The organism is Bifidobacterium sp. WCA-178-WT-4B (assembly GCF_009696495.1).
GTDB classification, from domain to species: Bacteria; Actinomycetota; Actinomycetes; order Actinomycetales; family Bifidobacteriaceae; genus Bifidobacterium; species Bifidobacterium infantis.
Genome location: NZ_VULV01000008.1, coordinates 1 through 57,671, shown reverse-complemented (window position 1 = coordinate 57,671; position 57,671 = coordinate 1). Strand labels below are relative to the sequence as shown.

General features: G+C 60.3%; 48 protein-coding genes, 1 pseudogene and 1 riboswitch. Of the genes and pseudogenes, 23 read left to right on the top strand and 26 right to left on the bottom strand.

All coding sequences use genetic code 11. The annotated features are described in order from the left end of the window. Positions 1 to 310: 310 nt before the first annotated feature. Entirely contained in the window at positions 311 to 1,078 is a 768-nt protein-coding gene (gene ppgK, locus FYJ31_RS06990; protein ID WP_012577115.1) for a polyphosphate--glucose phosphotransferase, read from the bottom strand. A gap of 98 nt (positions 1,079 to 1,176) precedes the next feature. Further along, positions 1,177 to 2,190, bottom strand: coding sequence for a glycosyltransferase family 2 protein (locus FYJ31_RS06985; protein ID WP_033889171.1), 1,014 nt, complete (start codon positions 2,188 to 2,190; stop codon positions 1,177 to 1,179). 93 nt (positions 2,191 to 2,283) lie between these two features. Beyond that, positions 2,284 to 2,435, top strand: a riboswitch (FMN riboswitch). 6 nt (positions 2,436 to 2,441) lie between these two features. On the opposite strand from FYJ31_RS06985, the gene FYJ31_RS06980 reads away from it, so the two are divergent. From FYJ31_RS06980 to FYJ31_RS06970, 3 genes are all read left to right on the top strand, one after another. Further along, positions 2,442 to 3,095, top strand: a complete 654-nt coding sequence (locus FYJ31_RS06980) for an ECF transporter S component (RefSeq protein ID WP_154536350.1) — start codon at positions 2,442 to 2,444, stop codon at positions 3,093 to 3,095. Between the two features lie 130 nt (positions 3,096 to 3,225). Further along, positions 3,226 to 5,658 (top strand): energy-coupling factor transporter ATPase, encoded by a 2,433-nt coding sequence (locus FYJ31_RS06975; protein ID WP_154536349.1) that lies wholly within the window; start codon positions 3,226 to 3,228, stop codon positions 5,656 to 5,658. 71 nt (positions 5,659 to 5,729) lie between these two features. After that, the gene (locus FYJ31_RS06970; RefSeq protein WP_060620771.1) at positions 5,730 to 6,035 is read left to right on the top strand and encodes a YhbY family RNA-binding protein; all 306 of its coding nucleotides are present in this window, start codon (positions 5,730 to 5,732) and stop codon (positions 6,033 to 6,035) included. Between the two features lie 98 nt (positions 6,036 to 6,133). Here the strand turns inward: FYJ31_RS06970 and FYJ31_RS06965 are convergent, their stop codons facing one another. Beyond that, positions 6,134 to 6,499 carry a phage holin family protein gene (locus tag FYJ31_RS06965; RefSeq protein ID WP_032745366.1) on the bottom strand — a complete coding sequence of 122 codons (366 nt, stop codon included), beginning with the start codon at positions 6,497 to 6,499 and terminating at the stop codon, positions 6,134 to 6,136. A gap of 49 nt (positions 6,500 to 6,548) precedes the next feature. Here FYJ31_RS06965 and FYJ31_RS06960 point away from each other — a divergent pair, with 49 nt between their 5' ends. Then, positions 6,549 to 7,322, top strand: a complete 774-nt coding sequence (locus FYJ31_RS06960) for a TM2 domain-containing protein (RefSeq protein WP_195839473.1) — start codon at positions 6,549 to 6,551, stop codon at positions 7,320 to 7,322. Positions 7,323 to 7,456: 134 nt separating this feature from the next. Here FYJ31_RS06960 and FYJ31_RS06955 read toward each other — a convergent pair whose 3' ends face one another. Next, a complete protein-coding gene (locus tag FYJ31_RS06955) occupies positions 7,457 to 8,443 on the bottom strand; it encodes a D-2-hydroxyacid dehydrogenase (RefSeq protein ID WP_195839467.1) in 987 nt (328 codons plus the stop codon). Positions 8,444 to 8,745: 302 nt separating this feature from the next. Between FYJ31_RS06955 and FYJ31_RS06950 the strand changes: the two genes are divergently transcribed. Beyond that, entirely contained in the window at positions 8,746 to 10,203 is a 1,458-nt protein-coding gene (locus FYJ31_RS06950) for an MFS transporter (RefSeq protein ID WP_154536348.1), read from the top strand. Between the two features lie 5 nt (positions 10,204 to 10,208). On the opposite strand, the gene FYJ31_RS06945 is transcribed toward FYJ31_RS06950, so the two are convergent. From FYJ31_RS06945 to FYJ31_RS06905, 9 genes are all read right to left on the bottom strand, one after another. Beyond that, complete coding sequence (locus FYJ31_RS06945) at positions 10,209 to 11,606, bottom strand: replication-associated recombination protein A (RefSeq protein ID WP_154536347.1); 1,398 nt, start codon at positions 11,604 to 11,606, stop codon at positions 10,209 to 10,211. An 82-nt stretch (positions 11,607 to 11,688) separates the two neighbouring features. Continuing rightward, positions 11,689 to 14,256, bottom strand: a complete 2,568-nt coding sequence (locus FYJ31_RS06940; RefSeq protein ID WP_154536346.1) for a DEAD/DEAH box helicase — start codon at positions 14,254 to 14,256, stop codon at positions 11,689 to 11,691. A gap of 133 nt (positions 14,257 to 14,389) precedes the next feature. Then, positions 14,390 to 15,463 carry a PPK2 family polyphosphate kinase gene (locus FYJ31_RS06935; RefSeq protein ID WP_154536345.1) on the bottom strand — a complete coding sequence of 358 codons (1,074 nt, stop codon included), beginning with the start codon at positions 15,461 to 15,463 and terminating at the stop codon, positions 14,390 to 14,392. Between the two features lie 123 nt (positions 15,464 to 15,586). Beyond that, positions 15,587 to 15,868 carry a lamin tail domain-containing protein gene (locus FYJ31_RS06930; protein WP_229773900.1) on the bottom strand — a complete coding sequence of 94 codons (282 nt, stop codon included), beginning with the start codon at positions 15,866 to 15,868 and terminating at the stop codon, positions 15,587 to 15,589. 142 nt (positions 15,869 to 16,010) lie between these two features. After that, on the bottom strand, positions 16,011 to 17,543 hold the full coding sequence (locus tag FYJ31_RS06925; protein ID WP_065472208.1) for an acid phosphatase: 1,533 nt from the start codon (positions 17,541 to 17,543) through the stop codon (positions 16,011 to 16,013). Between the two features lie 97 nt (positions 17,544 to 17,640). After that, positions 17,641 to 18,741 (bottom strand): amino acid ABC transporter permease, encoded by a 1,101-nt coding sequence (locus FYJ31_RS06920; protein ID WP_154536344.1) that lies wholly within the window; start codon positions 18,739 to 18,741, stop codon positions 17,641 to 17,643. Between the two features lie 5 nt (positions 18,742 to 18,746). Continuing rightward, positions 18,747 to 19,424 (bottom strand): amino acid ABC transporter permease, encoded by a 678-nt coding sequence (locus FYJ31_RS06915; RefSeq protein WP_065435557.1) that lies wholly within the window; start codon positions 19,422 to 19,424, stop codon positions 18,747 to 18,749. Next, positions 19,421 to 20,260, bottom strand: a complete 840-nt coding sequence (locus FYJ31_RS06910) for a glutamate ABC transporter substrate-binding protein (protein WP_012577100.1) — start codon at positions 20,258 to 20,260, stop codon at positions 19,421 to 19,423. Before FYJ31_RS06910 ends, FYJ31_RS06915 begins: the two co-directional genes overlap by 4 nt. A gap of 19 nt (positions 20,261 to 20,279) precedes the next feature. Beyond that, positions 20,280 to 21,122 carry an amino acid ABC transporter ATP-binding protein gene (locus FYJ31_RS06905; protein ID WP_161786186.1) on the bottom strand — a complete coding sequence of 281 codons (843 nt, stop codon included), beginning with the start codon at positions 21,120 to 21,122 and terminating at the stop codon, positions 20,280 to 20,282. A gap of 203 nt (positions 21,123 to 21,325) precedes the next feature. On the opposite strand from FYJ31_RS06905, the gene FYJ31_RS12455 reads away from it, so the two are divergent. Then, the gene (locus tag FYJ31_RS12455; protein ID WP_195839466.1) at positions 21,326 to 21,631 is read left to right on the top strand and encodes a hypothetical protein; all 306 of its coding nucleotides are present in this window, start codon (positions 21,326 to 21,328) and stop codon (positions 21,629 to 21,631) included. Positions 21,632 to 21,800: 169 nt separating this feature from the next. Further along, positions 21,801 to 22,754 (top strand): endonuclease domain-containing protein, encoded by a 954-nt coding sequence (locus FYJ31_RS06895; RefSeq protein WP_143724457.1) that lies wholly within the window; start codon positions 21,801 to 21,803, stop codon positions 22,752 to 22,754. A gap of 476 nt (positions 22,755 to 23,230) precedes the next feature. On the opposite strand, the gene aspS is transcribed toward FYJ31_RS06895, so the two are convergent. Together aspS and hisS are read right to left on the bottom strand one after the other, a co-directional pair. Next, entirely contained in the window at positions 23,231 to 25,030 is a 1,800-nt protein-coding gene (gene aspS / locus FYJ31_RS06890; protein ID WP_065472200.1) for an aspartate--tRNA ligase, read from the bottom strand. A 35-nt stretch (positions 25,031 to 25,065) separates the two neighbouring features. Continuing rightward, a complete protein-coding gene (gene hisS / locus FYJ31_RS06885; protein ID WP_326831192.1) occupies positions 25,066 to 26,466 on the bottom strand; it encodes a histidine--tRNA ligase in 1,401 nt (466 codons plus the stop codon). Between the two features lie 99 nt (positions 26,467 to 26,565). On the opposite strand from hisS, the gene FYJ31_RS06880 reads away from it, so the two are divergent. Further along, a complete protein-coding gene (locus FYJ31_RS06880) occupies positions 26,566 to 28,026 on the top strand; it encodes a DUF349 domain-containing protein (protein ID WP_013141108.1) in 1,461 nt (486 codons plus the stop codon). Positions 28,027 to 28,245: 219 nt separating this feature from the next. Here FYJ31_RS06880 and FYJ31_RS06875 read toward each other — a convergent pair whose 3' ends face one another. Together FYJ31_RS06875 and FYJ31_RS06865 are read right to left on the bottom strand one after the other, a co-directional pair. Then, positions 28,246 to 30,006 carry a 5'-nucleotidase C-terminal domain-containing protein gene (locus FYJ31_RS06875; protein WP_154536343.1) on the bottom strand — a complete coding sequence of 587 codons (1,761 nt, stop codon included), beginning with the start codon at positions 30,004 to 30,006 and terminating at the stop codon, positions 28,246 to 28,248. A gap of 352 nt (positions 30,007 to 30,358) precedes the next feature. After that, complete coding sequence (locus tag FYJ31_RS06865) at positions 30,359 to 32,944, bottom strand: ATP-dependent Clp protease ATP-binding subunit (protein WP_154536342.1); 2,586 nt, start codon at positions 32,942 to 32,944, stop codon at positions 30,359 to 30,361. 149 nt (positions 32,945 to 33,093) lie between these two features. Here FYJ31_RS06865 and FYJ31_RS06860 point away from each other — a divergent pair, with 149 nt between their 5' ends. Continuing rightward, a complete protein-coding gene (locus FYJ31_RS06860; protein ID WP_012577092.1) occupies positions 33,094 to 34,059 on the top strand; it encodes a universal stress protein in 966 nt (321 codons plus the stop codon). Between the two features lie 174 nt (positions 34,060 to 34,233). On the opposite strand, the gene FYJ31_RS06855 is transcribed toward FYJ31_RS06860, so the two are convergent. The 5 genes from FYJ31_RS06855 to FYJ31_RS06835 form a co-directional block, all read right to left on the bottom strand. Continuing rightward, a complete protein-coding gene (locus FYJ31_RS06855; RefSeq protein WP_154536341.1) occupies positions 34,234 to 35,412 on the bottom strand; it encodes a DUF3027 domain-containing protein in 1,179 nt (392 codons plus the stop codon). An 8-nt stretch (positions 35,413 to 35,420) separates the two neighbouring features. Next, the gene (locus FYJ31_RS06850) at positions 35,421 to 35,810 is read right to left on the bottom strand and encodes a cold-shock protein (protein WP_007058573.1); all 390 of its coding nucleotides are present in this window, start codon (positions 35,808 to 35,810) and stop codon (positions 35,421 to 35,423) included. Between the two features lie 69 nt (positions 35,811 to 35,879). Beyond that, positions 35,880 to 37,871: a HAMP domain-containing sensor histidine kinase gene (locus FYJ31_RS06845; RefSeq protein WP_195839465.1), complete on the bottom strand. Its 1,992-nt coding sequence runs from the start codon at positions 37,869 to 37,871 to the stop codon at positions 35,880 to 35,882. 29 nt (positions 37,872 to 37,900) lie between these two features. Next, positions 37,901 to 38,632 carry a response regulator transcription factor gene (locus FYJ31_RS06840; protein ID WP_012577089.1) on the bottom strand — a complete coding sequence of 244 codons (732 nt, stop codon included), beginning with the start codon at positions 38,630 to 38,632 and terminating at the stop codon, positions 37,901 to 37,903. After that, a complete protein-coding gene (locus FYJ31_RS06835; RefSeq protein ID WP_014484680.1) occupies positions 38,625 to 39,290 on the bottom strand; it encodes a TPM domain-containing protein in 666 nt (221 codons plus the stop codon). The genes FYJ31_RS06840 and FYJ31_RS06835 overlap by 8 nt, the downstream gene beginning before the upstream one ends. A gap of 215 nt (positions 39,291 to 39,505) precedes the next feature. On the opposite strand from FYJ31_RS06835, the gene FYJ31_RS06830 reads away from it, so the two are divergent. Then, a complete protein-coding gene (locus tag FYJ31_RS06830; protein ID WP_007053189.1) occupies positions 39,506 to 39,796 on the top strand; it encodes a WXG100 family type VII secretion target in 291 nt (96 codons plus the stop codon). Positions 39,797 to 39,984: 188 nt separating this feature from the next. Here the strand turns inward: FYJ31_RS06830 and groL are convergent, their stop codons facing one another. From groL to FYJ31_RS06815, 3 genes are all read right to left on the bottom strand, one after another. Beyond that, positions 39,985 to 41,610 (bottom strand): chaperonin GroEL, encoded by a 1,626-nt coding sequence (gene groL / locus FYJ31_RS06825; RefSeq protein WP_012577087.1) that lies wholly within the window; start codon positions 41,608 to 41,610, stop codon positions 39,985 to 39,987. A gap of 237 nt (positions 41,611 to 41,847) precedes the next feature. After that, positions 41,848 to 42,087, bottom strand: a complete 240-nt coding sequence (locus FYJ31_RS06820; RefSeq protein WP_007053186.1) for a cold-shock protein — start codon at positions 42,085 to 42,087, stop codon at positions 41,848 to 41,850. 229 nt (positions 42,088 to 42,316) lie between these two features. Further along, positions 42,317 to 43,000: a LytR C-terminal domain-containing protein gene (locus FYJ31_RS06815; RefSeq protein ID WP_065474050.1), complete on the bottom strand. Its 684-nt coding sequence runs from the start codon at positions 42,998 to 43,000 to the stop codon at positions 42,317 to 42,319. Positions 43,001 to 43,115: 115 nt separating this feature from the next. On the opposite strand from FYJ31_RS06815, the gene FYJ31_RS06810 reads away from it, so the two are divergent. The 9 genes from FYJ31_RS06810 to FYJ31_RS06770 all read left to right on the top strand — a co-directional run bounded on the left by FYJ31_RS06810 (position 43,116) and on the right by FYJ31_RS06770 (position 51,236). Continuing rightward, positions 43,116 to 43,805, top strand: a complete 690-nt coding sequence (locus FYJ31_RS06810; RefSeq protein WP_154536340.1) for a uracil-DNA glycosylase — start codon at positions 43,116 to 43,118, stop codon at positions 43,803 to 43,805. A 38-nt stretch (positions 43,806 to 43,843) separates the two neighbouring features. After that, on the top strand, positions 43,844 to 44,923 hold the full coding sequence (locus tag FYJ31_RS06805; protein WP_012577084.1) for an AAA family ATPase: 1,080 nt from the start codon (positions 43,844 to 43,846) through the stop codon (positions 44,921 to 44,923). Further along, a complete protein-coding gene (locus FYJ31_RS06800; RefSeq protein WP_326831191.1) occupies positions 44,920 to 45,870 on the top strand; it encodes a DUF58 domain-containing protein in 951 nt (316 codons plus the stop codon). The genes FYJ31_RS06805 and FYJ31_RS06800 overlap by 4 nt, the downstream gene beginning before the upstream one ends. After that, a complete protein-coding gene (locus FYJ31_RS06795; RefSeq protein WP_195839464.1) occupies positions 45,867 to 46,421 on the top strand; it encodes a hypothetical protein in 555 nt (184 codons plus the stop codon). The genes FYJ31_RS06800 and FYJ31_RS06795 overlap by 4 nt, the downstream gene beginning before the upstream one ends. After that, entirely contained in the window at positions 46,418 to 47,476 is a 1,059-nt protein-coding gene (locus tag FYJ31_RS06790; protein WP_154536339.1) for a VWA domain-containing protein, read from the top strand. Before FYJ31_RS06795 ends, FYJ31_RS06790 begins: the two co-directional genes overlap by 4 nt. Next, positions 47,473 to 48,504 carry a vWA domain-containing protein gene (locus FYJ31_RS06785; protein WP_154536338.1) on the top strand — a complete coding sequence of 344 codons (1,032 nt, stop codon included), beginning with the start codon at positions 47,473 to 47,475 and terminating at the stop codon, positions 48,502 to 48,504. The genes FYJ31_RS06790 and FYJ31_RS06785 overlap by 4 nt, the downstream gene beginning before the upstream one ends. 101 nt (positions 48,505 to 48,605) lie before the next feature. Then, positions 48,606 to 49,103 (top strand): DUF6466 family protein, encoded by a 498-nt coding sequence (locus tag FYJ31_RS06780; RefSeq protein ID WP_042988585.1) that lies wholly within the window; start codon positions 48,606 to 48,608, stop codon positions 49,101 to 49,103. A 268-nt stretch (positions 49,104 to 49,371) separates the two neighbouring features. After that, on the top strand, positions 49,372 to 49,692 hold the full coding sequence (locus tag FYJ31_RS06775; RefSeq protein ID WP_014484677.1) for a hypothetical protein: 321 nt from the start codon (positions 49,372 to 49,374) through the stop codon (positions 49,690 to 49,692). Further along, positions 49,689 to 51,236: a PGAP1-like alpha/beta domain-containing protein gene (locus tag FYJ31_RS06770; RefSeq protein WP_195839463.1), complete on the top strand. Its 1,548-nt coding sequence runs from the start codon at positions 49,689 to 49,691 to the stop codon at positions 51,234 to 51,236. The genes FYJ31_RS06775 and FYJ31_RS06770 overlap by 4 nt, the downstream gene beginning before the upstream one ends. A gap of 459 nt (positions 51,237 to 51,695) precedes the next feature. Here FYJ31_RS06770 and FYJ31_RS06760 read toward each other — a convergent pair. Then, positions 51,696 to 51,788, bottom strand: a pseudogene (locus FYJ31_RS06760) (ECF transporter S component); the annotation flags it as partial. A gap of 74 nt (positions 51,789 to 51,862) precedes the next feature. On the opposite strand from FYJ31_RS06760, the gene purB reads away from it, so the two are divergent. The 4 genes from purB (at position 51,863) to FYJ31_RS13045 (ending at position 57,286) form a co-directional block, all read left to right on the top strand. Then, positions 51,863 to 53,299, top strand: coding sequence for an adenylosuccinate lyase (gene purB, locus FYJ31_RS06755; protein ID WP_007053172.1), 1,437 nt, complete (start codon positions 51,863 to 51,865; stop codon positions 53,297 to 53,299). Between the two features lie 113 nt (positions 53,300 to 53,412). Continuing rightward, positions 53,413 to 55,974, top strand: a complete 2,562-nt coding sequence (locus tag FYJ31_RS06750; RefSeq protein ID WP_154536336.1) for a lysylphosphatidylglycerol synthase transmembrane domain-containing protein — start codon at positions 53,413 to 53,415, stop codon at positions 55,972 to 55,974. Positions 55,975 to 56,128: 154 nt separating this feature from the next. Continuing rightward, the gene (locus FYJ31_RS06745; RefSeq protein WP_007053170.1) at positions 56,129 to 56,410 is read left to right on the top strand and encodes an HU family DNA-binding protein; all 282 of its coding nucleotides are present in this window, start codon (positions 56,129 to 56,131) and stop codon (positions 56,408 to 56,410) included. A 765-nt stretch (positions 56,411 to 57,175) separates the two neighbouring features. After that, positions 57,176 to 57,286 (top strand): arsenate reductase/protein-tyrosine-phosphatase family protein, encoded by a 111-nt coding sequence (locus tag FYJ31_RS13045; protein ID WP_318156026.1) that lies wholly within the window; start codon positions 57,176 to 57,178, stop codon positions 57,284 to 57,286. Positions 57,287 to 57,671 lie beyond the last annotated feature (385 nt).

Here is a 57,671-nt window from a genome sequence, read left to right as displayed (position 1 = left end):
ACAATCGTGCGGCACGGCAGCGGAGTCGTCAGACATACTATGACTTCAATCCACATCGAATAACGGCCTAGCTACATTCATTAGGTCATTTTCGCGCTCATTAGGTCACTGCTAGTCGAGCCTCACAATTGTTGATGCTTGAAACGCCGCCATTCCGAGCCCATTGCAATTCAGGTTTGGAATGGGAGTGACCTAATGAACACATAATCGACCTAATGAACGAATTACTCATTAAAAAAGGCCGCCCGAAATACTTGGACGGCCTTACATATGGTCAATACGGCTCCTGCGCCAGCAGAAATAACTCAGCTCACTGCTGCTTGGTGCTGGCATAGTAGGCGGCACCGACGATGCCGGCCTGGTTACGCAGCTTGGCGGGCACAATCGGGGTCTTGATATCCACGTACGGCAGGAACTTTTCGCTCTGACGGCTCACGCCGCCGCCGACGGTGAACAGGTCCGGGTTGAAGTACTTCTCCATAAGGCCGTAGTACTTGGTCAGACGCTTGGCCCACTTCTTGTAGCCCAGTTCCTCGTTCTCGCGAATCGCGGAGGAGGCGTACTTCTCGGCGTCCAGATGCTTGGCGCTCAGGATGATGTGTCCGAGTTCGGTGTTCGGGATGAGCGCGCCGTTGTAGATCAAAGCGGTGCCGATGCCGGTGCCCAGTGTGGTGGCGATGACCAGACCATCCTGGCCCTTGGCGGCACCGAACTGGACTTCGGCCAGGCCGGCGGCGTCGGCGTCGTTCACCACGACGACCGGGCGGCCGCAGGCTTCGGAGAACACTTCAGTAACGTCCACGCCAATCCAAGACTGGTCGAGGTTGGCCATGAAGTCGAGCTTCTGGCCGGGCTTGATCGGCGCGGGGAAGGCGATGCCAACGGGTGCGGATTCAGGCACTTCGAAGTGGTCGAGCTGCTGCTTGACGATTTTGGCCACGGCCTGAGGAGTGGAGACCTCGGGAGTGAGAATCTTCAATCGCGGCTCGGCGAAATCGCCCTTGGTGAGGTCGACAGGTGCGGCCTTGATGCCGGAACCGCCAATGTCAACACCAAAAGCCTGTGCAGTTTCAATCATCGTTGACCTTCCTTTCCTGATATGTCATCGATCCACGATTTCGCCCAAGTCTAACGCGACCATCACGCGGACGCGCCGGACGGGCCGGGGCATGGCCGTCACTCAAGCGACGGCATGGGCTTCCAGGTGGGGTCGTGCATCAGCTTGCGCGAGTCCCACCAGCCCTTGGCAATCTGCACCAAACCGGTCTTGAGGTGCTCGCGATCCACCATCACCAGGCGAATGACTTCCTTGGCCGCGGTGAGCACGGTACCCAGTCCAAACACCAGCGGGCGGAAGTCACCATAGGTCATGAAGTACCGGGCCATGTATCCGCGGTTGCGCATGATGTGATACCGGTTCATGTCGGATGTGGAGTTGAGCTGGCGCACGCCGGCGATATCCCAATTGCCGATCTCGCGCGTACGGCGCAGGATCACGTCGGGCACCACAATCGGGTTGGTGACCTTGCTGGCGCGGTAGCCATACATCGTGTCATCCCAGTAGATGAAGAAGCGCGGGTCCGGCAGACCGATTTCCGTGACCACACGGCGGTTGAACAGGCCGCCTTCGAAGCACAGCGTGTCCATCACTCGATACCCGGCCGGGCCAAATGCGGCGGGCGCAATCGGGTTCGGAATGCCCAGCGGCACAATGAAGTCGTACTGCCAGTAGAACGGGCCGCCATCGTAATCGAATCGGGATCCCTGAATCACCTCGTGCTTGTCGGTCCACTTGGACAGCTTGGCAATGGCGTCCGGCAGCACGGCCACATCGTCGTCCATCACCCAGAACCATGCGGCACCCAGCTCGTAGGCTTTGGCCACGCCGGCGGAGAAACCGCCCGCACCACCCAGGTTCTCGGTCTGCGGCGCATAGACCACACGTTCTTCGTTGCCGGACTGGTCGGCCACGGTGGTGCCCCATTGGCCGGTCACCTTGCCGGCAAACGCAGCGACCATGTCCGCCGTCTGATCGGACTGCTCGTTGTCCACGATGACAATGCGCCACGGTGCCTGCTCAAGCGCCAGAATCGAATCGAACAGTACCTCGAGCAGCTGCTGACGTTTGTAGGTGGTGACGATCAGGGCAAGCTTGTCGATGGTGTTGTTGGGTTTCTTCACTTCAGCCATGGCTCCCATTGTTGCACTTGACCGGCACAAGACGAATTTTTGCACAGTGAAACGCGGGTTGCGTACGTCCGGCGCATGGCGTATGAATAAGCCTGTCAGTTTCAGGGAAGGTGCAATTCCTTACTGGCGGTAACCTGTACCCCGGGTTTCATAACGGGGATGGCGGGAAGCCCGCGACCCGCGCAAGCGGCTGATCCGGTGAGATTCCGGAGCCAACGGTATAGTCCGGATGAAAGAAACGAGGGCTCATTATGAGCGTATCTTCGCGTATCCGCATGCAAGTTGTTCGTTCTGTGGCGCCCGAGGCCGAGGGTTCGGCCAGCGCGTCCACCGCCAGCACCAACGCCAAACTTGGCTCACACACCACTGGCGTGGCCGATTCCGGCCGCTGGTCCACGCGCCGTATCGCCATGTATGCACTGTTCGTGGCGCTGGCGATGGTCACCAGCTTCATTGAATTCCCGATTACGCCGGTCACTTGGCTGAAGTACGACCCGTCCGGCATCGTCTGCCTGATCGCCGGCTTTGCGTACGGTCCGGCCGCCGCCGCAATCGTGTCTGTGCTCGGCTTTGTGCCGCACATGTTCGCCGACCCGTGGGGTTCGCTGATGGCTGTGCTGGTGGCGCTGTTCCTGTCTGTGCCGGCCGCGTTCATCTACCGTGAGATCCGTACGCGCAAGGGTGCCGCCATCGGCATTCTGGTGGGTGCGGTGCTGGCCATCGTGGTGGCGCTGGTGGGCAACCTCATCGTCACGCCGATTTACGCGCACATGACCTACCAGGCTGTGGCCGCGATGATTCTGCCGATTCTGCTGCCGTTCAACGTGGCTAAGATGGCGATTCACGCCGTGATCACCTTCCTGATCTACAAGCCGGTCTCCAACCTGCTGTCCAAGCAGCAGTGACTGGCCTGAGACGGGCCTATGCCCGCCACGACTAACGACCACTCAACGACCACTCAAAGAACAAGAACGCAGAACTCCGGCCTTTGCCGGGATTCTGCGTTTTCGCCTATCAGTTACGGATTACTGTTTCATGACCGTTGCACCCCGTTCCTTCGACGCCGACGAGTTCCACGATTCTGCCGAACCTCACGCTTCCGCCGAGCCTGCCTCCCCCGCCGCCGTACTCAAGGACATTCGTTTCAGCTATGACCGCGGCACCTCATGGGCTTTGGATGGCGTTTCGCTCACGGTCCATGCAGGCGAGCGCCTATGCTTGGTCGGTCCGAACGGGTCGGGCAAGTCCACGTTGGCCCGTCTGATTGCGGGATTGACCGCGCCGGACGGTGGCGAAGTGACGCTACTGGAACAGCGCGTGTACGCAGCCGGCCCGAATGCCGATGCCTATCGTGCTGCCCGCCGCGGCATCGGTATGGTGTTCCAGAATCCCGAGGATCAGCTGGTCACCACCGTGTTGGAGGATGACGTGGCCTTTGGCCTGGAGAATCTCGGGCTGGAGCGCGGGCTCATCAGCGAGCGTATCGTTGATTCATTGCAGGCCGTGGGGTTGGCGAACTTACGCCAGTCCGACCCGACCCGTATGAGCGGGGGGCAGCAGCAACGCGCCGCCATCGCCGGCATGCTGGCCATGAACCCGGCGATGCTGGTATTGGATGAGCCGACCGCCATGCTGGACGAATCCGCACGCGCCGAAGTTATGCGCATTTTGGATGATTTGCAGGCGCGCGGCACCACAATCGTGCATGTCACGCATCATCCGGATGAGACCGTTCATGCCGATCGCATCGTGCGCATGGAGGCCGGGCGAATCGCTGGTGTCACTGCAGCCGTCGATAATCGACCCCCGCTGGCGGAGGCTGTCTCGCAAAGCGAGACCGAGGGTGGCATCGGCACAGAAGCCGCCCCCTGTCGTCCTACGAACGACAGCCCCCGCCAGCGGGAGCGCGAAGACGGCTCCGAACTGCCGCTGCTCTCCGATGGCATCGGTGATATGACGGACCCCATCATTCGCGTCTCGCATCTGACCTATCGCTATCCTTCGGCCAAACGGGCGGTTATCGATGACCTGTCGTTCACCATCGCGCGCGGTGAAACCGTGGCACTGATGGGCGTGAATGGTTCGGGCAAGTCGACGCTGGTGCGCATGTTGTGCGCGCTGGCCGCGCCGACCGCCGGCAGCATCGAGGTGGCCGGCGTTCCGGTGTCCTCGATTGGCAGGCGCGGTCGCAACGCGCGTCCGAAGTCGGCGAATCGCAAGCAATTAGCGCAATTGCGCCGGCATGTGGGTTACGTGATGCAGCATCCGGAGCACCAGTTGTTCGCGGACACGGTGGCCGAGGACGTGGCGTACGGCCCGCGCAACCAGGGGCTCGCCGAGGCCGAGGTGGCCGACCGTGTGCGCGAATCACTGGACCTGTTGCATATCGGGCATCTTGCCGACCGCTCCCCTTTCGACCTGTCCGGCGGACAGCAGCGATTGGTGGCCATCGCCGGCGTGCTGGCCTGCAATCCTGACGTGCTCATCATGGACGAGCCGACCGCGAGTCTGGACGCCCAAGCCAAGAAGCGTATCCATGAGCTGTTGCGCATGCTCAAATCACGTGGCGTGACCGTGCTCATCATCACCCATGACTGGGAGGAGGCCAAGCAAATCGCCGACCGCGTGGTCCGTATGCCGATTGCCGCCCCCGCATCCGGCGGCCCCGTCACGGCCACCGTCACCGCCACGGCCGTATCCTCCAACGGCCCTGTGCACTCAGTGATACACCGACTTGACCCGCGCGTGAAGATGGTGGGTTTCCTGGCCGCCATGTTCACGATGTTCGCGGTGAACACGCCAACCCAGCTCGCACTGGGCATTGCCATCACCCTGGCCGTTATCGCGGCGGCACGCCTGAACCCGTTACGGGTGCTTGAATCCATTCATCCGATTCTGATCCTGCTGGGGCTGATGGGCGTGGTCAATCTGTTTGTGGTACGCACCGGCACGCCGGTGGTGGTGCTTGGACCGCTAAGCATCACCGATCAGGGCGTGACCATAGCCGTGCTGTACGCCTGCCGTTTCGCATTGGTAATCATTCTGGGCGCGGTGTTCCTCACTACCACCACGCCTACCGCCATGACCGACGCCTTCGACACCTTGATCAGTCCGCTCAACCGACTCGGTATCCATGCCCAAGAAATCGCGCTGGTCATGAGTCTGGCATTGCGATTCATTCCAACGCTGACCGATGAAACCCGCGCCATCGTCGATGCCCAATCCGCGCGTGGCGGTTCCATCGAAACCGGTTCGCTGGCCCAGCGTATCAAGGCGATGAGCGCGATTATCGTGCCGATTTTCGCCGGCACGTTGCGTCACGCGGACAACCTGAGCCTCGCACTTGACGCCCGCTGCTACGAGGAGGGCATCCGCCGCACCCACTGGCGTGCCCTGACCATCGCCGCGCGAGATCTCGTATTCGCCGCTGCCGTCATCGTCTACATCGCGGCCATCATCGCGCTGTAGGGCGGCAAACAGCACAGACAGCACCGGTTGCTATGCTGGTGTGGTTATACGAAAGATGTAAGGAAATTCCCATGGCATTGACCAAGAAGCAAATCAAGCAGCTGCGCGCGATGGCGAACTCGCTGAAGCCCCTGTTCTATGTGGGCAAGAACGATTTGACCGAGTCGGCCGTCAATCAGGCCGATGAGACCATTGAGAAGCACGAGCTCATCAAGTGCGCGGTACAGGACGGTTCGGGCCTGACCGCCAAGGAAGCCGCCGCCGGGCTTGCCGAGCAGCTGAACGCCGAAGTGGTGCAGTCCATCGGCAATCGTTTCGTGCTGTTCCGTCGCTCCCGGCGCGACGATGTGGAGCATATCCGCTTGGTGCGCGAGTAATGTTCGCCCCGCTCGATCCCGTAGCTTGATATGAGTAATGGCGGTTGGAATCAGTCCGATTCCAACCGCCATTACTCATATTCGCCCAGCGAGCACCGTCACTGATCCAAGATGGACCCGACGATTCCCGCAACAATGGTCAGAACCAAGGACCCCAGTACCGACCACCGGAAACCGTGTACGAAGACGCCCACGCCGAACAAACTGACCGCCAGCCAGCTGGCGAGTCGCATGAACAGCCAATTGATAATCAAGGTGACCAGCCCGAGAGACAGAATCGCAAACGGCAGTGCGATCAGATGCACAATCGGCTTGATTGACGCATTAATCAGCGCCATGAACAAAGCGAACGCGGCGATGCCGAGAATCGGAGGCTCCCCCACCGGGGTCATGCCGGGAGTCACCGCGACCATGACGGCGGCGGCGATAGTCATAATCAACCAGCTGGTCAGGAAACTTTTCATGGCCCAATCGTAGCGCGGCAGGTTCTACTATTGTGCAAAACGTGAGATGATGTTGTGCAGAAACGGTAAGAAGGTACTGCCGTTCCCGATTGAGAAGGGACCGATCCACATGACTGATGATCAACAACAACCGTACGGTTCGGACAGTGTTCCACAGCCCGCACAGCCCGCACAGCCGTCGTACTGCCAAGATGCCGCACAGCAGCCGCAGGGCTATGGCGCCCCACAGCCCGCCGCATACGCTCAACCCGCCGCCGGAAGCTACGGCCAGCAGCAGCCGCAATACGGCCAGCCCGCCGGCGCATACGCTCAGCCTCAGTACGGCCAGCCTCAGTACGGCCAGCCTCAGTACGGCCAGCCCCAGTACGGCCAGCCTCAGTACGGCCAGCCTCAGTACGGCCAGCCCCAGTACGGCCAGCCTCAGTACGGCCAGCCTCAGTACGGCCAGCCCGCACAGCCCGTAGCGGGCTACGGCCAGCAGCCCGGCTATGGACAGGCCTACCAGCAGCCGAATGCCTACGCACAGCCGCAATACACCGCCGCTCCGTATGTCGCCGCCCCGGTGTGGCAATCATCCAAGTCCAAGTTGGCTGCCGGCCTGTTGGGCATCTTCCTCGGCGGACTTGGTGTGCACAACTTCTATCTCGGCAACACCGGCAAGGCCGTGGCCCAGCTGTTGCTGACGCTTGTCGGCTGGATTCTGCTCGGACTTGGCCCAATCGCAGCCGCCATCTGGGGCTTTGTTGAAGGCATTATCATTCTGTGCAGCAAGCCCGGCTCGCCGTGGCATAAAGACGCCAACGGCTACGAACTATCGGACTGAGACTGACCTCGGGCCACGTTCATTGGGCCTCTGATCAACCACGCCTCCGCAGGTATTATCTCGATGCCGCAGCCGCCGTGGGATGCGACACGCCGGCCGTGTACATGAGTTCATGTACACCTGATACAGGCGAATCAGTATCGCACGAGATTCAACAGTTCCTGATGTTTGGCATAGCGGGAAACGTTGGTGAGGGCGATGCGGATGATGTGTTCGGAAGTCTTTTCCAAATGATTGCCGCCGGCCACATGCGGGGTGATCAGGCAATGCGGCTCATCCCACAACGGACTTTCCGCCGGCAACGGCTCAGGCTCGGTGACGTCCAACCCGGCACCGTGGAGCCGTCCATTGTGCAAGGCGTCGGCCAAGGCCTCGTGATCGATGGCGTCGCCACGCCCGGCATTGGTCACGATGGCCGTGGATTTCAGACGACCCAGACGATCCGCATTCAGCAGATGATGGGTCTGCGGCGAGCGCGGCACCGCCATCGCCACCACGTCCGCCAATGGCAGCAGTGCTTCCAGCCGCTCGAAGCCATACATCTTTTCAATGCCCTTGGCCGGCACGTCCGCATGACGGCGCACGCCGAAGGTACGCATACCTACGGATTGGGCAAGCTGAGCGAAATGCGACCCGATGTCGCCGACGCCGATAATCAGCGCGATGCCACCTTCCGGGCTCAATACCGGGCCTTCATCCTGCCACTGATGATCGTGCTGATTGGAGGCATACCGGTTGAGGTTCTTCATCAATGCCCACATGGTGGCGAACATGTGTTCCGACACGCTTTGGCCATACGCGCCGCTCGCATTGGTGACCATGGTGCCGCAAGGCAGCACACCCGGGCGGATGTACGCATCCACACCGGCGCTGAAGGTCTGCAACCATTCAAGACGGGTGTATTGGGAAGCCTGCGAGACCGGAAAGTTGCCGATGACTGCGGTAGCTCGGGAGCGAAGCTCCTCGGGAACAGCGGCCGACCAGACCATGTCGCCGCGGTGCGCTTCGTCGCCCACGAATTCCTGCGGCACATCGCGGGCCGCCTTGGCGAAAGCCCGTCGTTCTCCTTCGTTGAGAGGCAGGCAGTTGACAATCAGCTTATGCGTGTTCTCAATACCCATGGTTCACCAAACTAGGCGGCAGGGCGGATATTATCGCGTGTTTCCTCATGCTGAACCAATGCCGAACCCGCCCCGCCGGACCAATGCCGAACCCGCCCCATCAAACCCCACCCAACCAAGGGACAGCCCATTGCGCATCGACCGTAGCGTCCGCCCCGAACCGTACACTCACAGGTGGTTTTGTGATTCCATAGCGTGCAGCCAAGGCAGTACGATTGCCGGTTTATCCGCACGCACAGGTACCTACGCCGGTTGGTAAACCTTACATTCCATACATTGCAACCGAACGTTTAGGAGCATGTATGCCTGAGCAGCATATTGATAACGAGAAGATTCCCACACGTCTTATCGGCGCGATTGTGGCTGTCGGCTCACTTGCCTTCATTGGCATTCTGACCGAAACCGTGATGACCGTGCTTTTCCCCGCCCTGATGCGCGAATTCCATGTCGACACGGCCACTGTGCAATGGATTACCACGATTTATCTGTTGGCGGTGGCCGCCACCATGCCCATCAGCTCGTTTTTGAAGCGCCGATTCGCACTGAAAACCATTTTTCTTGCGGCTGTGATTCTGGCCATCGTTGGCTCGCTGATCATGATCGTCGCCCAAGCCTTCCCGCTGCTGATTGTCGCCCGCATTATTCAGGGCATTGGCTCAGGCGTGGCCACGCCGTTGATGATCAACATCATTCTGGAGCAGTCTCCTCGTTCGAAGATCGGCCGATTGATGGGCGTAGGATCGCTGGTCATTACCGTGGCTCCGGCCATCGGCCCGACCGTCGGCGGCGCGGTGACCACAGTGCTGCCGTGGCGCGCGATCTTCGTCATCGCCATTCCGCTGGTGCTAATCGCAGCATTCATCGGCATGAAGTGCATTGAGCAGAAGACACCGACCGAGGCTGCCTATCTTGACCCGATTCAGCTTTGGTCCATTGTTGTCGCGCTGGTCGGTCTGGTGCTGGCGCTGAACCAAGGTGGCATGGCCATCAGTGCGGCGGTGTCCGGCAAGTCAGCCACACGCTCCGGCATTATCGCCATTGTCAGTCTGATTGTGGGCCTCGCCTTGTTGATCGTGTTCGCCATGAGTTCCAAGCGTGCCTTCTCCCCGCTGCTGCGCCTTGGCATTCTCAAGGATCCCGCCGTACTGTTACACGCCTGCGCATATCTGCTGCTGCCATTGGTCGCCATCGGCTACGGCTATGTCATCACCAATGTGGCACAGCTTTCGCTCGGCACCACGGCATTTGTGGCCGGCTCTCTGGTGCTGCCCGGCGCACTGGTCGGCGCTGTCTGTGCCCCGCTTGGCGGCTGGTTCTACGATAAGTTCGGCGCGGTCAAGCCGATTCTGATTCCGATCGGCATCGCTATTTTGGGCCCAGTGCTTATGCTGGTGTTCTCGATGCAGCTTACGCCCGTGCTGCTCGCCGGATTCTATTTCATTTTCGGTCTGTTCTATTCCATCGGCAATGCGAATGTGATGACCAGTGGCCTGTCGGAGGTCTCTCCCGGGTTCAAGCCGGACGGCAACGCCATTTTCAACACGTGTCTTCAGTTTGGCGGCGCTGCCGGTACCGCACTGTTCTCCACGATTCTTTCCGTGGCTCAGGCCGGCGCAGGAGAAGAAGGCACCGCTGAGTTTGCTCATGCCACTGCCGTCGGCGGCACATGGACGTTTGCCACGATGACGGTTATCTGCCTGATTGGCTGGTGCTGTCTGGCCACCGCGTTCCGCATTCGCGCCTCACGCCGGCGCGCCTAAGACCGTCAGTCCGCGGCCCGCGACGCCTCCCGCCCGGATTCGTCACCGTGCAGTATCGTGCGGATTCGGGCGAGACGCTGGCTGACTTCGTGTTCGTAGCCACGATCGTTGGGATGGTAGTACTCGGTGCCACGCAGCTCTTCGGGCATATATTCCTGCGGCGCCACGGCACCGGGCCAATCGTGCGCATACTTGTAGCCCTCGTGGTTGCCCCACTCTTTCATAAGCTTGGTGGGGGCGTTCCTCAAATACAGCGGAACAGCGCCGATCTTGCCGGCATCCACGTCCGCGAGCGCCTGGTTGATGGCGTTATAGCTGGCGTTTGATTTGGGCGCGGTGGCCACGGCAATCGTGGCTTCGGCCAAAATAATACGTGCCTCAGGCATGCCGACCAGCGCCACGGCCTGCGCCGCGGCCACGGTGACCTGCAAAATCTGCGGGGCGGCCATGCCGACTTCCTCGCTGGCGGCAATCATGATGCGACGGGCGATGAAGCGCGGATCTTCACCCGCTTTCAGCATGCGCGCCAGATAATGGATGGCGGCATCCGGATCGGAGCCCCGCATGGATTTGATGAATGCGGAAATCACGTCGTAATGGTCATCGCCGTCTTTGTCGTAGCGCACGGTGGCGGTGTCCATTACCGTAGCCACGATTTCGGGGGTGATGATGGGTCGGCGTGCGCCCTTTTTGCGGGCTTCGTCGCCGGTGACCGCGCCAGCCGCGGCCTCCAGAATCGTGAGACTCTTGCGTGCGTCGCCACCGGCCATGCGCACGATATCGGCGATGGCTTCGTCCGTGGCTTTGACCTCGCCCTTGAGACCGCGGTCATCAGTCAGCGTGCGCTGCACCAGTTCGGTGAGCTGATCAGGCTCCAATGACTCAAGCTTGACGACCACCGAACGGGAGAGCAACGGTTTGATGATGGAAAAGCTCGGGTTCTCGGTGGTGGCGCCGATAAAGGTCACGTCGCGGTTTTCGACGGCGGGAAGCAGCGCATCCTGCTGGGATTTGGAGAAGCGATGCACCTCGTCGATGAACAGTACGGTTTCCTGGCCGCGTGACACGAGCCGTTCGTGAGCGCGGGTGAGTACGTCGCGCACGTCTTTGACGCCGGATGTCACGGCGGAGAGTTCCTCAAACACGCGGCCGGATTGGCCGGCCACGATGGTGGCGAGCGTGGTTTTGCCGACGCCTGGAGGGCCGAACAGGATTACGGAGCTCGGCGCGGTGAGACTGCCTTTGCTGGCCGGATTGGCGAGGCGGCGCAGCGGCGAGCCCTGGCCCAACACCTGCGTTTGGCCAATCACCTCGTCCAAAGTGCGTGGACGCATGCGCACCGCCAACGGCCGTGTCATCGACTCCGGCGCATCAGCCGCCCCAAACAAATCGTTCTCACTCATAACGTCCTATAGTACCCCAGTGTTCGAACAGACGTTCGAGCTACACCTTGGCTTCCCTCAGAGAGGGGAGCCAAGAAAGGAATCAGTTACTCACCTTGTAGTCATGGAAGACTACTTCGCCGGTGTCTTGGGTGGCGTCGAGGTCCACGATGCCTTCGATGGCCCAGTCGTGATCGCCATCGGAATCATCGATAATCTGACGCACCTTCCATGTATGCTCGTCGTTCTCATGCTTGTCATCCAACATGAACAGTTCGGGCGAGCGCGCTTCGGCGCCGATGCCCACGTACTCGTGCTCGTCGTAGTAGTCGTCGAGCACATCTTCCCATTCGTGCACGCCGTAGCCCCAGTCTTTGTCGAGCGCGCCGAGCTTGTCCGGCTGGTCGAGGTCCATAAGCTGCACACGGCGGAACATGGCGTTTCTGATCAGCACGATAAGGCCTCGTCGGTCCTCGACCACCGCGTTCTTCTTGCCCGGCGCCGCCAAGGAGGCCGCCGCCTCGGACTGGTCGGCGGAATCGCCGGCGTTCTCCCATTCATCCACCAGCGAGGAGTCGATGGAGCGCACGAGCACGCGCAGCCAGGAGATGATGTCTTCGAGTTGCTCGTCACGTTTTTCGGGCGGCACGGTACGCGCCAGCGTGCGGTAGGCGTCCGAGAGGTAGCGCAACAGGGTACCTTCGGAGCGGGCGATGTTGTATCGGGTGATGTATCCGGTGAAGTCGGAGGCGGTTTCCACCATGTCGCGCACCACGGATTTCGGCGACAGCCAGTAGTCGTTGGCCCACGGCACATCGTGGCGGTACTGGTCGAACGCGGCTTCGAGCATGTCTTCCAGTGGCTTCGGATACGTAATCTCCTGCAGCTTATCCATACGCTCGTCATAGTCGAGTCCGTCGGCCTTCATATCGGCCATCGCCTTGTCTCGGGCCTGACGCTCCTGGGCACGCAGCACCTGCTTGGGGTCTTCGAGCGTGGCCTCGGCCATGGAGATCACGTCCAGCGCATAGGTGTCGGACTCGGGGTCCAGCAGTTCGAGCGCGGCCAGCAGGAACGGGGAGAGCGGCTGGTCGAGGGCGAAGTCGTCCGGCATATCAAGGGTCATGTAGTAGTCCTTGCCGCCGTCCTTGCGGTCCTCGGTTTCGATGACTTCGGTATCGAACAGGGTTTGGAAGATCTCGTCGGCCCGCTGGTGCAGATGCTCCTTTTGGTCGGGGGTCTGCGCGGAATCGTCGATGAGATCGTCGATACGGGCACGGGCGTCGCCGCCCTGCGCCACTTCGTTGAGCACCATCGAATGCGTGATTTTCAGGTGCGGGACCAGGGTCTCCGGTTCGGCGTCGATGAGCTTGTCAAACGTGCTCTGGTTCCAGGTCACAAAACCTTCCGGAGCCTTCTTGCGCTTGACCTTCTTGAGCTTCTTCGGGTCTCCCCCGGCCTTGGCGATGGCCTTCTGGTTTTCGATTTCGTATTCGGGAGCCTCGGCGATCACCAGTCCCTCGGTATCGAATCCCATACGACCGGCTCGTCCGGCGATCTGGTGGAATTCACGGGCGCGCAGGCGGCGCATCTTGGTGCCGTCGAACTTGGTCAGGGCCGTGAGCACCACGGAGTGAATCGGCACATTGATGCCGACGCCCAATGTATCGGTGCCGCAGATCACGGGCAGCAGACCCTGCTGGGCGAGCTGTTCGACCAGGCGGCGGTAGCGAGGCAGCATTCCGGCATGATGGATGCCGACACCGGTGCGCAGCAGTCGCTGCAGAATCTTGCCGAAGGCTGTGGTGAATTTGACGCCTTTGATGGCTTCTGCGATGGCTTGGCGCTGTTCCTTGCTGGACACGCCAGTGGAGGCGAGCGCCTGCGCGGTCTCCAGCGCGGCGTCCTGTGAGAAATGGACCACATAAATCGGGGTTTCGCCGTTGCGGAAGGCGAGTTCCACGGTTTTTTCCATCGGATCGAGCGTGTATTCGTAGCTTAACGGCACCGGTCGCGGCGCGTCGGCGATTACATCCACGTCCGAGGTGTCGTTCAGATCCGAGAGATTGTCGGCAATGGCGTCCACATTGCCGAGCGTGGCGCTCATCAGCAGGAACTGGGTCTGCGGCAGCGTGAGCAGTGGCACCTGCCACGCCCAACCGCGCTCCGGATCACCGTAATAATGGAATTCGTCCATCGCCACGAGGCCCACGTCGGCATGGGTGCCTTCGCGCAAAGCCTGATTGGCGAGGATTTCGGCGGTGCAGCAGATGATCGGCGCGTCCGCGTTGATGTGGCTGTCGCCGGTGATCATGCCGACGTTGTCGCGGCCGAACACTTCGACCAAGTCGAAGAATTTCTCCGACACCAGCGCCTTGATCGGAGCGGTGTAATAGGAGCGGCGGCCAGTGCACAGGGCGGCGAAGTGCATGCCAAGCGCCACCAGCGATTTGCCCGAACCGGTCGGGGTGTTCAAAATCACATGGTCGCCGGCCAAGAGGTCCATAATGGCCTCTTCCTGATGCGGCCATGGTTCGATGCCTTTGACGTCTTCCACCCAGCCGAAGAATCGTTCGTAGATGTCATCGGCCGTAAGATTCCGTTCGCGCTCGTTACCGTCCCATTCGGGGGCCATCCGCCCCAGGGATCCGTATTCCTTCTCGTCAGTCATAATGCTCAGTCTACCTAGTGGCCTATTCCGGCGGCACGAGCCACCCTCCGTCGCTATGCGGCGCCTCCCGCCAGCGGGCGGAGCCATGCGAAGAGCCGTGCCATGCGCTTGGCTCCGTCAGTGGGAGGATCGCTCACGCCAACCGGCGGCGCACCTCGTCGGGGTCCACCTCGGGTTCGAGGGGCGGCCAGGTCATGTTCATGTTCTTCAAGGTGGTGCGCAGCAGTTCGGAGACCACTGCTCGCGAATACCAGCGGTTATCGGCCGGTACGAGGTACCAAGGTGCGGCGGCCGTGCTGGTTTTCTCGAACACCTCCTGCCATGCGGCCATATACTCATCCCAGCGGTCGCGGGCCTCGAGATCGGAGATGTCGAATTTCCAGAACTTGGTGGGATCGTCCAGTCTCCCGAGGAAGTGTTTTTTCTGTTCTTCCTGGCTTACCACGAGGAAGATCTTGAGGATGGCGCATCCGCTGGCGGCCAGTTCACGTTCGAAATCGTTGATCTGGTCGTAGCGGGCACGCCATACGTCTTCGGGATAGGTGCCATAGACGTGCGGCATGACCACATCTTCATAATGGGAGCGGTCGAATACGGCAATCCACCCCGGCTTGGGCAATTCAAGCTTTACGCGCCAGAGGAAGTCGTGGTCGAGCTCCTCGGCAGCAGGCTTGCCGAAGCCATGGTAATGGATGCCCATCGGGTCACCTTGGCTGAACACGTGACGCACGATGCCGCCCTTGCCGGAGGCATCCATGCCTTGCAGCACGATGAGCAGCCGCCGTGTCGAGCCTTTGACGCCATTCGCGTACATGAGCCGCTGGTATCGGGCGATTTCGGAGGCGCTGATCGAAATGAACTTCTCGGCGTCCTCTTTATTGCCGTCGAATCCGGGAGTGGAATCGCCTTCGACATCAGTGACCTGCATGCCGTGGTGGAACATAAGACGTTGAGCGGGCGGCAACGACCATACGGCGCTGAGCAGTTCACTGGATTTCGCCGCACGCGCCAGTCGTTCAGGCACGCTGGCACTGGAGTCGATGGTGTCTATGCGATCCACCGCGAGCTGTAATACCTTGTCGATCCGTCGATCGGTTTTGGATTCCTTTCCCTTGCCGTTCTTGTTGTTTTTTCCTGAGGATTTTCCGGCTGTACCCCACTTGCCGGCCTCTTCAGGCTTGTTGGTTCTGTCGTCGTCCTTGGCCATGCTCCCGATTGTACGTCTTGTAACTCAGGAGACCTAGCAACGTAGCGACATTCACATTTCACTTGTTACTGCAAATCTATAGGCATGCAGTCGTTCAGACCGTAATTGTTGGCTTTGCACCAATTACCTGGCACCGTCGGCAATGTCGAAGTAGGTGCAGTTCTTGAGCTCGACCCAATCGCAACGCTTGCTATCCGGGTCTCCGGCGTTTTTCGTATTGCCGGCATAGACCTCGTTGATGATTACGGATGATTTGGCAGCCGTGTTCTGTTCGGCAGTGGCCTGCTGCTCGTCCGCAGTCGCAGCGGGCACGCCGATCAGGGCGATGCTGCTCAGTGTCACCGCAGCGGTGAGCAGCGCGATGGCGCGCCGTGACATCGCGGTGAAATTGTTGGTGTGGAACATTACTCCCGTTCCTTCCTCGGGTTGTGCCACCGCCGCATGATGCTTTTCGGCGGATGACACCCCCCGAGGGTATGGGAGGGAGATGAAGCCGACACCGTATGAAGGCAAACTCGGTAAATCTCCAAACTGAACTTTGGCTGAATTACCGCTGAAGCTGGTTCTTGGATTTGCGTCGAACCGTCCGTATTCCGCCGACAATCGCGATTACAGCGGTACCGATGGCTACGCTGATCAACGCCGGTCGTTGCGCGGCATGGAGGGTGGCGAGATCCGGCCCGGCCGCAATGGCGCTGTTTTCACCCGCCGAGCTATCAGACGCCGGATGATTACCCGCGTCGGCGTACTGGGCATTGACCACACTCGGGCCGGTAAGCGCCACCTGGTCGGCGGTCTCGACCTTGGCCACATCGCCGTGCTTATCCAAGGTGACGCGGGCGCACAGGGCTTTGGCCCAGTTGATACGCTGCCAGCCGTCGCTCGATTGCCATAGGGGGTATCCGGAATCCAAGGCAGTGGCTTTCAAAATCGCGTTGCGCTGATCGGCGTGCAGTTCGGGATAGGCCAGTCGCAGCACGTCCGCCGCCCCGCGCGGGGCCACGAGATCAGCGCCGGACTGGGCGGTGTCTTGCGGGAAGGTGTAGGTCAGGCGTGCGGTGTAGACGCGCACGGCCGAGGCTTGGTCCACGACCGGCTCGGTGGCCACTGGGTCCAGAAAATCGTTGGTGTAGCCGCCCGAACCGGAGGCCTTGGTGTTGGCGATGCAGGCGGCGAGCGTAGTGCCGTGGCCGTCCGCGGCGCAGCGGGACACCAGATAGTCGCGCAGCTGCCGGGACGCGGGCACGATGGACGAAGCGAATTCGTTATGCCAGTACTGCCCGTTCTGGGCGGATGCGCCAATGCGCCCACCCATGATGTCAAGCGGATAATGCACGCCGAGCACGATGCGGTTGTTGCCGGCCTCCGAAGTGCGGGCCATGATTTGCGGCGCAAGTTCGGGAATCATTCCGGCCAGCGCGATACCCCACGAATAGGCGCCGGTAGTGTGGCCGGAGGGGTAGGAACTGTTTTTCTGCAAGTTCGAGTAGCCGGGCATGTGTTCGAGCCATGAGGGCGATTGTTTGATATCGAGCGTGGCGGGCAGTCCGGCGAGATCGTTAGTGCCGCCGTAGCTGCTTTCCGCACGGTTCAGATAAGGGCGCGGATGCATGGCCGCACGTTTTGAGGCGTAGGTGGAGGCCACGTTAAAGGAGAAGATATCGGCGACGGCGTTGAGTTTCCCGGATTTGAGCCCTTCGCTCATATATTTGCCAAGCACCGGACCGAGCGCGTCCGGCATGGTTTCCTCGGCTTGCAGATCGGAGTCGACGAGTGCACGCTTGCGTTGGGCGTTCAGGCCATCCTTATCGAGATTTTCGGCGGCTTTGTGGTTAATGGCCACGGCCAAATCTTCGTCGAGTTTCATGGTATCGGCGTGGAGCACCTTGCCACCGTGTTCGGCATCGGTGGGGGCCTGCCAATAGTTCTTTTCGTAGTCGGAGAGCAATGCCACCCAATCCGGGTTGGGCAGCTGGTCGGCCTGTGCGATTGCGGGCGTCGCGGCTAGCGTGGCCGCCAACGCCAGCGGCGCAATGGTCGCAATAGCAAAAACGGAGGATAGGTGCCGGAACATCTTCATATGTTCCAACCTATCCTCCGTGAAAGCTACGTAGCCGGAGCCCAGTCAAACACTCAGTAAATTCTTCGTGCCGGCTTAGCGGCGATTGAGCTGACCGTCAGGCCTCTGGCTTGTCCTCAGGCTTTTGAGACTCCTGGAATTCGCCGGTTTCCGGGTCAACCTGTGACTCGGGCTGGGTGGCGTCATATCCCTGTTCGTAGCGGGTGCGCTGCCAGTTGCGAATCGAGGCGTTGGTGCCGCGGTGATGCACATGGTATTTGCGCGGCGCACCACCAAACGGCAGCTCTTCGACTTCCTTGGCCACAGCGATCTGGTTGACATTGGACGGGTCGCCGGCGGCGATCGGCGCCAGCGGCTCGGGCTCGGCGGGTGCGGCCGTACGCTGCTGCATGCGCGAGGGCAGCCATTCGGCGAGCCTCGACAGCAGCCAGCAGGCGACGAAGTAGATCACCGCAGCCATGACCAGCGTCTGCAGGATGTTGAAGTACATCGAGCCGAGTCGGCGCGATTCCTGCAGCAGATCGGTGTACATGATGATCGAGCCCAGAGCGGTGTCCTTCAACACCACGACCAGCTGGGTGACGGCGGCCGGCAGCATGGCGTAGACGGCCTGCGGCACCTCGATCTCCATGAGCGACTGTGTTTCGGTCAGGCCCAAAGCGAGCGAGGCCTCGCGCTGGCCGCCCGGCAGATTGCCGACGCCGGAGCGCACCAGTTCGGCGACCACCGAACCGTTGTACAGCACCAAGGCCAGCACCACGGCCCAATAGGACGGGCTGGGCAGGCCCGCGAACGCGAACCATCGCCAGAAGAAGATCATGAGCAGCAGCACCGGCACCGCACGGCAGAACTCGACGATCACGGCGGAAACGCCACGTACCAGCGGGTTCGGCAGCAGTCGGCCCACGCCGAACACCAGGCCGAACACCACAGCACCCACCACGGCCAGGACGGTGGCCTTGATGGTCATCCACAGTCCGGGCAGGTAGAAGTCGGTCCACGCCTCTCGTTCGACGGCGGGCTTCCACAGCTCCCAGCTGAGCTGGTTCTCGCCGTCCGGCGGGTTGTGCAGGCGCATGAGGATAAACACGAGCACCACCGCGAACAGAATGCCCGCGATCCAGTTGACGATGCGAATGGTGCGCCGGCCCTTGGGACCTGGCGCGTCGAACAGCACGGAATTCGAAGTATCGGCCATATCCGTCACCTCCTTACGGCGAGTTTGTTGGACAGGTACGTGGTGAGCATGCCGATGGGGATGATCAGGATCACGTAGCCGAGCGCGAAGATCAGGAAGATTTGGATGATCACGTCGGGACGGAATTCGATCATCTCGCTCATCAGCGAGGATGTTTCGGTGGCCACGGATGCGGCGGCGGCCACGGTGGAGTTCTTGAGCAGGGCGATCAGCGTGTTGCCGAGCGGTGCCACGGAGCCTCGGAAGGCCTGCGGCAGAATGATCTCGGTGGCGGACTGCATGAAGCCCAAGCCCAGCGCTCGTGCGGCCTCGGCCTGGCCAATCGGCACGGTGTTGATGCCCGAACGCAGAGATTCGCACACGAACGCCGCCGTGTACAGGCTCAGGCCGGTGACCGCGAGCCAGAAGAAGTTCGTGGCGAAGGTGTCGGAGAAGCTGAGCTTCAGCTGCGCGTAGGCACCCAGCACCATGAACACCATGATGATGGTCAGCGGCAGGTTCTTGAACAGTTCCACATACGCACCGGCGACGGCGCGCAACGAGGAGATCGGCGAGATGCGCATGACCACGAGAACCACGCCGATGACCGTGGAGAACAAGGCCGACCACAAGGTCAGCTCGAGGTTGACCAGAAAGGCGCCGAACACGTCATAGTGGCCGAGAAGTTCCATGAATCCGTTCATCGGTCCTCTCCTTCGTTCGGGGTTGGCGGGTTGTAGCGTACGTCGGGCGTGTAGTCGACGCCCTTGGTGTTATCGCTGATGGCGTTCTCCCACGAGCCGTCCTGAATCATGTCCACGATGGCGTTGTTGATTTTGGTGGCCAGCTGCGTGTCGCCCTTCTTGATGCCCACGCCGTAATGTTCCTGCGTGAACGGTTTGCCGACCACCTTGAGCTTGCCGCGCGAGGCAGAGGCCAGGCCGGCCAGGATGATGTCGTCGGTGGTTACCGCGTCCACGATGCCGGAGAACAGGGCGGTGGCGCATTCGGCGTAACCGGGCTGTTCCATAAGCTGGACTTCGGAGGCGAACTTCTCCTTGACGGTGGCGGCGGAGGTCGAACCGGTGACGGAGCATAGGCGCTTACCGTTCAGGTCTTCGGGGCCGTTGATGGAGTTGTCGTCCTTGCGCACGAGCAGATCCTGTCCGGCCACGAAGTACGGGCCGGCGAAGGAGACTGCCTTCTTGCGCTCGTCGGTGATGGAGTAGGTGGCGAGGATCATGTCCACGTCGCCGTTCTGAATCATGGCCTCACGCTGCTTGGAGGGGGCTTCCTTCCAGATGATCTGGTCTTCGGAATAGCCGAGTTTCTTGGCGATGTACTTGGCCACGTCCACGTCGAAGCCCACGTAGGTGCCGGACTTCTTGAAGCCCAGGCCGGGCTGGTCGAATTTGATGCCGATGCGGATCTTGCCGGTTTCGTCCGCGCCGCAGGCGGCCAGCGACATTGTGCAGGCCACGGCGGCGAGCGCGGCGATCACGCGGCAAGCCTTCCGTTTGAACGTATTGGTGAATGTCATTGGATTGCGTACCCGTCTTTCAGTGGGTGAGGATCTTCGAGAGGAAGTCCTTGGCACGGTCGGTCTGCGGATGCTCGAAGAACTCGTCGGGCGTGTTCTCTTCGAGAATCTGGCCGTCCGCCATGAAGACGATGCGGTCGGCGGCCTTGCGCGCGAAGCCCATCTCGTGGGTCACGCAGATCATCGTCATGCCTTCATGCGCGAGTTCGACCATCACGTCGAGCACTTCGTTGACCATTTCCGGGTCGAGTGCGGAGGTGGGCTCGTCGAACAGCATGACCTTGGGGCGCATGGCGAGCGCGCGGGCGATGGCCACACGCTGCTGCTGGCCGCCGGAGAGTTGGGAGGGCATCTTGCTGGCCTGGGAGTCGACGCCCACGCGGGCGAGCAGGTCCATGGCCAGTTGCTCGGCTTCCTTCTTGTCCATGTGACGCACCTTGATGAGGGCCAGCGTCACGTTTTCAAGAATGGTTTTGTTGGCAAACAGGTTGAACGACTGGAACACCATGCCAACTTCGGCCCTGAGGTTCGCGAGCTCCTTGCCTTCCTGTGGCAGGGGCTTGCCGTCGATGCGGATGTCGCCGGAATCGATGGTCTCGAGGCGATTAATGGTGCGGCACATCGTGGACTTGCCTGAGCCGGACGGGCCCACGACCACCAGCACCTCACCCTTGGTGACAGTCAGGTTGATGTCCTTGAGGACGTGCAAAGCACCGAAGTGCTTTTCGACGTGGGTTAGTTCGACTAGCGGACGGTTCAGGTCCTCTTTGTCGGGAACCAGCGGGGTCAATTTGGCCTTGCTTGGTGATGTTGTGCTTGTCGTGCGCGAACGCACTGCTGTTTCATTGTTCGTTTCAGACATGAGTGGGAGGATAGCACACCGACGTTTCCAATGTGTACACAGTATGTCCACACAGTTGCTCAGTCGATGTCTCATTTCCGCATCAGACATCGTGATGGCGGCATAAGCGACTTCGGCATGTCTCCCGTTTCCGGAAACATCGCGGGAGGCCGACCGACTTTTGCCCCAGGATGAGTTGGGGCCAGCAGTGGGACGATGGTGGCATGCGTCTCACTGGGGAAAACGGCATTGGGCATCGGCATACATTCGCGCTGAGTCGCGCATCGCGCGGCGTCTGCTGTGCGCTGATTGCCTGCTGCGTGGTGGCCGAGACGTTGCTGCGATGGCAGAGCTGGCATGTGTTGTCCTATCTGCTGATTCCATGTTTGGCCTTGGTGTCGTTGGTGTTGTTGCCATTCATGCCGCAGTCGGGCGCATGGCTGGCGGTCACTTTGTATTGCGTGGAGCTGGTCTCGCCGTTTCCCATGTCGTATTCGTATAAATGCGCCAGGCATTTTGAGCGTGGCTAGCTGTTAGCACGCGATGAAGGTGTTATACGGTGGATGACACTCCCGAAGCGCGGTGGATAACCGGACGCAGCGCACGATATGCCGGTGGATAACCGGTTCGCGCCGCTTAAGTTATCCCCATTTTCCAGTTTTGCCCCTGTGCCACCGTGGAATGCGCTACGCTCGGCGCATGAACGGATACAGCGAAGCGCCGCACAATGGCGAAATCAACAACTATCTGCGCAAAGATCTTGACGCCAAAGCCACGGCCAAGAACACGGCCTGTTGGAATCTGCTGGGCAAAGTGCGCACGAAACGCACGTTGTGTTTCTCACTGTATACCGCATTGGAATTATGCGGCGTGGAGTTGCCGAGGCACAGCACGTTGCCACAGAAGGACTTTTATGTGACGGTGAGGAGCAAAGGGACCCGCTCTTCATTGGACAATGTCGACTATCGCATATGGAATGCAAAGTTCAACAGTATCGCTTTCTCAAACGGCGTAATCTGCATGCATCCCATGGATGCGTGGATACAGTTTGCCCAATATCTCAACCTCACTGAATTAGTGGTGCTGGCTGAAGCGCTCATCAGACGTTATGGATATGCCATTGAACAATTCACTCAACGACTAACAGCCTTTCACCGCGTTATTGGCCGTGCGCGTTGTGAGGCGGCGCTGAAGCTCGTAAAACCATCGGATTCCGTTCAGGAAACTCGTACACGCTTGGCGCTTATGCTTTTCGGCCTGCCCATACCGCAAACACAATACGGCATTACCGATTCAGAGAACGGATACACCTATACCGTTGACATGGCTTATCCACAATACAAAGTCGCTATTGAATATGATGGCGATCATCACCGTCGCTTCCGCAAACAATATGTGCGGGACCAGCAAAAACGTCGACGTCTGCGGCAATTGGGCTGGACCGTCATCGAGGTGTTCGCCGATGACCTGTGGAACACCGCCAAACAACGTGCCTTCGCACAAGAGGTTGCCACCGCGATGCAAATACCGCTTCCTGGCCGTCCTCAACCTTCATGCCGGGTATTAATAGACGGCAGCCTTACCATCAATGCGCGCAAAGGGGAATACAGGAGGCGGAAACAAGCAAAACACAACAAAGCATCACAGCATTAATCAAATACGGAGTTGCGATCGCTCCTCATGGGGCGGCAATTCCCTCATGGGGCGGCAATTTGCTCATGGGGCGGTTTGAAGAAATTGTAAAACCGCGGAATTAAGCCATTTTGACCTACCGCCCCATGGGGTTTTCACCGCCCCATGGGTTGTTTACCGCCCCATGAGGAAGTTACCGCCCCATGGAAGGATAATCGGCAAACGCCAAGGAGGACACCGCATGGTGCGAGGTTTGCCGCATGGCGGAGGTGCCATCGGGCGGAGTATCTGGCACACCTTAGCAGGTATTTGGCACATTGGGCCCCACCCGCAAAAAGCAAATGGCCCTTGGAATAATTCCAAGGGCCATTTGCGGCTAATAGCACCGGAGCATTACTCCTCGAAAATTAATCTACGCGTGCGTATACCGCCGTTCGAAGCCGAAGGCGCACTAAGGTGCGTCGAGTGCTGAGGAAAGGCGGCATACGCTCCGTAGATTAGTTTTCGTCGGCGTCCGGGTCGTAGTCGACGCCGGTCTCGGCGCGCTGCTCGTCGGAGATCGGGGCCGGAGCACCGGTCAGCGGGTCGCGGCCGCCGCCGGCCTTCGGGAAGGCGATGACGTCGCGGATGGAGTCGGCACCGGCCAGGATGGACACGGTGCGGTCCCAACCAAGGGCCAGACCCGCGTGAGGCGGAGCGCCATACTTGAATGCCTCAAGCAGGAAGCCGAACTTCTCGTCGGCCTCTTCCTTGGTGATGCCCAGCACATCGAGCACACGGGCTTGGATGTCGTCGCGGTGGATACGTACGGAACCGCCGCCCATCTCCTCACCGTTGCAGACGATGTCGTAGGAATCGGACATGGCGTGCTCGGGGTCCTTGTCGAACTTGTCGATCCAATCCTTGGAGGGCATGGTGAACGGGTGGTGCATGGAGGTCCACTTGGAGTGTCCGACGGCCACATCGTCATCATCCGGATCGTCGGTGGGCTTGAACAGCGGGAAGTCCACGACCCAAGTGAAAGCGAACTTCTTCGGATCCAGCAGGCCTTCACGGGAGGCGAGCTCCACACGCACGGCACCCAGCAACAGCTGGGCAGACTCGCGAGAACCGGCGGCGAAGAACACGGCGTCGCCTTCCTCGGCACCAACGGCCTCGCGCAGGCCGTTGCGCTCCTCATCGGACAGGTTCTTGGCGACGGGGCCCTTGAGCTCGCCGTTTTCGCCGAAGACCACGTAGGCAAGGCCCTTGGCTCCACGCTGACGAGCCCAATCCTGCCAAGCGTCGAACTGACGACGCGGCGTGGCGGCACCGCCCTTGAAGACCACGGCACCCACGTACGGGGCCTGGAACACGCGGAACGGCGTGTTCTTGAAGTACTCGGTCAGCTCCACCAACGGGTTGCCGAAGCGCAGGTCTGGCTTGTCGGAGCCGTACTTGTCCATCGCATCCTTCCAGGTGATGCGCGGTAGCGGCAGCTGGACCTCATAGCCGGCGGACTTCCAGATGGCGGCGATGACCTTCTCAGTCATGGCCATCACATCTTCCTGGTCCACGTAGGCCATCTCCATATCGAGCTGAGTGAACTCGGGCTGACGGTCGGCGCGGAAGTCCTCATCACGGTAGCAGCGGGCGAGCTGGTAGTAACGCTCGACACCGGAGACCATGAGCAGCTGCTTGAGGAGCTGCGGGGACTGCGGCAGGGCGTACCAGGAACCGGGCACCAGACGGGCCGGCACCACGAAGTCGCGGGCGCCTTCCGGGGTGGACTTAATGAAGGTCGGGGTCTCGACCTCGGTGAAGTCCATGTCTTCCAGCGCGTGGCGGGCGGCCTTAGCCATGTCGGAACGCAGCTTCAGATTGTGCTGCATGGACGGGCGGCGTAGGTCGAGGTAACGGTACTTCAGACGCACGTCCTCGCCAGGCAGCTTGTTCTCGGACTCATTCTCGAGGGCGGTGGAGACCTGGAACGGCAGGGCGTCGGCCTTGGCGAGGATCTCAATGGTCTCGGCCACGACTTCGATCTTGCCGGTGGCCAGGTGGGTGTTCTCGTTGCCGTCCGGGCGCAGGCGCACCTCGCCGGTAATCTGAATCACGAACTCGCTGCGCAGCGGGCGGGCCATATCCTCGTCGTAAATGACGACCTGCACGAGGCCGGTCGAATCACGAAGGTCGATGAAGGCCACGCCACCGTGATCGCGGCGACGGTCAACCCAACCGGCGAGGGTGACCTTCTGGCCGACCAGGGCCTCGGTCACTTCGGTGGCATGATGTGTTCTGTAAGCCGTCTGGCTCATTATCTTGTTTCTCCTCGATTTTTCGCGCGAATACGTCAGATTTCGACGGTTTGCTGGGCAACCACAGTATCCGGCTCCCACGACGTGCAATCGGCGGCAACCTGCTCGCCCGTGACGATGTTCTTGACCTCGTCGCCAGCGGGCTCTGCGCCTTCCGCACCTTCGGCAGCGGTGGACGGGAACCACACGTACGGAATGCCGAGTTTGTCTGCGTACTTGATCTGCTTGCCGAGCTTGGCCGCGGTGGGCGCCACGTCAGTAGCGATGCCGCGCGCACGCAGTTGGTTCGCAATACGATTGGCGGCCGGGCGGTCCTCTTCATTCCACACAGCGACCAGCACGGCGGCCGGGCTGACACGGTTGGCGTGAGCGCCGGCGGTGTGCAGCATGTAGCTGACCAGTCGGCTCAGGCCGATGGACAGGCCCACGCCCGGGTACTTGCGGTTGCCCTGGGAGGCGAGATTGTCGTAACGGCCACCGGAGCAGATGGAGCCGAGTGATGCGGCACCGTCGAGGAAGGTCTCGTAGACGGAACCGGTGTAGTAGTCGAGACCGCGGGCGATCTTCAGGTCGGCGATGACGGAACCGGGGCGGATGACGGCGGCTTCGTCGACGATCATGGCCAGGGTATCGAGTCCCTGACGAGCCAGCGTGTAGGCCTCGGAATCCTTGACGATGCCGTGAGCCTCGCACAGCGCATCGAACTTGGCGGCAAGCTCGGCACCGTCGGAGGCGTTGAGCTCGGCCAATTCGAGGCAGGCGCGTGCCTGTGCTTCGGTGGCGCCGCAGGTCTCGGTGAGCAATCGGGCCACCTCACCGGCACCGATTTTGTCGAGCTTGTCGATCTCGCGCAGCACGCCCTCGACATCCGTCAGACCAAGGCCGCGGTAGAAGCCTTCAGACAGCTTGCGGTTATTGGCGTGCACGGTGGCCTTGGGGAGGCCATACGCGCGCAGCTCTTCCAGCGCGGAGACCATGACCAGTGGCAGTTCCACTTCATAGTGGTCGGGCAGGTCGCCGGCGCCGATCACGTCGATGTCGGCCTGCACGAACTCGCGGAAGCGGCCTTCCTGCGGACGCTCGCCACGCCACACCTTCTGAATCTGCCAGCGCTTGAACGGGAACGCCAACGCACCCGAGTGCTCGACCACATACCGGCTCAGCGGCACGGTCAGATCGAAATGCAGGCCCAAACGCTCTTCAATCGGAGTGTCGGATTCATGACCGACCTCCTGCAAACGGCTCAGCAGGTAAATCTCCTTGCTGGTCTCGCCCTTTTTCAGCAAAGAAGCGCCGGTTTCTACCGCTCGCGTCTCAATGCCGATGAAGCCGTTGAGCTCAAAAACCTTACGAAGCGTATCGATAACACGCTGCTCCACAACACGTTCGGAGGGGAGCCACTCCGGGAATCCTGATATTGATGCACCTTTAGCCACGAAATCAATATAATAGGTGAGGGTTGCGTCAAAACTTCCTGGTTCGCCCGGGATGGGAGACGCTCCCGCTTATGCATTCTACGCTTTAAGGAGCTGGCCATGGCCGACGAAACTGTCACCGAACCCGTAAACACCGCTGCGCCCGAAGAGCAGGCAACGACACCCGCACCCGAGGCCAGCGCGGCCACGCCGGCGCCGACTCCGTCCCCCGCTTCCATGCCGAAACCGCACGCGCCCTCCCCCGCCGCCTTCGCCAAGAAGACTCCCACGGTCAAGCAGCATGCCGCCGCCCCCGCGGCCGCCCCCGCCGCCTATTCCGAGGCCGACGTCAAAGCCGCCGAAGCTTTCGGCCGGGTCGATGACAACGGTGCCGTCTTCGTCAAGGACGGCGACGGCGAACGTGAGGTCGGACAGTTCCCGGACGCCTCCAAGGAGGAGGCGCTGGCACTGTACGCCCGTCGCTTCCTGGATCTCAAGGCCAAGCTCGATCTGCTGGCCGCGCGCCTGACCTCCCCCAACATCAAGACCCGTGAAATCGACGAGTCCGTGAAGCTGCTGGGCGAAGAAACCGCCGAACCGGCGGTGGTCGGCGACCTCGCGGCCCTCAAGGCCCGTTACGTGGAACTGAAGGCCGCCGGCGAGGCCAAGAAGGCCGAGATCGCCGAAGCGCGCAAGGCCGCTCAGGCCAAGGCCGTCGCCGAGCGCACCACCATCGTCGAGAAGGCCGAAGCTCTGGCGGCCTCCCTGGGCGACAACACCAACTGGCGCTCCACCGCCGACAAGTTCCGCAACCTGTTCGACGAGTGGCAGAACCACCAGCGCACCACCGTGCGCATCGACAAGCCGGAGGCCGAGGCGCTGTGGAAGCGCTTCTCCGCCGCCCGCACCACCTTCAACCAGGCTCGCCGCAAGTGGGCTCAGGCTCGCGACAACGAGCGTACAGCCGCCAAGGAAGCCAAGGAAGCGATTATCGCCGAGGCCAACGAGCTCAAGGATTCCACCGCTTGGGGTGAAACTTCCCGCAAGTTCAACGATCTGATGGACCGTTGGAAGAAGGCCGGCCGCGCTGGCCGTAACGAGGACGACGAGCTGTGGGCCAAGTTCCGTGAAGCCGCCGACACCTTCTTCAACGCTCGTCAGGCCGATCGCGATCAGATCAACTCCTCCGAGAAGGAAAATCTGGCTGCCAAGGAGGCTCTGCTGGTCAAGGCCGAGGCTCTGGTGCCGGTGAAGACCGACGCCGAGGCCAAGAAGGCCCGCCAGGAGCTGGCCAAGATTCAGGAAGAGTGGGATCAGATCGGTTACGTGCCGCGTGACGATATGCGCCGCATCGAGAACCGTCTCGACGCCGTTGACAAGCAGATCAAGGCCATCGAGGATGCCGCTTGGAAGCAGACCGATCCGGAGGCCGACGCCCGCAAGTCCAGCTTCGAGGAGCAGCTCAACGCCCAGCTCGCCGAGCTCGACGCCAAGATCGCGGCCGAGTCCGACCCGAAGAAGAAGGCCAAGCTCGAAGCCGAGAAGGCCACCAAGGAGCAGTGGCTGAACGCCATCAAGTAAGGATCTCGTGCCAGGTTCCCCTCTAAGGGAAGCTGGCAGCAAAGCTGGCTGAGGGGAGTTTACGGTTATACCGTAAACTCCCCTCAGTCGCCTACGGCGACAGCTCCCCTCAGCGAGGGGAGCTTCGTCATATTTATGCCGTTTTCTCCTGCCCTATACTCATAGCTTCAACCCATAGTTCCTTAGCCACCCAGTAATTGGTGTCTTACGCCTGAGTTCCTACCGGTGCTGCACCAACTGCCTGAGCCCTTGATGTGCGGCCAGATATTCATGCAACGGCTGACTGTATGGCATATTCAGCTCGCCGTAATTGGTTCCGGCACGGAAGGCGAGGTAACTGTCGCCGCCCTGAAGCAGATATGAATTGGACGCGATAATCACCAAGTCATCGTCCGCAATCGGTCGGCCGTCAACGGTGAGGTTCACGATACGAACCGCCGCATGTTCGTCGGCAGCACACTCGTCAGCGGCGGCATCAGTATCAGCGGCGGCATCGGCATTGCCGCTCCCACCGGTCGTGCCGCATTCGGCATACCGATACGTCACGTTCGAGGAGATGCCGAGCCAGCGCCGCTCCAGTCGCCCATCGTCACGGTGGAATTGCTCGGCGAGCACTCTCTTCACATCGCGCCCGGTGAGCGTCTCATGCGCGGCCTTGAACTGCAAGGCCATGAGACTATCCACCTCGCGCACAGTGACTTTGCCATCGCCATTCATGTCAAGCCGTGGAGTCCGCAGACTGCCATTATTCGAAAATCCGATTACCGGCAAACGATTTCCGGCATACACATGCTTCATGATTGACTCGCGGTTCGCGTCCGCCACCAGCACACCGACCGTATTCCCGTGCTTATCCGAACCTTGTTTGTCGAAATTCACGCCGGAGGCCAAGGTGCCAATCACCGCGTTGCCGGCCTGATTCGAATATGTTGCCGCCGCCTGGTAAATATGCTGAGCGCGCGATACCTCATCGTTCGCCTCAGCACCGGCAGACATCCAAGCGGCTTGCGCCGGATGCGCATTAAGCCCTTCCACGCCCAGCACGCCGTCAACCGCCGTATGGCTGGTGCCATTGCCGAGGTCAACGTCGGCCACTCGCACCGTGGCGCGACGCCCGGCACCGGTGATGATCAAATCCTGCACGGCCATGTTCCGCCCAAAGCTGCCCGCCTCGTAAATAGGCGCGCCACCAGCGGTCGTACCACGCTTGATCGCATGACTGTGGCCGGTGTATACCACATCAACATCTCGCCCAATATCGGCGGCGGCTGAGGCATCGGCGTGCAGCAAGGCCACCACCGCATCCACCTTTCCGGAGCGCTTGAGTTCACGGGCCACGCGATTGATCGCGTCCACCGCCCGCTCGTCAAGATCGGCATCACGCGTAATCTGCGGAGTGGCTACCGAGCCGAGCGCATCAGTAAGGGCACCCACGAAACCGATCCGCTTGCCGTTCACCGTTCGAATCGTAGAGTCACGTACATGGCTCAGCAGCCCGTCAGACGACTTATTGGCGGCAGACGTGTTGGCGCACAGCCAGTCGATGCCGTTGCTGGGATCAGCGATACGATTGTTGAAATCAGACACACCGCGGTCGAACTCATGGTTGCCTACCGTCGAAATCGTCAATCCCCACGCTTTGGCCATGTCCAGCGTGGGTTGGTCCTTCTCCACCGCCGACTCATACGGGGAGCCTCCCACCAAATCGCCGGTCGATACCGAAATCATATTGCCGGGATTATGGCTGTCGGCCACGGTGAAGGCGGTGGCGTTGTCCGCACCACGTTCGATATGCCCGTGAAAATCAGTGATGTCGGCGATGGTCACCGTACGGGTGCCGGAAGATGGATTATCGCCGGAAAAAGGAACGGCTCCCGTGGTTCCCGCACAAGCATAAGGAACCACCAGAGCCGTAAGGATAAGCGCTACTGCACCAAAAGCGATCCCCGATCGCTTGCCGGCCCACCGCCGGTTCTTCATATTCCTGCTCACACCAGTCACGCTAGGATCGTCGATTGAACGGCCATGCCTAGGAAGGCGACTCTCATGTGAATTCTTAGCGGCGTCTTGGGATGGGAAAGGCCTGACCCCGTACTATCAGGGTCAGGCCTTTGCAACCCGAGTCACTACGAATGCGTCGGCAAGGGGAGATTACTCGCCAAATTCCTCGGCGCAGATCTCAGCTACCGCATCCACGCACGCCTCGGCAATCAGACGGCCGCACGCTGTTTACCCGCGAGGAGACCATCGACACCGGACTCGCCCTGCTGCAATAATCCGACACAAACAGCAGCTCCCCTTGACAGGGGAGCTCCGCAACTACTTATATGCGCTACTCCTGCGCAGCGTCGCCAGAATCGTCAGCGTGCACGGGTGCGGCTTCGGACGAAGTTTCGGCATCGTTGGCGGCACCGGCTTCGGCGGGCTTATCGGCGACGGCCGGCTCCTTGAACTTCTCACCCTTGAAGGTGAATTCGCCAAGGATACCCTCGCCTTCCGCATCCACCATCACGCGCTGACCGTCCTCGAGATCTCCCATCAGGATCTTCTCGGAGATGGCGTCCTCAATGTCACGCTGAATCACGCGGCGCAGCGGACGGGCACCGAGCAGCGGGTCGAAGCCCTTCTGCGCGAGCAGGTCCTTGGCGGCGTCGGTGAGTTCGAGCGACATATGACGGTCGAACAGGCGGTCGTTGAGCTGCTTGACATCCAGATCCACGATCTGGCGCACCTGCGGCTCGGTGAGCTGCTTGAAGACGATGATGTCGTCCAGACGGTTCAGGAACTCCGGGCGGAACTGCTGCTTCAATTCGGAGCTGACCTGGTCCTTCATGCGCTGGTAGCTGGACTCGTTGTTGGCACCCAGGTTGAAGCCCGTGTTGGCGGCCTTGGCGATGTCTCGCGTACCGAGGTTGGTGGTCAGGATGATGATGGTGTTCTTGAAGTCCACCTTGCGGCCCTGACCGTCGGTCAGGTGGCCGTCATCGAGCACCTGCAGCAGCGTGTTGAAGATGTCCGGATGAGCTTTTTCGATCTCGTCGAACAGCACCACGGAGAACGGCTTGCGGCGCACCTTTTCGGTGAGCTCGCCGCCCTCCTCGTAGCCGACGTATCCCGGAGGCGCGCCGAAGAGCCGCGAAGCCGCGTACTTCTCGGAGAACTCGGACATATCCACGCGAATCAGCGCGTCCTCATCGTCGAACAGGAATTCGGCGAGCGTCTTGGCCAGCTCGGTCTTGCCGACGCCGGTGGGGCCGGCGAAGATGAACGAGCCGGACGGGCGCTTCGGGTCCTTCAATCCCACGCGGGTGCGTCGGATGGAGCGTGACAAAGCGGAAACCGCTTCATCCTGGCCGATGATGCGTTTGTGCAGCTCCGTCTCCATGCTGAGCAGTTTCTTGGACTCGGCCTGGGTCAGCTTGAACACCGGGATACCGGTGGTGGAGCTGATGACCTCGGCGATCACGTCCTCGTCCACGACCATCTTGACGTCGGACTCGCCTTCGCGCCAGGAATCTTCCTTCTGCTTGCGATCGGCTTCCAGCTTCTCCTGCTTGTCGCGCAGTTCGGCGGCCTTCTCGAAATCCTGCCCTTTGATGGCCTCGTCCTTGTCGGCGGCGATCTTGGCGATCTTCTCGTCAAGCTCTTTGAGCTCAGGCGGGGCGGTCAGGCGCTTGATGCGCAGGCGTGCACCGGCCTCATCGATCAGGTCGATGGCCTTGTCAGGCAGGTTACGGTCCTGGATGTACCGGCTGGACAGCTCTGCGGCGGACTGCAGCGCGCCATCGGTGATGGTCACGTGGTGGTGGTTCTCGTAACGGGAACGCAGGCCCTTCAGGATCTCGATGGTCTCGGCGATGGTCGGCTCGTGCACCTGAATCGGCTGGAAACGGCGTTCCAGAGCCGCGTCCTTCTCGATGTACTTGCGGTACTCGTCGGTGGTAGTGGCACCGATGGTCTGGAGCTCGCCACGGGCCAGCATCGGCTTCAACATGTCGGAGGCGCCCAGCGCGCCGTCGGCCGAGCCGGCGCCCACGATGGTGTGAATCTCGTCGATGAACAGCACGATGTCGCCGCGGGTCTTGATTTCCTTCAGCACCTTCTTCAGGCGCTCCTCGAAATCACCACGGTAGCGGGAGCCGGCCACCATGGAACCGAGGTCCAGCGAGTAGACCTGCTTGCCCTTCAGGGTTTCCGGCACGTCGCCGGCTTGGATTTTCTGGGCCAAGCCTTCGACCACGGCGGTCTTGCCCACTCCCGGTTCGCCGATCAGCACCGGATTATTCTTGGTGCGTCGGGAAAGCACGACCATGACGCGTTCGATCTCGTTGGTGCGGCCGATGACCGGGTCCAGCTTGCCTTCGGCGGCTTCGGCGGTCAGGTTGCGTCCGAACTGGTCGAGGATGGCGGAACCGGATTTGTTCTGCTTGTCCGCCACGCCGCCGGCGTTGGCCAGTTCGCCCTTGCCGTCGCCAGTGCCGGAGTTGCCGCGGATCATATCGATGGTCGCGCTGCGCAATTCGCCCAGATCGACGTCCATCTTGATGAGCACCTGGGTGCCCACGCCCTCACCTTCGCGGATCAATCCGAGCAGGATGTGCTCGGTGCCGATGTAGCTGTGGCCCAGCTGCAGGGCTTCACGCAGCGAAAACTCCAGCACCTGCTTGGCGTGCGGGGTAAAGGGGATGTGCCCGTTCGGCGCCGCGTTGCCCTTGCCGATCATCTCTTCGACCTGCTTGCGGGTGGCATCCAGCTCCACGCCCTTCGAGGCGAGCGCCTTGGCGGCCACGCCCTCACCTTCGCGGATCAGGCCGAGCAGCAGGTGTTCGGTGCCAATGTAGTTGTGCTGAAGGGCCCTCGCCTCTTCCTGCGCCAACACGATCACGCGCCGTGCACGGTCGGTAAACCGTTCGAACATGCTTGTCCTTCCTCAATTGACATTCCGTCTTACTCTACCGATTCACGATGACGTTTATTCATCGGATTCCATGAATTGCGCCGTAAGAGGATAAGAAAACGATATGCTGGTTCTAGATTCACCCGTAGTCGATTACAAGGAGGCTCGAAATGAGTGAAGCGACAACCAAGCCCGACATCGTTGTCGGCGTGGATGGTTCCGATGAATCCTTTGCCGCGCTGAAGTGGGCGCTTGAGGAGGCTTCGTTAACCGGTCAGAGCGTCAACGCCGTGTTTGGCTGGACGCATTCCTGGGATATGGGGTCCGAACCGGACAGCGACGAGGCCTGGGCCAAGGTCCGCCACGATATCGCCAACGAGCTGCGTGTGTGGGTCGACAAGGCCGCTGCAGGCATCGACTTCGATCCGGCGAATCTGAAGCTCACCTCGGTGAAGGCCTCCGGCACTTCGGCCCTGCTGCAGATCGGCCATGATGCGCAGCAGATCGTGGTCGGCCGCCGCTCGCTGAGCCGTGTGGCCCGCTGGTTCATGGGGTCCCTGTCCGCTTCGCTGGCCGAGGCCGCCGAAGTGCCGGTGACCGTGGTGCGCATCGCCGGCAGCGAGGATGAGACCGTGACCGATGCCATCGCCAATGCCCTGACGCCAGGAGACCAGCCGGTCCACTACACGCAGCCACAGCCCGTGGTCGAGGTGGCTCGCCGCCCGGTGGTGGTTGGTGTGGATGGTTCCGAGACTTCCCGCCGCGCGTTCGACTTCGCGCTGGAAGAGGCACGACTGCACGACACGCCGCTGCATGTGATGTTCTGCTGGCAGCTCAAGGATTTGGGCGTTATTCCGGGCTATGAGAACGCCGTGGCACCGGTGAAGGTCGGTCAGCGCCGCGCCGAGGAGATTCTCTCTGACCTGATGGCCAAGGCCCGGATTCCCGATGGCGTCAAGGTCAGCGCGAATGCCTTCCATATTCCCGCGTCCAAGGGGCTGATCGCGGCATCGCGGTACGCCAGCCATCTGGTGGTCGGCTCGCGTGGCCTGTCCGGCCTGGACGCGCACTTCCTGGGATCGGTGTCCCGCCAGATCATGAACTTCGCCGAATGCACGGTGACCGTGGTGCACTGATTCACCGAAATCGGCATGGAGTGCTAACGCACGCCTCGGTGATGGGCTTGCAGGGAGGAATTCTTTATTCCTGCAACCCCATCACCATCTACTTTTTAGGAAACATCTTCGCTGAGACCTATAAGTTGATCCGAAAGTACATTCTGCTGTTGGGGAGCAGGATTGGCGTTTATTTTATTCCTCGTCCGCCCTGTTCTGGCGCAGCTGCTCAATGAGATCGATGACGGTTTCGAGTTCAGGAGTCACATCGTCTGAAGGACGAACGTTATCCTCTTCGTCGTCCATCTCATCATCCTCGGCAACGGTGTTGTTGAGGATGTCCTCTTCGGTGGCCTCGTCGTCAGCATCAGACTTGGACTCGTCGCTGGAATCAGCTGCATCAACATCCACAACGGAATCGGATGCGTTCTGTACAACGGACTCATCACCGGCAGACTGGGATTGCGAGGTCCCGTCGCCTGCCGCCTCCTCAGCGGGCTCAGTATCGACGGCGTTCCCGTCAACAGTCTTCTGTGCTTCGATATCATCACCGGCAGGCTCGCCTGTCTTGTCGGTCTCGCCTTCGGCCTCGTCCTGGGCAGCCGGCTCCTGCTTGCGCGGACGGTCGGCCACCACGTCGATATGCAGATCGTCGAAAGCAGGCTTGGACTGCACCCACAGCTGGCTTGGCTCGGGAGGTTCGATTTCGGAATGCTCACCGCAGCCGTGGTCCAAGGAAACCACGCGACCGTCATCCGGACTCCACTTATTGGCGCACACGCCGAACATACGGTCGAGTTCGCCCGCGAGCGGCACGAAGAAACCACAGGTGGAGCACAGGTTGCCTTCGGCGGTTTTGGTGCTCAACGCTTTGGGGCCTCGCGGACCTTCATACCAGCGCTTGGCAGCCTGCGCACGCCCCAACGAGGTCAGCACGTGACGGCGGGTCAGTCGGAAGGCCTCGACGGCATCGTTGACATCCTGCAGCGAGGATTCCTCGACTTCGCCTTCCTCGATGCGCTCGTCATCCGGATCGGTGCCGATCGAATCGGTGGGAGCCAGATCCGTGGGCTCAAGGCGATCCTTCCAAGGAATCCACTTGGGCGGCATCAACGCGCCCTCAGTGGGGATCAAGGAGGATTCGCTGACGGTCCAGGAGTCGATCTCCTCGTCGTGATACAGCGTCACCGACCATTGCCATCCTTCGTAGCCACGGATATTCGCGGCGAAGCGGAAGTCAGTGACATGATCCTCAAGATCATATGAGGTAACGAAATCCCCCACCTGATCGCTCTCGTCGGCCACTTCGAGCAGCACGGCGCGCGCGATGGCGTGAGGGTCCGGTGTCACGATGGTTTCGGTGGTATCAGTCATAGATCAGATCAGTCCTGTACATCGAATTGATCCGCCACCGCACGCAGCAACGTGGCCAGCTTTTTGCTGTCGGCAGCAGATGGGTAACGGTGACGGCGCAACGTATTGCCAGCCGCATCAAGCATCTTGATGAGGTCCTCGCAGATGGCGGCCATGTCATCCGCCTTCGGGCGGGTGGCCTTGACCAAGCTGGGAGCGGAGGCGATCAGGCGAACATCCATGGCCTGCGGCCCACGACGGCCGTCCACCACGGAATACTCCACCTTGGCCCCCTTGCGCAACGTGGTGGCGCCAGTGGGTAGGGCCTGAGCCGGCAGGAACACGTCCTTGCCTTCCTCACTGGTGATGAAGCCATAACCCTTGGCTGCGTCAAACCAACGAACTCGACCGGTGGGCATTGCGAACCTTCCTTAATCCTCAATGGAAATAGTAAACCGAAGGTACAGTTTACCTCACAGGGCTTGACCTCACGCTTTGGGCTGAGTCGCCTGAGTCTTACGCTCAGAGCTGAACCAAGAAGTCTTCTGTTTGGCGTCCTTGGTTTTTCCGGTGGACTGTTTGGGCTCAGGAGCGGCGATCTGCTCAATCGGCAGCACCACGGTGAAGGTCAGGCCTCCCCCATTGGTGCCGGTGGCGCAGATAAAGCCGTGATGTGCTTTGACCACGGATTGCGCGATGGCCATGCCCAAACCGGTACCGCCCTTTTCTCGGGCACGGGACGGGTCCGCGGTGTAGAAGCGTTCGAAAATCTTCGAGCGTGATTCAGGCGGCACGCCGGGGCCATGGTCCACGAAACGCAATACGGCATATCGATAGCCGGTCTGCATCGAGGCACCTACTTCGGCGGCGTCGATGAACCGCCGCATTGACGCGTCGCTGGCGGGCATGCGAGCGAGCTGTCTTGGATCGATGGCGGCCGGCATCACACCGAGCGCGGCCTCGGCAGGCGAATCGGCAGGCGTGTAGCGGTGGATGTTGCCCACGATGTTGGTCACCACCTGGCGCAGCCGAGAGGCGTCGCCGGGCAGTACAACCTCGGGCCAATCGCCTTCGGCAAGGTTGAACTCGGCGGGATGGTTCAAATCGCGCGCCGGTTCGAGGGAAATCTGCATGCGGCGAACGGCACGGTCCGGGTCGAGCGCATGCAAGTCATCGACGGCGTCGGTGACCAGCGACGAGAGTTTCACCGTGCCGGTCACATCGATGCCGCGCCCCTCATCGAGACGGGCCAAAGACAGCAGATCCTCAACAAGAACCGTCATGCGCTGGCTGGACCGTTCGATATGTTCGATGGACTCGTCCGCACGTTCCAAGGCACCAGGCATATCGCGCTGCATCTTATACAGCTCCGCATAGCCATGGATGGCGGCCAACGGGGTGCGCAGCTCATGGCTGGCGTCGGAGACGAACCGTTTCATCTTGTCGGTGGTCTCCTCCTGCTCATGGAAACTGGATTCTATTCGGGCGAGCATGGAGTTCAGCGAGGCGGCCAGGGAGCCGACCTCGGTGTTTTCCGGCGCGGAAGGAATACGCTGGCTCAGGTCGCCGGCGGCAATCTTTGCAGCGGTTTTCTCGATGCGCTTCAGCGGCGTCATCGTGTGCTGGATGATCAGCGTGGACAGGGAGCCGCCGAGCAGCACCACGGCGATGCCGACCACAATGCAGTATCGGGTGAGTGTGTTGACGGTGTCGATCTGGTCGGCCAGTGACAAGCCGATGTACACCACGGCCCGGTCCTTGCCGTTTTGCTGGAAGGTCACCGGCAGAATACGCCATGGTGCCCTCGCCGTGACGATGGCGGCATGGTTGGCATTGACAGTGGGGTTGGCCAGTACCTTGGTGATGGTGTCAGAGGAATTGGAGTTTCCGTTGGCCGGATCGTTCTGGCTGTCCGCACTGTCGGACTGCACCGTGATGATCTGCTTGGCCACTGCCTGCGTAGTGAATGCCTGGCCGAGCGTGATGCCACTGGTATCGCCATAGGTAGGAAGAATCGGCACCGATACGATACCGTCCTGCATCTGCGGCATCAGCGGGGTCACGACCAGAGGATTGCCCTCTTTGTCTTTGGTGCCGTCGGTATATTGAATCTGCAGAAAGTACGAGTTCGGCCCCGATGAGTCATTTCTTGACAGCAGATCGATATTGTTGACCACCAGCTGGCTTTGCGAGCTTAACTGGGTGTCGGTTTTCTGCAGCATGTAGTTGTTCACCAACGCGCGGATGGAGAAGGAAATCACCGACACGCCGATGAGCAGCACGGCGATGGTGCAGGCCACCAGCTTGCTGCTCAACGAGATACGGTCGATATGCCGCATCAGCATGTTTTTCTTACGTTCGTTCCGCTCTTGGAAATGGGCGGCGAATGGCGGCATTGCAGGCATGGGATTCGTGTTCGGGGCGGCGTTCGGCGTGCTGCTCGGCGGTACGCCGCCTGACTGCTTATCGGGGATACTCATGAGATTACGATGCGTTATGGATGGGGCGACTAGTTCTTCGGTTCGCGAATCATATATCCGATGCCGCGCTTGGTTTCAATCAGCGGGGTAACCTTGCGCTTGCCGCCTTCGCCGTCGTCGACCTCGATGCCGTCGACTTTCTTGCGCAGGTAGGAGATGTACGATTCGACGATGGCTGCGTCGCCGCCCCAGTCGTATTGCCAGACATGGTCGAGAATCTGTGCCTTGGACAGTACTCGGCCCTCGTTGTCCATCAGGTAGCGCAGCAGCTTGTATTCGGTAGGGCTCAGGTCAACCGGCTGCCCTGCACGGGTCACGTCGTGGGAGTCCTCGTTGATTTCCAAGTCGGCGACGCGAATAATCGGGTCATCTTCCACCTGTTCGCGGGTACGGCGCAGAATGGCGCGGATGCGAGCCACGACTTCCTCGAGGCTGAACGGCTTGGTGACGTAATCGTCACCGCCGACGGTCAGGCCCATGATCTTGTCTTGGGTGTCGTCACGAGCGGTGAGGAACAGCACAGGGGCGGTAATGCCTTCCTGGCGGATACGGCGGGTGACGGTGAATCCATCGATGTCAGGCAGCATGACGTCCAACACGATGAGATCAGGCTGCACTTTTTCGATAACCTCAATGGCTTCGGAACCGGAAGCGGCGGTGTTTACCTCGAATCCGGCGAAGTGCAGGGAAGCGACCAGCAGTTCTCGGATGGACGGCTCGTCGTCGACAACAACAATCGATGCTTCAATAGGCTTACTCATGCCTTCTAGAGTGTCGTGCTCTTCTGGGCGTTTCCTGAATGTCATCTTGGAGTTCGGCCTTGGAATCCTTCTTGATCTCCTTGCGCCGACGAATCACCACCATGACCACGATGATGATGACCAGCGCCACCAACACCACACCCATGATGATTATGCCTACGGTCACCGTGGACGATGAGGTGGAGGCTTTTTTGGATTTCACGATTTGATCCATCATTGCCGTTGCCGCGCCAGACCAGCTCGGTGGGTTTTCCAGTAACGGCTGCTGTGCGGCTTCGGATAGCTTATCGACGGTTTTGTTATCGAGAAGCCACTTATCGGAGTTCTTGGACACGACGACCACTAGGTTGCCGTCATTCGAGGCCACGGCAAGCATCACTGTGTTCGGCTTGGGATTCATGGACTCCATCACGGTTGCCGCCCAGTCTTCCGGTTTCTGTTGACTATTGAAACTGGAAAGATACAGCAGATGCACGTGTACACCGGTTTCCTTCTCGGTTTTGGCGATGGCATCCGTGACTTTGGCCGCATGGGAGCCCAGGAGATTTTCCGTATCCGTGATGTTCTCGGTGATGGTCACGCCGCTGTCGGTGCTGCTGCTGGAGCTGTCAGAGCTGTCGCCCGAGTTATCCCCATAGGCATTTGCGGTTATCCACATTGCGTTCATCGCTACTGCAGCAAGGGCGCAAATGGCGCAAACAAGCCATTTTCGGACCATATTCCCGAAGGCCGAACAGGACGGCTCCGAAGCTAGGACCACAATAGTTGTTTTTCCGTCTGCCCGATTCGTTGTTGACATATCCTCCACCTTAGCGGCCGGTATTGGCAAGCGGCCGCCATACATACCATTAACCCTCTAGAAAAGGAGCAACGATGCCCCAATATCAGGTAGATTCCGAGCGAATCCAATCATCCTCGGCCGCAGTGGCCACTTCGATCTCGCAAATCAGGCAGGCCGTGGGCGGCATGTACACCAATCTCAATGCCTTGCAGGACGCATGGCGAGGTTCGGCGGCCACCCAGTTCACCGCGGTAGCCGAACAGTGGCGTGCGGCCCAACAGCAGATGGAGGCCTCACTCGAGTCCATCCAACGCTCGCTGACGCAAGCCTCCACCGTGTACGCTGACGCCGAAATCCAAGCTTCGCGCCTGTTTGCCAGCTAGTTTCTTGGCTCTCCCCCGGAGGTGAGCTGGATCGTGAAGCGAGACTGAGGGGAGTATCCCTACACCGTAGCTCCCCACTCAGTCGCACTGCGTTCGACAGCTCCCCTCAAAGAGGGAACCAGAATACAAAAAAGGGGACTCCCGAAGGAATCCCCTTTCAGCTCAATCAGCTAGCGATCGTTTGCGGATCAGTAGCCCATGTCGGCACCGGCGGCCGGGGCAGCAGGCTTCGGCTCCGGCTTGTTGGCAACGACGGCCTCGGTGGTCAGGAACAGACCAGCGATGGAGGCGGCGTTCTGCAGAGCGGAGCGGGTCACCTTGACCGGGTCGGTCACACCGGCGGCCAGCAGGTCTTCGTAGGTGTCGGTGGCGGCGTTGAAGCCTTCGCCATCAGGCAAGGAGCGGACGGTGTTGATGACCACGTCACCGGACACGCCGGCGTTCTCGGCGATCTGCTTGATCGGGGCCTCGATGGCGCGGAACACGATGGCGGCACCGGTAGCCTCTTCGCCGGTCAGGGAGGTGACGGCCTCAGCCTTCTCGGCCTTGGCAGCAGCCTGAACGAGGGCCACGCCACCGCCGGGCAGCAGGCCTTCCTCGATGGCGGCCTTGGCGTTACGCACGGCATCTTCGATGCGGTGCTTGCGCTCCTTGGCCTCAACCTCGGTGGCAGCGCCGACCTTGATGACAGCCACGCCGCCGGCCAGCTTGGCCAGACGCTCCTGCAGCTTCTCACGGTCGTAATCGGAGTCGGTGTTCTCGATCTCAGCGCGGATCTGGGCCACGCGAGCGTCGATGTCTTCCTTGGAGCCAGCGCCCTGAACGATGGTGGTCTCGTCCTTGGAGACGATGACCTTCTTGGCATGGCCGAGCACGGAGGTGTCGACGGACTCGAGCTTCAGGCCCAGTTCGTCGGAGACAACCTGAGCACCGGTCAGGATGGCCATATCCTGCAGCATGGCCTTGCGACGGTCGCCAAAGCCCGGGGCCTTGACGGCGCAGGACTTGAAGGTGCCACGGATGTTGTTCAGGATCAGGGTCGGCAGTGCTTCGCCATCGACGTCCTCAGCGATGATCAGCAGCGGCTTGCCGGTCTTCATGACCAGCTCGGCCACGTGCACGATGTCCTGCTGGGAGGAGACCTTGCCGGAGGTCAGCAGAATGTACGGATCTTCGAGCACTGCGGTCTGGTCGTCAGCGTTGGTGACGAAGTACGGGGCGATGTAGCCCTTGTCGAAACGCATGCCCTCGGTGAAGTCGAGGTCCAGGCCGAAGCGGTTGTTGTCTTCAACGGTCACAACGCCGTCCTGGCCGACCTTGTCCAGAGCCTCAGCGATCTTCTCGCCGACCTCAGGGTCGGCGGCGGAGATGGTGGCGGTAGCGGCGATCTGGTCCTTGGTCTCGACGTCCTTGGCGGCAGCGACGAGTTCCTTGACGATGACCTCGGTGGCCTTCTCGATGCCGCGACGCAGGGCGATCGGGTTGGAGCCGGCGACCACGTTCTTCAGACCCTCGTGAACCAGGGACTGAGCAAGCACGGTCGCAGTGGTGGTGCCGTCACCGGCGACGTCGTCGGTCTTCTTGGCGACTTCCTTGACCAGCTCGGCGCCGATGCGCTCGTACGGGTCTTCAAGGTCGATTTCCTTGGCGATGGACACACCATCGTTGGTGATGGTCGGAGCGCCGTAGGTCTTGTCGAGCACGACGTTGCGGCCCTTCGGGCCCAAGGTGACCTTGACGGTGTTGGCGAGCTTGTCAAGGCCCTCCAGCATGCCCTGACGGGCTTCCTCATCATAAGAGATGATCTTTGCCATGGTTGCGTATTCCTCCAAATGGCTAGGTATACCGGTTATCACTCGCAAGCGTCGAGTCGTGACGACCAGCCGTCAGCTGCCGATTATCACTCTCGACCTCCGAGCGCTAACCCAGACATTAGCACTCGCGACCGCCGAGTGCCAACATCATCGGCGGCGATTGCGCTTTGGGCATGAAAAAGCCCCAACCGTCGAAACGGTCAGGGCCTTCAATGCACATCCTTGCGTGCGTGTTGCTCACTCGGAGCGGGCTTCACCCGAAGACAGCTTGACAACATCCTTTGCCTGCGTGCCTTTGCCGGACGAAGCGGGCGTATACTCCACGCGATCGCCTTCGTACAGCATCTTGAACTTATTGGTGCTGCCGTCGTCCTTGATTTCCGCGTAGTGCACGAAAACGTCCTCGCCGCCGTCGTCCGGCTGGATAAACCCGAACCCCTTCTTGGCAAGGAAGAACTTCACGGTACCTTGTGCCATATCTGGTCTTTCCTTTGTTCCCTTAGGCGTCGCGACACAAAACCTATAGGGAACGTAAAAAGAACCTCATCGCGCTCCCCCTACCTCGCGACTAGATGACGATTGTACAGCGACGAGGGAACAATCCCAACCGCAGCGGCACATTTTCGGTACGAATTATTCCATAGACGCGAGAACGCTCACAGTTTTCGATGTATTTCACGCCGATATAAGGGGCGCATCAACAACGCTAGTTGAGCAACACCACCGTAATGGGAACGGCGAGTCCTTGCACCTGCTCCACAGCCGAAATGCCAAGCGCGGTCGCCACATCCTCGGCGGTGGCCTTATCGGTCTCATTCTGATACCACACCACAGAAGAAGCCGGCAATGTACCGCTCGGATTGGTCGCCTCGACGCTGGTGTAACCGGCGGTCTGCAGCACATCGGCCTGCCGAGCTGCATATCCTTGGATTCCTGTGGCGTTGACCACACGCACCTGCGTGGCCTTATTCACAGTCGCGGTGGCTTCGGACTGCTGAGACTGCTGATTGGAGTTTTGATTCTCATTCGAGGATGTCGTGTCACTGTCGGTATCGGACTTTGCCGAATCCGAAGTCGAGTCCTTGGACGAATCGGCCGAAGTGGACGAGGAATCATCCTTGGTGCTGTTCTTGGTCTCAGCCTTGCTGGACGAATCGGACTTGGACGTGGTCGCCGTCTGGGACGATCCTCCTATTACATTCTTGTATTCCCCGGAAATCCATGCCCAGGCCCCGACACCGCACAGTGCGGCCACCAGAATAACGACGATGAACGGGCAGAGGCGGGCCACCACCGAACGAGCGCCACGGTGGACTCCCACCGGCCCCTTCGGAGGATTGTCGAAGGAATCCGGTTCATAGGATTCGTAGGTCATCGTGTCGCGTGCCATAATCGCCCTTTCTTCCTATCAAAACTACCCATGAGTGTAATCGGCAAACAACTCATCAGTCCACCACACCACGCCCCGTGCACCGGATATGCACGTTTGACTACAGTGGTGAGTCATGATCAAACCATTGAGCGAACTGGTAGAGCCGGGGTGGGCCCATGCCTTGGCCGACGTGGAGCCCACCATCCACCATATGGGCGATTTTCTTCGTGCGGAAAACGCCGCCGGACGCCCGTGGCTGCCGGCAAGCCACAATATTCTGCGCGCGTTCACCATCCCGTTCGATTCCATCAAGGTGCTGATTGTCGGCCAGGACCCCTACCCGACCCCGGGTCACCCGGTGGGCTTGAGCTTCTGCGTGGCGCCGAATGTTCACCCGCTGCCGAAAAGCCTGGTCAATATTTATAAGGAATTGGTTGACGACCTTGGGGCGCCCATGCCCACCAATGGCGATCTGACACCGTGGACGGAACGTGGGGTGATGTTGCTCAACAGATGTCTGACCGTCGGCGTCGGGCGGCCGAATTCGCATCAGGGCAAAGGCTGGGAGGAAGTCACCGAGGCCGCGATTCGTGCGTTGAACGCGCGCACGAACGCCGATGGCAAGCCCAAGCCGCTGGTGGCGATTCTCTGGGGGCGTAATGCGCAAAGCCTCGAGCCATTGCTGACCAATGCCTTCATTATCAAATCGCCTCACCCGAGTCCGCTGTCCGCTTCCCGCGGATTCTTCGGCTCCAAACCATTCTCCAGAGCCAATCAAGCCCTAGTCACCATGGGTGCCGAACCGGTGGATTGGACTCTTTAGACAGACCAACAGTCATTGTAAGTAGTTACAGTGGGGGCATGACTTTGTTCCCCACGCAACCGAACATACCTTCGCAGACCACCGCCGCACGACCGGTCACCGTTCCCGCGCCCGGCGTGTCGGCTCAGCTGGGTGCCGATGACGCCAAGCGCGCACGTATCCTGGCCGACATCATTCGGGCGAGATTCGCCCAGACACTGGTGGGTCAGGATAATCTGCGCGAATCGCTTATCGTGACCTTGGTGGCCGGCGGGCATATTCTTATCGAATCCGTGCCGGGCTTGGCCAAGACCACGGCCGCCCAGACACTCGCCACCTGCGTATCCGGCTCGTTCAAACGCGTGCAGTGCACTCCTGATCTCATGCCATCCGATCTGGTGGGCACGCAGGTCTTCGATTTTGCGTCGCAGAAGTTCACCACGCAGATCGGCCCGATTCACGCCAATTTCGTACTGCTGGACGAGATCAACCGTTCGAATGCCAAAACCCAGTCCGCCATGCTTGAGGCCATGGCCGAGGGTGCCACGACCGTCGGCGGGCAGCGTATCGCCTTGCCCAAGCCGTTCATGGTGATCGCCACCGAGAATCCGATTGAGGAGGAGGGCACGTTCAACCTGCCTGAAGCCCAGATGGATCGTTTCATGATGAAGGCCGTCATGACCTATCCTTCGCCCGACGAAGAGGCTCGGATGCTGGCCATGCTCACCCGCCGTGGCTCCGACATGATCGGTCCCGACACCATCACCGGCGAACGCATTTCCGTGTCCGACGTTGATTTTTTGCGCAAGGCGGCACGCCGCGTGCATGTTTCCGACGCGATCATGCGTTATGCGGTCGATATCACCGCCACGTCACGAGGTGCCGGCTCCCGCCCCATCAAGGGACTGTCATCCTTGGTGCGTTTGGGTGCCTCGCCGCGCGCCACCATCGCCTTGACCCGCATCGGCCAGGCGAAGGCATTGCTGTCCGGGCGCGACTATGTGGTGCCCGAGGATCTCAAGGCGTTCGCTCATGAGGTGCTGCGCCACCGTATTATGCTGACGTTCGAGGCACTGGCCGATGGCGTGGTCAGCGATCAGATCGCCGACAAGATCGTCGAAACGGTTCCTGTTCCGTGAGTTCCGATTCCGTTCGCAAGAAGATCGAGGCCCTTGGCACTCAGCTGAGCCTGCCTACAGTAAGGAAGGCTTTGGGCGTGCTGGAGGGCGAACACGCATCCGGGCGTCGTGGCGGCAGCGGCGATGCGATGGATGTGCATGCCTATGAGCCAGGTGACGAATCCCGTCTTATCGATTGGAAGACCAGCGCCCGCCAAGGCCGCCCCATGGTGGTCGAGCGCGAGCGCCTGTCGACGTCACGGGTCTGGTTGCTGATGGACGTTGGCCTGGAGATGACTGGCGTATGCCCTTCCGGAGAACGCGCATGGCAGGTTGCCGCCAATGCGCTGCGAATGTTCGCCACACTGTCGTTGCGCCGGTCGGACGATATTTCGCTGGTGTTCGGCGATGAGTCCAGCATCACCCGCGTGCCGTTCAACGGTGGGTTCGCGCAGTTCGAACGCACGCTGGACAAGGCGCTTGACCGTGATTGGGATCATCACCGTAATATCGACGCACTGCTGGAATATGCGCGCCGTATCAAGGATCGCGAGGCATTGATCGTATTGGCCACTGATGAGCATGCGATGGAGGAGCGGCATATCACCACGATCCGTCGTATCACCCGCACCCATCCGATGGTGCTGATCGATGTTGCGACGATGAATCCGTTCAAGGCCGTCTCATCCCGTCACGCTCCCGCCGACGGCTTGAGTGCACGGCGCGTGCCGGCATTCCTGTGCAACGCCAAGGCAGCGGCCGAGGTCGATACTCATCGCGCGTATATGGCCGCGGCTTTGGAACAGGAGCTCACCCGTGTCGGTTCCCATATCATTCGAGCCGCGTCCAGCGAATCCATGTTCGATCGTTTCGTCGCCCTGGTGTCCCGGGCATTGGCCCGCACCACACGCAATAGACTGGGTACTGCACCCGAACTGGTCGGACTGACTTTGGCGGGTGATCTATGATGCACAGCATGTTCCCCATCATCCCGCTCGCCACTGATCCCGGCGATCTCAGGCCCGTGGAGTCGTTGGCCTTGACCACTCCCCTGGTGATGGCCATCGTCGCATGCCTGTTGCTGGCGGTAGGTCTGATCACGTTGATTATCATGCTGGCTCGCCCCGCACGCAAACCTCGGAACAGCGACCGTGCGCGTGGCACTCATAGCAATGCCAGCTCCAAGGCCGAGTGGCGTGCCCGCATCGACGATGTGGTGGCCCGTCATGAATCCGGAACACTGCCCCGGCATGAGGCTTTCGTCGAATTGGCCGTCATCGCCCGTGATTTCGCCGGTGCCGCATCAGGCAGGGAGCTTAGTTCCAGTACGCTGACCGATTTGGCGTACCTGAATCGCACGCCCGCGAATCGCCAAGGATTGGACGCATTGAAGCAGACCATTAGCGCGTTGTATCCACCGGAATTTGCCGATGATGCCCGCAACCGAATCGCCCAGACGACCAGCGTGCAGCAGGCCGCCGAGTGGGTGGCGAATCTGGTGGAAAGGTGGCGTTCATGATGCTGGCATGGCATTGGCCTTGGGCCGCTCTGGCCGGCGTCTTGGCGGCGCTGGCGATTATCGTGCTGATTGTCGTGTTCGCCCGCCGTAACGCCGCCGACGACACCCCTGTATTCTCGATGGACGACGATCTCAATACCGAGCACGCTTCCCGTCTGTTCCGTCAATGGCGCGCTTTGGGCCGTCTCGCCATCAGCGTGCTGGTGCTTGCGCTGGCGCTGGCCGTTGTGCTGGTGGCTCGCCCCAGCCAAGTGGATGCCGGTGACGAACGCGCTTCCAGCCGAGATATCGTCCTGTGTCTGGATGTGTCGGGGTCCACGCTCCCCTATGATCGCGAGGTCATCGATACCTATTTGGAACTGGTCAAGCATTTCGAGGGGGAACGTATCGGTTTGAGTATCTTCAACTCGACCTCACGCACGGTGTTCCCGCTGACCGACGACTACGAACTGGTCACCAAACAGTTGACCTCCGCCAGCAAGGCGCTGAAAGGCGTCGAGTCGCAGGATGACGTCGATAAGATGTCCGATGCCGAATATCAGGACATCGCCAATTGGCTCGAAGGCACGCAGAACCGCAAGGACGCCACCTCCTTGATTGGCGACGGCGTGGTGTCTTGCGCGGCGATGCTCCCCGGTTTCGCTTATGGCGAAGCCAATCAGGCGAATGCCGACCGTCAGCGTGCGGCATCCATCGTGCTGGCCACCGACAACGTCGTGTCGGGCAAACCCACCTATTCGCTGACCGAAGCGTTGGATTTGACCCAGCAGACCAAAATCACCGTGGACGGCCTGTATTCCGGGCCGAAAGCCAGTGAATCGGACCAAACCACAACGGATATGAAGTCCGCGATCGAGTCGCATGGAGGCATCTTCCTCACCCAATCGAATGGCGCGTCGATAGATGAGCTGGTACGGGATATTCAGTCGCGTAGGGATACGGATGTGGAGAACAAGGCGAAATCCTCAATGGTGGACGCTCCCGGTCTGTGGACGCTTGCTCTGGCCGTGATACTCATTATCTGGATCGTATGTGCATGGAGGTTGAGGCGATGAACGGATTCACCTTCTCCCCCGCCTTGGGCTGGGTCGCCGGCGGACTGCTGGCGGCCGGGCTCGCCGTACTGGCCATTCTCGAAATCGTATTGTTTGTTCGTCGCCGTGTTTCCAGTGACGAGACCGTGTGGGCTTGCATACGTCGTACGTTTATGCTGCTCATCGTAGCGGTGATGGTACTGACTCCCAGCGTGGTATCGTCTACCACCTCACAGGCCATCAATGCCACCGATGTCATCGTGGCGGTGGATACCACCGGGTCGATGGCGGTGGCCGATGCCACATACGGGTCCGAGAAGACCATTACCCGCATCGATGCCGCACGTCAGGCCGTGCATGATGTGACCGCCGCTTATCCGGACGCCAGTTTCGCGGCGTTACGGTTCGGTGCTTCGGGAACGCTTGATGTGCCGCTGACCCCGGATGCGCCGGCCATCGATAATTGGGCCAACACGTTGGCGGTGGAAGCCACATCCGTGTCGGCGGGCTCCAGTCTGGATGCTCCGATCGATCAATTGCTGCTGACCGCGAAGTCGATTCGTGAAGCGCACCCGGATGATGCGATTGTGCTGTACCTCATCACTGATGGCGAACAGACCTCGAATGTGAAGCGCCGTACGTTCTCGTCACTGCGCCAGTATCTCAATGATGGGTTTACCGTGGGCGTCGGCTCGACCGAGGGCGGCAAGATTCCCGTCATCGCCGATGGCGTCAGCGCCGGAGATTCCAATACCACGGACCACTGGGTGATCGACCCGGATACCGGCGAACCCGGCATCTCCAGGATGGATGAGAAGAACCTTAAAGACATTGCCGACGAGATCAGCGGCACATATGTGGCCGTAAACGCTTCACAGACTTTGGCGGATGTGGTTTCGGCCAGGTCGTCGAAGCAATGGCGCATGACCACCACGGTCAAGGAGCGCACACGCACCACGCCGGTGGTATGGCCGTTGGCCATTGCGTTGGCGATATTGCTTGCCATGGAAGTCGGTGCATGGATCGCAACCTCAAGGAGGCTGCTGTGAGGAACAGTAACGAAATCCACGAGAACGATGGCTCGGCGAATATTCGGATGCGGGCGAAATGCCCGCTTTGGGCACGTATCGTCCTGGCTTGTGGCGCCGTATTGCTGCTGCTGGTTGCCGGCGTGGCGTCAGTAAACCTGTCCGCTTCGATTACGTTCAATCAGGCCACCGCATCATTGAACGCCAATATCAAAGCGGCTCAGGACGAGTCGACTGATATCAACACGCTCAAGGCGCAACAGCAGCAGACCGATGCGCAATTCGCCGAGGCCGGGCGAATGCGCACGCTTCTGTTGCCGCAAGTCAAGGACGCCATCGACACCAATGCTTCGATTTCTTCCGAGCTGACGAAGATCACCCTGAAACAGGCCGAGGCGCAGAACAGCGGTTCCGGTTCCGGGCAAGCCCAGTCGGCACAGCAATCCGAGAGTTCCTCATCCAATGCAAAAAAGGGCGGCGCGTTGACCGACGAGCAGAAGAAGCAGGTCGAGGAGCTGATGAAGGCCAATCAGCAATCCACCGATACCCAGTCGAACACCACCCAATCCGAGCAGAAGGCGACGCAGAACAAGGGTACCGGGGCTACCAAGCCGTGGTGAGCAATCGTTCACGGTTGCTCTTTTTCTCACACCCTCACGGGTCATGGCTTTATCGCGGCTGTTTCCCGGTTTCGGCTGTCGGCTTTGGCGTTTGTCCAATTTTCGATAGCCCATGGCTGATCCGAGGTATGTCCAAACAGGCTATTTGTGGATAATCGTTACGACTATGCACAACACTTGGGGATAAATTCGCCCAAAATCGGCAAGCTAGAACCACATTGGTCGTCCCGGCTGGACAAGCATGAGTCCTGTCCTTTTAGCTGGATATATGAATACCTACACCAGCAACCCAGCACCCATCGATCCCACCGGCGGCTTTGCCGGCAATACGGTGACGCCGTTCGATTACGGCACTTGCCCTTGCCATGCGGCGGTACAGCGTAGTCGCGACCTCGTGTCCGTCCAGCGTGCGGCCACACTGGCGCAATCGGACCAGACGGCGGTGGCCGTGAACCGCTCCCGCAACATCGTGTGGACCGGTAAAGCCGCCGATCTATTCCGATCGCGGCTCAGTCGCACCGCACAGTATTCGGCTAGTCTCGCGCAAGACATGGAGACCACCCACCGATTGGCTTGGGGGTCATCATGAGCGAGCACGATTACTGGCAGGTGGAATCGTCCGTTTACGGCGGAGTGGGATATGCGCCAGCCACTCTTGAAGAATATGCCGCCATAGCCAAGGCTCTCGATGACGAGGCGGCAGGATTTGCGGCCATAGCCACGGCTTGGGAATCGGCCGCATTACAGTTACAGTCACATCGGCATAGTGCGCCGATGTGCGTCACCTTGCAGTCGGGCGATCCGAGCGCCGTTGTTCCCGGCCATGTCACTGTACCATATGCCGCGCTGGGCAATCGGTGTTATGACCATGCAACGGCATGTCAGCGGTTGAGCGATGACCTGCGTGGCACGGCCGATCTGCTGATTCGCGCACACTCTCTGTATTCTCAGGCGGAGATGACGGCTCGGCGCATGTTTACCGAATTATTGCAGGCCGGCACACAGGCCAAACCGGGATATGCCGCGGTGGGTGTTGCCGCTGTGGCGGCGGGCGGCTTTCTGGCCGGCTGGGCTATTGACGGCAAACCGAACCCGGCATGGATGTCCACGTTCACCTATCCGTTCCAGGAAGGAGTGCTTAGCGGCGCGGGCGGAATCATTGGCGGCGTACCTATCGGCAAGAGCATTGCGCACACCGATGAGGTCAACAAGGCTGCGGGAAAAATCGCCAATTTCTCCGGACCCGCGAAAGACATCATCCAAGGCAATCATCTGGAAGTGCGCGAGGTGCAGGCGAATGCCGACGTCGTCCGCGCAAGCGGATCGGTGGCCGAGTCAATGGAGAATCTGCGCAGACTCGCCGAAGAGCGGCTCGGCAAAATCGAGCTGAACAGCGGACTCGAATATGGGACCATCGCCATTCAACGCTATGAACGGGCTGATGGAACCAACTCCTGGCTGGTCACCATCCCGGGTACCGATGGACAGCCTGACTCACCATTTGGCTGGGCGCAGAACGTGGAACTGATGAGCGCCGATCAGGAGCGCCGCAGGAAAGCGGACAGCGCTCGCATGGTTGCCGAGGCGATGCGTCAGGCAGGCATCGGCAAGGATGAGCCCGTGGCGCTGATCGGCCATTCCCAGGGTGGTATCGTTGCCGCCACGCTTGCCTCGGATTGGGCGGAGGAATATACCATCGAGCATTTGGTGACAGCCGGATCGCCGGTGGCCAATCATCCGATTCCGCAACGCACGTGGGTCACCAGCGTGGAAATCGATGATGAACTGGTCGCCGCACTGGATGGTGCCGCCAACCCGGTCACCGATAACTGGCTCACCGTACAAGGGCATGTATCGCCCGCGCCCGCGGCAACACCATCCACAGTGCATTCGGACGGCTCATGCACTCCCGGCGCGACGCCCATCACCGGTCTGACCCCATATGACGCCGCACCCGTGGCTGGTTCGACCAACGGCAGAGAGTTGTCGCATTGGATTAAGTACCATCAGGCTGCTTATCAGAACGCCACCGATCTCGGCTCCCCCGCCGTGCAACGCCACGAAGCGCATTTTCAGGAAGTCATCAACGGCGAACTCAAGGAAACCCGCTACTACCAAGGCCGCATGACCTAGTCCGCGACCATTGCCCCTGGCGAGCGAACCACCGAGTTCAGCGTTCGGCGGTTAAAAGTAAATATGGCACGCGACCTTATCACCGTCATGACACAAGATGCTGATTTCGCACTCACCATAGAGACAAAATTGCCGCAATCCGTACAAGCGCATCTTGATGAAGCTCGGCGACTGCGGAAGGAAGAAGCGGAATGCAGATCGAACGCAGCGCGGGAAACTCGTGCCGCGGCACAAGAACTACATGGCATGGGTCTCGCCCTACAGCAAATAGGCGATATACTCGGGGTCTCACGGCAACGAGCACATCAACTTGTCAATGCTTAGCAATCAATCAGCTACCCCACAATGCAATCACCGCAGAGACGCGGCTAGCGCCACTTTCCCGGGCTTGTTGCGCTAGCAGGCCCGAGAACCCCTCTATCAGCGCAACATTCCCGGGAAAGTGGCGCGCAAAGAATGTCAGGCGCGTCGCCCGATGAGTGCGCGGCCGGATGCGAGGCGGTCGAGCACACCGGTTTTGGCGATGGCCAGCATCAGATACCAGGCCATGACCTGTACGGCTCGGGCGGGAACGCCGCACCACAGTATAGCCGCTCGGTTCACGGCTGGAAGTACCCTTGGAGGTTATGAAGCTTACCGATATTTCCCCCGCAATCGCATTGACCCCACTCGACGGCCGTTATCACAAGGCCACCGCCCCGCTCGTCGAATACATGAGCGAACCTGCCCTGAACCGCGAACGCATGCGTGTCGAAGTCGAATGGATGATTCTTCTGGCCAACGGCTTTGAGGGCAACGGCAACCAGCCGATCGTTGACGGCGTCAAGCCGTTCACTGCCGAAGAGCAGGCCTTCCTGCGCGCCATTCCCGAGGACTTCGGCGCCGAAGGCATCAAGCAGCACGCCGCTCATGAGGCCATCACCCACCACGATGTGAAGGCCGTGGAGTACTACATCGATGATCAGATCGACAAGGCTCCGGCCGAGCTGACCAACATCAACGACGAGCTGAAGACCCTCGTGCACTTCGCCTGCACGTCCGAAGACATCAACAACCTCTCCATCGCCCGTTGCGTCAAGAACGCGATGGAAAACGTGTGGACCCCGGAGTTCAAGCGCATCATCGACCACCTCGCCGGCAAGGCCGAGGAATTCAAGGATATGCCGCTGCTCTCCCTCACCCACGGCCAGCCGGCCACACCGACCACGCTCGGCAAGGAGCTCGCCGTCTACGTCTACCGTCTGAACCGTCAGCTCAAGCACATCGAAAACCAGGAGTACTTGGGCAAGATCAACGGCGCGACCGGCACGTTCGGCGCCCACCTGGCCGCATGCCCGGATGTCGACTGGGTCGCCGTCTCCCGCGAATTCGTCACCAACCGCATGGGCCTGACCTGGAACCCGCTGACCACGCAGATCGAAAGCCACGACTGGCAGGCCGAGCTGTACTCCACCGTCTCCCACGCCAACCGCATCATGCACAACCTGTGTGTGGACGTGTGGATGTACATCTCCCGTGGAGTGTTCGCCCAGGTGCCGGTCAAGGGTGCCACCGGCTCCTCCACCATGCCGCACAAGGTCAACCCGATTCGTTTCGAGAACGCCGAAGCCAACTTCGAGATCAGCTGCTCGCTGCTCGACACCCTCTCCGCCACGCTGGTGGAATCCCGTTGGCAGCGCGATCTGACCGATTCGACCACCCAGCGCAACATCGGTTCCGCGCTCGGCTACTCCTTGCTCGCCCTGACCAACCTCATGGGCGGCCTTGAGTCCATCCACCCGAACACCCACGTCATCGAGCGTGAGCTGGATGAGAACTGGGAGGTGCTTGGCGAGCCGATCCAGACCGCCATGCGCGCCTGCGAGCTCAAGGGCCTGCCCGGCATGGACAAACCGTACGAGAAGGTCAAGGAGCTTATGCGCGGCCACACCATCAACAAGGAACAGGTCGAGCAGTTCATCGACCAGCAGTCCTTCGACCCGGAAACCGCCGCTCGCTTGAAGGCTCTGACCCCCGCCACCTACACCGGTGTGGCCAGCCAGCTCGTCGCTTTCGACCGTTGAGATAGGTGCGATGCGAGTCCCTCGAGCCCATCGCATCCACCACACTACTGCGCTGAGTCACAAACCAAACCGCAAACTGAACCGAACAAGGACAGGCGTCAGGTAACCATTTCATGACTACTGAACAGGATCAGTCCACTACGGAAGATCGCCCGGACAAGGCGACCTCCTCCACTACCGACCGGCCGATCGCCTCTGGTGACGGCCGGTCGGCCAGTTTTGCTGTCAGCGGAACGGACAGCTCGACAACCGACGGCAGCAACGATTCCGGACCATACATCGACGACATCGCCCCGCGCCGCACGCGCGACTTCGGCGACCTGACCCGAGCCAGTCTGTCGCTATTGATGGCCGCCGTGGTCATGGTGTTCGCCGTATATCTGGGCGGCATGACGCGCGGCGTCGAATCCGACGCGCATACCGCCGCCCAAGCCATCAACTGGCTGGCCGCTTTCCCCTCCACCGTACTGACGCAGCTGGCCACCATCGTCATCGTGATCATCGTGCTCGCTCAATTGCTACTGGCCCGGGAATGGCTGCAGGCTGCGGTGTCCGCGCTGGCCATGTTTGCCGGATACGGCATTGTGTGGGTCATATCGACGGCAATCAGTAGTCTGAACGATTCCGCCCTGCCAATGGCACTGGTCTCAGCCGCCACCTCATTCGGTTCCGAGCTGTTGCCCGACATCTACGCCGGCATGGCGTCCTTCCTGACCGCCGCCGGGCCACGCCGTACCCGCTCCACGGTCAAATGGAGTTGGAATATCCTGTATGCCATCGCCGCGGTGATGGTGGTGCTTTCGTGGCATTCGGTTACCGGCATGCTGGTTTCGATGGCCGCCGGTCGCACGGTGGGCATGCTTATTCGATTCGTGGTCGGCACGCAGAATAAAGGCGTGTGGGGCAAAGATCTCGTCGCGGTGCTCTCAAGCATCGGATTAGAGACCACCTCACTCATCCGGCATCAGGAGCCCGGAATCAGCCATGGCTCATTGTCTGCCACTTTGGATGACGATTTGGCGGAAGGCTCACGCATCTACGATGTGGAGACCGCGAATAACCGCCGGTTCATCGTTTCCGTCATCGACGCGCAAACCCATACCGTCGGCTATCTGAAGCAACTCTGGGATTGGGTACGTTTTACCAGCGTGTCCATTCGACGCGATCGTTCCGTGCGCGACGCCGTTCAGCATCACTTTGCTATGCTGCTCGGCCTGCACAATATCAAACTGCCTGCGCCCGCCCCCTACGGCATCGCCGATACGGACGAGTCCGCGATTCTGGTGCTGGATGCGCACACCATCGAGATGCCCGCCAATCTGAACACGCTCACCCAAGCGGACGCCGTAGCATATATGCGATATCTGTCTGTGGCGAATCGCCGTGGATATACGCACCGGCGCATCACGCCTGATACGCTCGCTAGGCTTGAAGATGGCACTGCGGTTATCGCCGGCTGGCTGAATGGCGACAACGCTTCCGGCCCGGCCAATACCGCGCTTGACAAGGTCCAGTTGCTTGCGCTGTTCGCCGCGTTGATCGGCGTGAAACCTGCAGTCGCGGCTGCCCGTGAATCTTGGGGCGACACGACGTTGACCGCGCTGGCCCCGTTCATCCAGAAAGTCGCGGTTCCCTCCCCCACACGCGCATTGGTCACATGGGACAAGCAGCTGCTCAAGGAACTGCGAGACCACATCAACACCATAATTGATGAGGAGACCGCCGAATCCGCCGAGCCGGTGACGCTTGCCCGCTTCTCCTGGCGTTCGATGATCACCATGCTGCTGGTCATCGTGGCTGTGGTCGTGGTCTTCACCCAGTTGAAGCCCGAGGAAATCATAACCGCGCTGACCAACGCCAACCCGTTGATGGCGGTGGTAACGCTCGCGTTCGGTGCCTGCGGCTGGATCGGATCGTCGATTTCGCTCGGCGCTCTCATGGATCGCAGCAAGCGAGATAACACGGGCGTGTTCATGAGTCAGGTTGCCGGCGGCTTTGCCACGGTATCCATGCCGGCCGGCGTGGGGCCCGCGTTCGTCAACCTGCAGTTTCTGCGCAGATCCGGCTATCGCAACACCCCGGCCACCGCAATCATGAGCGCCGCGCTCGTGGTGTATTACGCCGTGTACTTCTCCATGCTGGTGTTGATTGGCCTATTCACCGGCCGCAATATGTTCTCCGGCGCGATTCCGACGAATACGTTGGTCCTTGTGCTGGGCGTAGTGGTTGTGGTGTTGTCCATTGCGATGATGATTCCGCCGTTGCGCCACTGGGTGACCCGTCGTCTTATGCCGCTGGCCAAGACGTATATCAACCAGCTGCTGGACGTGCTTTCCCAGCCCCGACAGCTCACGGTCAGCTGCCTGGGCGCACTGTTCCAGAACACGACCACTGGGCTCGCTTTCTGGGAGGCCTTGCAAGCGTTCGGTTATTCATCGAATCCGATTGAAACGACGTTCGTCTTCATGCTGGCCTATGCGTTGGGTTCCGCGGTGCCCACCCCCGGTGGTTTGGGCGGTGTGGAAGCCGCGTTGACCTTCGCATTCGTGGCGGTCGGTGTGCCTCAGGGCGTAGCTCTATCCGCCACGTTGCTGCATCGCGTGGTGTTCTATTGGCTACGAATTCCTCTGGGCGCAGCCGCTATGAAGTGGCTCGACCGTCATAACCTCGTCTGATCCGTCCGTTTTTGTCCATCCTGGGCTTCAGAACACGAAATAGATGTGAAAAGCCTTATACGATGCGGGTTTTCGCAGGAACATGCGCTAGTATCGTTGATGAAAACGTGGACGAAGCAAAAGTGCTCGCCCCCTGACCCAAGAAGGATGCTTTATGGCATACAACAAGTCTGATCTCGTCTCGAAGATCGCCCAGAAGTCCAACCTGACCAAGGCTCAGGCCGAGGCTGCTGTTAACGCCTTCCAGGATGTGTTCGTCGAGGCTATGAAGTCCGGCGAAGGCCTGAAGCTCACCGGCCTGTTCTCCGCTGAGCGCGTCAAGCGCGCCGCTCGCACCGGCCGCAACCCGCGTACTGGCGAGCAGATTGACATTCCGGCTTCCTACGGCGTTCGCATCTCCGCCGGCTCCCTGCTGAAGAAGGCCGTCACCGAGTGACCTTCTGCTCGTAGCGATTACTTCGAGCATTACTGACGACAAAGACCCCGACCGAGATGGTCGGGGTCTTTTTGTTGCAGTGCTTAGATGGGGGGGGCTATAGGAACCTCTGTGGTGCTTCAGCAACGTCTTATCTTCGTTCCTAGTGACGTGAAGTGGTACGTGCTGCGCGCGATGCCGACCTTGCGTTCTGGTTCGTCCTTCGCCACCGCGGTCCCTTTCCGCTCGCCTAGCAGTTGCCGTCTCCGGTTTCTCACGACCGAGGAATCCACTCCCAGACCGGCGGCCGCCTGCCGCGACGTCATCTCGCCGGACGCGACCCTGAGCACGGCCTCGCGTTTGGGCCCGTCGGGGACCGGGCCTCGCCTGACACGGTGTTCGCCGGGCGCGAGCTCGTCGATCCACGCGGCCGGAAGCGCCTTGCTCGGATACCCCAACCGGCGCATCGTGCGGTTCGCCCGACGCCCGTGCGTCAGATAATGGTCCACTTACAGCGGCACCACCGCTACCGTGACGTTCCCTGCAGGCACATTCCAACCGAACGAATCCGTCACCGTGCACTACGATGGTGCCATCGTCGCTGACGTGACTGACATAATGGACGGTAGACGCTGAAGCATAGTTCGCGAATACCACTGAACCGGGAGTCGATGATTCCCGGTTTTTCCATGTTATTGCTACGGTACATAACGCACGCATATTCACGAGGAATGCTCACTGAAATAAACGAGGGAATGCTCACAACACTTGAGAAGGGACGTCGGTATGCAGATCATGTATGCATGCACCGGCAATCAATGCCGTTCCGTGATGGCCGAACACTACACCCGAGCCAAGCTTGCCGACCGAGGAATTGGCTTGCAGAGCGGCAGATAGAGCCGGCAAAAAGACCGGTCAGCCATCGCGATGCTGAAATTGCATACTTCTATATTCAATACGGCTGATATCGCGGGTTCCCGTTTCCCCTTTTCCTTGGCATTGGCTGAATCAGCGCTATTCGAGGAGCGCAATACGCAGGTCAAATGTTCTTCAATTATGCAATCATGCATGCATGGATTTGTATAATACGAAATTAGCTGGCTACAATTAGCGACGTAAAAAAGACACGTGACCAATGCAATAAGGAGAGCAACTATGGCTTCATTGCTTCAGGGATTCGAGGAGGTTCAGCTGGTCAAGCCGGTGGGCAAGACCGTTCTGACCGTCACCGATTCCGCCATTCGTTTCAACAAAGCCACCGCTGAAGCGCTCGGATTCCCGG

What these genes read in the sequence shown, in the direction of transcription:
- ppgK (WP_012577115.1), bottom strand. Translation starts at nt 1,078, where the DNA reads ATGATTGAAACTGCACAGGCTTTTGGTGTTGACATTGGCGGTTCCGGC.
- FYJ31_RS06935 (WP_154536345.1), bottom strand. Translation starts at nt 15,463, where the DNA reads ATGGCCAAGGACGACGACAGAACCAACAAGCCTGAAGAGGCCGGCAAG.
- groL (WP_012577087.1), bottom strand. Translation starts at nt 41,610, where the DNA reads ATGGCAAAGATCATCTCTTATGATGAGGAAGCCCGTCAGGGCATGCTG.
- FYJ31_RS06795 (WP_195839464.1), top strand. Translation starts at nt 45,867, where the DNA reads ATGATGCACAGCATGTTCCCCATCATCCCGCTCGCCACTGATCCCGGC.
- FYJ31_RS06970 (WP_060620771.1), top strand. Translation starts at nt 5,730, where the DNA reads ATGGCATTGACCAAGAAGCAAATCAAGCAGCTGCGCGCGATGGCGAAC.
- FYJ31_RS06835 (WP_014484680.1), bottom strand. Translation starts at nt 39,290, where the DNA reads ATGTGGATAACCGCAAATGCCTATGGGGATAACTCGGGCGACAGCTCT.
- FYJ31_RS06850 (WP_007058573.1), bottom strand. Translation starts at nt 35,810, where the DNA reads ATGCCCACCGGTCGAGTTCGTTGGTTTGACGCAGCCAAGGGTTATGGC.
- FYJ31_RS06930 (WP_229773900.1), bottom strand. Translation starts at nt 15,868, where the DNA reads ATGTTCCACACCAACAATTTCACCGCGATGTCACGGCGCGCCATCGCG.
- FYJ31_RS06920 (WP_154536344.1), bottom strand. Translation starts at nt 18,741, where the DNA reads ATGGCCGATACTTCGAATTCCGTGCTGTTCGACGCGCCAGGTCCCAAG.
- FYJ31_RS06915 (WP_065435557.1), bottom strand. Translation starts at nt 19,424, where the DNA reads ATGAACGGATTCATGGAACTTCTCGGCCACTATGACGTGTTCGGCGCC.
- FYJ31_RS06840 (WP_012577089.1), bottom strand. Translation starts at nt 38,632, where the DNA reads ATGAGTAAGCCTATTGAAGCATCGATTGTTGTTGTCGACGACGAGCCG.
- FYJ31_RS06875 (WP_154536343.1), bottom strand. Translation starts at nt 30,006, where the DNA reads ATGAAGAACCGGCGGTGGGCCGGCAAGCGATCGGGGATCGCTTTTGGT.
- FYJ31_RS06940 (WP_154536346.1), bottom strand. Translation starts at nt 14,256, where the DNA reads ATGACTGACGAGAAGGAATACGGATCCCTGGGGCGGATGGCCCCCGAA.
- FYJ31_RS06880 (WP_013141108.1), top strand. Translation starts at nt 26,566, where the DNA reads ATGGCCGACGAAACTGTCACCGAACCCGTAAACACCGCTGCGCCCGAA.
- FYJ31_RS06980 (WP_154536350.1), top strand. Translation starts at nt 2,442, where the DNA reads ATGAGCGTATCTTCGCGTATCCGCATGCAAGTTGTTCGTTCTGTGGCG.
- FYJ31_RS06845 (WP_195839465.1), bottom strand. Translation starts at nt 37,871, where the DNA reads ATGAGTATCCCCGATAAGCAGTCAGGCGGCGTACCGCCGAGCAGCACG.
- FYJ31_RS06855 (WP_154536341.1), bottom strand. Translation starts at nt 35,412, where the DNA reads ATGACTGATACCACCGAAACCATCGTGACACCGGACCCTCACGCCATC.
- FYJ31_RS06805 (WP_012577084.1), top strand. Translation starts at nt 43,844, where the DNA reads ATGACTTTGTTCCCCACGCAACCGAACATACCTTCGCAGACCACCGCC.
- FYJ31_RS06820 (WP_007053186.1), bottom strand. Translation starts at nt 42,087, where the DNA reads ATGGCACAAGGTACCGTGAAGTTCTTCCTTGCCAAGAAGGGGTTCGGG.
- FYJ31_RS06745 (WP_007053170.1), top strand. Translation starts at nt 56,129, where the DNA reads ATGGCATACAACAAGTCTGATCTCGTCTCGAAGATCGCCCAGAAGTCC.
- FYJ31_RS06895 (WP_143724457.1), top strand. Translation starts at nt 21,801, where the DNA reads ATGAACGGATACAGCGAAGCGCCGCACAATGGCGAAATCAACAACTAT.
- FYJ31_RS06950 (WP_154536348.1), top strand. Translation starts at nt 8,746, where the DNA reads ATGCCTGAGCAGCATATTGATAACGAGAAGATTCCCACACGTCTTATC.
- FYJ31_RS06810 (WP_154536340.1), top strand. Translation starts at nt 43,116, where the DNA reads ATGATCAAACCATTGAGCGAACTGGTAGAGCCGGGGTGGGCCCATGCC.
- FYJ31_RS06955 (WP_195839467.1), bottom strand. Translation starts at nt 8,443, where the DNA reads ATGGGTATTGAGAACACGCATAAGCTGATTGTCAACTGCCTGCCTCTC.
- FYJ31_RS06945 (WP_154536347.1), bottom strand. Translation starts at nt 11,606, where the DNA reads ATGAGTGAGAACGATTTGTTTGGGGCGGCTGATGCGCCGGAGTCGATG.
- FYJ31_RS06865 (WP_154536342.1), bottom strand. Translation starts at nt 32,944, where the DNA reads ATGTTCGAACGGTTTACCGACCGTGCACGGCGCGTGATCGTGTTGGCG.
- FYJ31_RS06860 (WP_012577092.1), top strand. Translation starts at nt 33,094, where the DNA reads ATGAGTGAAGCGACAACCAAGCCCGACATCGTTGTCGGCGTGGATGGT.
- FYJ31_RS06750 (WP_154536336.1), top strand. Translation starts at nt 53,413, where the DNA reads ATGACTACTGAACAGGATCAGTCCACTACGGAAGATCGCCCGGACAAG.
- FYJ31_RS06770 (WP_195839463.1), top strand. Translation starts at nt 49,689, where the DNA reads ATGAGCGAGCACGATTACTGGCAGGTGGAATCGTCCGTTTACGGCGGA.
- FYJ31_RS06830 (WP_007053189.1), top strand. Translation starts at nt 39,506, where the DNA reads ATGCCCCAATATCAGGTAGATTCCGAGCGAATCCAATCATCCTCGGCC.
- FYJ31_RS13045 (WP_318156026.1), top strand. Translation starts at nt 57,176, where the DNA reads ATGCAGATCATGTATGCATGCACCGGCAATCAATGCCGTTCCGTGATG.
- aspS (WP_065472200.1), bottom strand. Translation starts at nt 25,030, where the DNA reads ATGAGCCAGACGGCTTACAGAACACATCATGCCACCGAAGTGACCGAG.
- FYJ31_RS06975 (WP_154536349.1), top strand. Translation starts at nt 3,226, where the DNA reads ATGACCGTTGCACCCCGTTCCTTCGACGCCGACGAGTTCCACGATTCT.
- FYJ31_RS06790 (WP_154536339.1), top strand. Translation starts at nt 46,418, where the DNA reads ATGATGCTGGCATGGCATTGGCCTTGGGCCGCTCTGGCCGGCGTCTTG.
- FYJ31_RS06925 (WP_065472208.1), bottom strand. Translation starts at nt 17,543, where the DNA reads ATGAAGATGTTCCGGCACCTATCCTCCGTTTTTGCTATTGCGACCATT.
- FYJ31_RS06910 (WP_012577100.1), bottom strand. Translation starts at nt 20,260, where the DNA reads ATGACATTCACCAATACGTTCAAACGGAAGGCTTGCCGCGTGATCGCC.
- purB (WP_007053172.1), top strand. Translation starts at nt 51,863, where the DNA reads ATGAAGCTTACCGATATTTCCCCCGCAATCGCATTGACCCCACTCGAC.
- FYJ31_RS06815 (WP_065474050.1), bottom strand. Translation starts at nt 43,000, where the DNA reads ATGGCACGCGACACGATGACCTACGAATCCTATGAACCGGATTCCTTC.
- FYJ31_RS06985 (WP_033889171.1), bottom strand. Translation starts at nt 2,190, where the DNA reads ATGGCTGAAGTGAAGAAACCCAACAACACCATCGACAAGCTTGCCCTG.
- FYJ31_RS12455 (WP_195839466.1), top strand. Translation starts at nt 21,326, where the DNA reads ATGCGTCTCACTGGGGAAAACGGCATTGGGCATCGGCATACATTCGCG.
- FYJ31_RS06775 (WP_014484677.1), top strand. Translation starts at nt 49,372, where the DNA reads ATGAATACCTACACCAGCAACCCAGCACCCATCGATCCCACCGGCGGC.
- FYJ31_RS06785 (WP_154536338.1), top strand. Translation starts at nt 47,473, where the DNA reads ATGAACGGATTCACCTTCTCCCCCGCCTTGGGCTGGGTCGCCGGCGGA.
- FYJ31_RS06965 (WP_032745366.1), bottom strand. Translation starts at nt 6,499, where the DNA reads ATGAAAAGTTTCCTGACCAGCTGGTTGATTATGACTATCGCCGCCGCC.
- FYJ31_RS06960 (WP_195839473.1), top strand. Translation starts at nt 6,549, where the DNA reads ATGTTGTGCAGAAACGGTAAGAAGGTACTGCCGTTCCCGATTGAGAAG.
- FYJ31_RS06905 (WP_161786186.1), bottom strand. Translation starts at nt 21,122, where the DNA reads ATGTCTGAAACGAACAATGAAACAGCAGTGCGTTCGCGCACGACAAGC.